Source organism: Ideonella sp., from assembly GCF_041918995.1.
Lineage (GTDB): Bacteria > Pseudomonadota > Gammaproteobacteria > Burkholderiales > Burkholderiaceae_C > Ideonella.
In genome coordinates, this window is record NZ_JAYRUN010000004.1 from 1 (window position 1) to 57,671 (window position 57,671).

The 57,671-nt window shown below is 73.3% G+C and carries 40 protein-coding genes and 1 pseudogene (1 of these 41 running past the window's edge); 25 read left to right on the forward strand and 16 right to left on the reverse strand.

From position 1 onward, the window contains the following. The 5 genes from ACE3UN_RS04335 to ACE3UN_RS04355 all read right to left on the reverse strand — a co-directional run. Positions 1–393: hypothetical protein (locus ACE3UN_RS04335; RefSeq protein WP_374673690.1), on the reverse strand; the 393-nt coding region annotated here is incomplete at its 3' end. 97 nt (positions 394–490) lie between these two features. Further along, positions 491–883 carry a hypothetical protein gene (locus tag ACE3UN_RS04340; RefSeq protein WP_374673691.1) on the reverse strand — a complete coding sequence of 131 codons (393 nt, stop codon included), beginning with the start codon at positions 881–883 and terminating at the stop codon, positions 491–493. Positions 884–992: 109 nt separating this feature from the next. Further along, positions 993–1,316, reverse strand: a complete 324-nt coding sequence (locus ACE3UN_RS04345) for a YrhB domain-containing protein (RefSeq protein WP_374673692.1) — start codon at positions 1,314–1,316, stop codon at positions 993–995. Positions 1,317–1,882: 566 nt separating this feature from the next. After that, the gene (locus ACE3UN_RS04350) at positions 1,883–2,227 is read right to left on the reverse strand and encodes a hypothetical protein (RefSeq protein WP_374673693.1); all 345 of its coding nucleotides are present in this window, start codon (positions 2,225–2,227) and stop codon (positions 1,883–1,885) included. Positions 2,228–3,473: 1,246 nt separating this feature from the next. Next, positions 3,474–3,929 carry a hypothetical protein gene (locus tag ACE3UN_RS04355; protein WP_374673694.1) on the reverse strand — a complete coding sequence of 152 codons (456 nt, stop codon included), beginning with the start codon at positions 3,927–3,929 and terminating at the stop codon, positions 3,474–3,476. A gap of 140 nt (positions 3,930–4,069) precedes the next feature. Between ACE3UN_RS04355 and ACE3UN_RS04360 the strand changes: the two are divergent. The 5 genes and pseudogenes from ACE3UN_RS04360 to yaaA all read left to right on the forward strand — a co-directional run. Then, positions 4,070–5,089: pseudogene (locus ACE3UN_RS04360) on the forward strand (integron integrase); the annotation flags it as partial. A gap of 179 nt (positions 5,090–5,268) precedes the next feature. Beyond that, on the forward strand, positions 5,269–8,652 hold the full coding sequence (locus ACE3UN_RS04365) for an error-prone DNA polymerase (protein WP_374673695.1): 3,384 nt from the start codon (positions 5,269–5,271) through the stop codon (positions 8,650–8,652). A gap of 37 nt (positions 8,653–8,689) precedes the next feature. Further along, a complete protein-coding gene (gene ypfH / locus ACE3UN_RS04370; protein WP_374673696.1) occupies positions 8,690–9,472 on the forward strand; it encodes an esterase in 783 nt (260 codons plus the stop codon). Positions 9,473–9,478: 6 nt separating this feature from the next. After that, a complete protein-coding gene (locus ACE3UN_RS04375; protein WP_374673697.1) occupies positions 9,479–10,405 on the forward strand; it encodes a sulfotransferase in 927 nt (308 codons plus the stop codon). A gap of 91 nt (positions 10,406–10,496) precedes the next feature. Further along, positions 10,497–11,276: a peroxide stress protein YaaA gene (gene yaaA / locus ACE3UN_RS04380; protein WP_374673698.1), complete on the forward strand. Its 780-nt coding sequence runs from the start codon at positions 10,497–10,499 to the stop codon at positions 11,274–11,276. A 14-nt stretch (positions 11,277–11,290) separates the two neighbouring features. On the opposite strand, the gene ACE3UN_RS04385 is transcribed toward yaaA, so the two are convergent. Next, positions 11,291–12,229: an SDR family oxidoreductase gene (locus ACE3UN_RS04385; RefSeq protein WP_374673699.1), complete on the reverse strand. Its 939-nt coding sequence runs from the start codon at positions 12,227–12,229 to the stop codon at positions 11,291–11,293. 65 nt (positions 12,230–12,294) lie between these two features. On the opposite strand from ACE3UN_RS04385, the gene ACE3UN_RS04390 reads away from it, so the two are divergent. Both ACE3UN_RS04390 and ACE3UN_RS04395 read left to right on the forward strand, forming a co-directional pair. After that, positions 12,295–12,987, forward strand: a complete 693-nt coding sequence (locus ACE3UN_RS04390; protein ID WP_374673700.1) for a hypothetical protein — start codon at positions 12,295–12,297, stop codon at positions 12,985–12,987. A 97-nt stretch (positions 12,988–13,084) separates the two neighbouring features. Continuing rightward, positions 13,085–14,188, forward strand: coding sequence for a glycoside hydrolase family 5 protein (locus tag ACE3UN_RS04395; RefSeq protein WP_374673701.1), 1,104 nt, complete (start codon positions 13,085–13,087; stop codon positions 14,186–14,188). Here the strand turns inward: ACE3UN_RS04395 and ACE3UN_RS04400 are convergent. Further along, positions 14,185–15,906, reverse strand: coding sequence for a PAS domain S-box protein (locus tag ACE3UN_RS04400; protein WP_374673702.1), 1,722 nt, complete (start codon positions 15,904–15,906; stop codon positions 14,185–14,187). The genes ACE3UN_RS04395 and ACE3UN_RS04400 overlap by 4 nt on opposite strands. A gap of 251 nt (positions 15,907–16,157) precedes the next feature. On the opposite strand from ACE3UN_RS04400, the gene ACE3UN_RS04405 reads away from it, so the two are divergent. Then, the gene (locus ACE3UN_RS04405; protein WP_374673703.1) at positions 16,158–17,717 is read left to right on the forward strand and encodes a methyl-accepting chemotaxis protein; all 1,560 of its coding nucleotides are present in this window, start codon (positions 16,158–16,160) and stop codon (positions 17,715–17,717) included. A 47-nt stretch (positions 17,718–17,764) separates the two neighbouring features. Here the strand turns inward: ACE3UN_RS04405 and ACE3UN_RS04410 are convergent, their stop codons facing one another. Next, positions 17,765–18,943, reverse strand: a complete 1,179-nt coding sequence (locus tag ACE3UN_RS04410; protein WP_374673704.1) for a hypothetical protein — start codon at positions 18,941–18,943, stop codon at positions 17,765–17,767. 163 nt (positions 18,944–19,106) lie between these two features. On the opposite strand from ACE3UN_RS04410, the gene ACE3UN_RS04415 reads away from it, so the two are divergent. Next, positions 19,107–20,156: a hypothetical protein gene (locus ACE3UN_RS04415; RefSeq protein ID WP_374673705.1), complete on the forward strand. Its 1,050-nt coding sequence runs from the start codon at positions 19,107–19,109 to the stop codon at positions 20,154–20,156. 37 nt (positions 20,157–20,193) lie between these two features. Here ACE3UN_RS04415 and ACE3UN_RS04420 read toward each other — a convergent pair whose 3' ends face one another. Next, complete coding sequence (locus ACE3UN_RS04420) at positions 20,194–21,204, reverse strand: hypothetical protein (protein ID WP_374673706.1); 1,011 nt, start codon at positions 21,202–21,204, stop codon at positions 20,194–20,196. A gap of 8 nt (positions 21,205–21,212) precedes the next feature. After that, on the reverse strand, positions 21,213–23,513 hold the full coding sequence (locus ACE3UN_RS04425; RefSeq protein WP_374673707.1) for a glycosyltransferase family 2 protein: 2,301 nt from the start codon (positions 23,511–23,513) through the stop codon (positions 21,213–21,215). A 195-nt stretch (positions 23,514–23,708) separates the two neighbouring features. Here ACE3UN_RS04425 and ACE3UN_RS04430 point away from each other — a divergent pair, with 195 nt between their 5' ends. The 12 genes from ACE3UN_RS04430 (at position 23,709) to ACE3UN_RS04485 (ending at position 47,093) form a co-directional block, all read left to right on the forward strand. Continuing rightward, complete coding sequence (locus ACE3UN_RS04430; protein WP_374673708.1) at positions 23,709–24,443, forward strand: response regulator transcription factor; 735 nt, start codon at positions 23,709–23,711, stop codon at positions 24,441–24,443. A 147-nt stretch (positions 24,444–24,590) separates the two neighbouring features. Next, positions 24,591–26,054, forward strand: coding sequence for a hypothetical protein (locus ACE3UN_RS04435; RefSeq protein WP_374673709.1), 1,464 nt, complete (start codon positions 24,591–24,593; stop codon positions 26,052–26,054). A gap of 69 nt (positions 26,055–26,123) precedes the next feature. Then, positions 26,124–27,284: a UDP-galactopyranose mutase gene (gene glf / locus ACE3UN_RS04440; protein WP_374673710.1), complete on the forward strand. Its 1,161-nt coding sequence runs from the start codon at positions 26,124–26,126 to the stop codon at positions 27,282–27,284. A gap of 59 nt (positions 27,285–27,343) precedes the next feature. Next, a complete protein-coding gene (locus ACE3UN_RS04445) occupies positions 27,344–28,996 on the forward strand; it encodes a ShlB/FhaC/HecB family hemolysin secretion/activation protein (protein ID WP_374673711.1) in 1,653 nt (550 codons plus the stop codon). Between the two features lie 37 nt (positions 28,997–29,033). Beyond that, complete coding sequence (locus tag ACE3UN_RS04450) at positions 29,034–39,590, forward strand: filamentous haemagglutinin family protein (protein WP_374673712.1); 10,557 nt, start codon at positions 29,034–29,036, stop codon at positions 39,588–39,590. Positions 39,591–39,619: 29 nt separating this feature from the next. Then, a complete protein-coding gene (locus ACE3UN_RS04455) occupies positions 39,620–41,374 on the forward strand; it encodes a DUF2341 domain-containing protein (RefSeq protein WP_374673713.1) in 1,755 nt (584 codons plus the stop codon). A 3-nt stretch (positions 41,375–41,377) separates the two neighbouring features. Beyond that, complete coding sequence (locus ACE3UN_RS04460) at positions 41,378–41,794, forward strand: ExbD/TolR family protein (protein ID WP_374673714.1); 417 nt, start codon at positions 41,378–41,380, stop codon at positions 41,792–41,794. 4 nt (positions 41,795–41,798) lie between these two features. Continuing rightward, positions 41,799–42,200: an ExbD/TolR family protein gene (locus tag ACE3UN_RS04465; RefSeq protein WP_374673715.1), complete on the forward strand. Its 402-nt coding sequence runs from the start codon at positions 41,799–41,801 to the stop codon at positions 42,198–42,200. A gap of 25 nt (positions 42,201–42,225) precedes the next feature. Beyond that, positions 42,226–42,945: a hypothetical protein gene (locus ACE3UN_RS04470; RefSeq protein ID WP_374673716.1), complete on the forward strand. Its 720-nt coding sequence runs from the start codon at positions 42,226–42,228 to the stop codon at positions 42,943–42,945. Between the two features lie 39 nt (positions 42,946–42,984). After that, positions 42,985–44,715 (forward strand): putative porin, encoded by a 1,731-nt coding sequence (locus tag ACE3UN_RS04475; protein WP_374673717.1) that lies wholly within the window; start codon positions 42,985–42,987, stop codon positions 44,713–44,715. 12 nt (positions 44,716–44,727) lie between these two features. After that, complete coding sequence (locus ACE3UN_RS04480; RefSeq protein WP_374673718.1) at positions 44,728–45,381, forward strand: hypothetical protein; 654 nt, start codon at positions 44,728–44,730, stop codon at positions 45,379–45,381. 167 nt (positions 45,382–45,548) lie between these two features. Next, positions 45,549–47,093: a methyl-accepting chemotaxis protein gene (locus ACE3UN_RS04485; protein ID WP_374673719.1), complete on the forward strand. Its 1,545-nt coding sequence runs from the start codon at positions 45,549–45,551 to the stop codon at positions 47,091–47,093. 14 nt (positions 47,094–47,107) lie between these two features. Here the strand turns inward: ACE3UN_RS04485 and ACE3UN_RS04490 are convergent, their stop codons facing one another. From ACE3UN_RS04490 to ACE3UN_RS04505, 4 genes are all read right to left on the reverse strand, one after another. After that, positions 47,108–48,934, reverse strand: coding sequence for a putative bifunctional diguanylate cyclase/phosphodiesterase (locus ACE3UN_RS04490; RefSeq protein WP_374673720.1), 1,827 nt, complete (start codon positions 48,932–48,934; stop codon positions 47,108–47,110). Beyond that, positions 48,934–49,458, reverse strand: coding sequence for a YfiR family protein (locus ACE3UN_RS04495; protein WP_374673721.1), 525 nt, complete (start codon positions 49,456–49,458; stop codon positions 48,934–48,936). Before ACE3UN_RS04495 ends, ACE3UN_RS04490 begins: the two co-directional genes overlap by 1 nt. A gap of 26 nt (positions 49,459–49,484) precedes the next feature. Continuing rightward, a complete protein-coding gene (locus tag ACE3UN_RS04500; protein WP_374673722.1) occupies positions 49,485–51,473 on the reverse strand; it encodes a TonB-dependent receptor plug domain-containing protein in 1,989 nt (662 codons plus the stop codon). Positions 51,474–51,554: 81 nt separating this feature from the next. Then, entirely contained in the window at positions 51,555–53,174 is a 1,620-nt protein-coding gene (locus ACE3UN_RS04505) for a serine hydrolase domain-containing protein (protein WP_374673723.1), read from the reverse strand. On the opposite strand from ACE3UN_RS04505, the gene ACE3UN_RS04510 reads away from it, so the two are divergent. The 4 genes from ACE3UN_RS04510 to ACE3UN_RS04525 all read left to right on the forward strand — a co-directional run bounded on the left by ACE3UN_RS04510 (position 53,164) and on the right by ACE3UN_RS04525 (position 56,420). After that, positions 53,164–53,493, forward strand: a complete 330-nt coding sequence (locus ACE3UN_RS04510; protein WP_374673724.1) for a hypothetical protein — start codon at positions 53,164–53,166, stop codon at positions 53,491–53,493. The two genes, ACE3UN_RS04505 and ACE3UN_RS04510, sit on opposite strands and share 11 nt — an antisense overlap. Before the next feature lie 153 nt (positions 53,494–53,646). Beyond that, complete coding sequence (locus ACE3UN_RS04515) at positions 53,647–54,078, forward strand: PaaI family thioesterase (protein ID WP_374673725.1); 432 nt, start codon at positions 53,647–53,649, stop codon at positions 54,076–54,078. A 327-nt stretch (positions 54,079–54,405) separates the two neighbouring features. Further along, on the forward strand, positions 54,406–55,251 hold the full coding sequence (locus ACE3UN_RS04520; protein WP_374673726.1) for a hypothetical protein: 846 nt from the start codon (positions 54,406–54,408) through the stop codon (positions 55,249–55,251). Positions 55,252–55,358: 107 nt separating this feature from the next. Then, entirely contained in the window at positions 55,359–56,420 is a 1,062-nt protein-coding gene (locus ACE3UN_RS04525) for a hypothetical protein (protein ID WP_374673727.1), read from the forward strand. A gap of 34 nt (positions 56,421–56,454) precedes the next feature. On the opposite strand, the gene ACE3UN_RS04530 is transcribed toward ACE3UN_RS04525, so the two are convergent. Further along, on the reverse strand, positions 56,455–57,513 hold the full coding sequence (locus tag ACE3UN_RS04530; RefSeq protein WP_374673728.1) for a hypothetical protein: 1,059 nt from the start codon (positions 57,511–57,513) through the stop codon (positions 56,455–56,457). Between the two features lie 64 nt (positions 57,514–57,577). Then, positions 57,578–57,671, reverse strand: the final stretch of a protein-coding gene (locus tag ACE3UN_RS04535; protein ID WP_374673729.1) for an exodeoxyribonuclease III. The gene runs 719 nt beyond the window's last position; 94 of the gene's 813 nt are visible here — the last part of the coding sequence; the start codon falls outside the window, past its right edge; its stop codon occupies positions 57,578–57,580.

The window sequence follows — 57,671 nt, forward strand, 5'->3', positions numbered from 1 at the left end:
CTGCACATTGCGGGAGGCTTTGAACCAGCCCCAAACCAAAGCGAGAGCAGCCATGCTGGGAAGAATCGCAGCATCCGGCGCGAAGACGGCCCAGATGAAGACAGCCAGCAGGACGGATGCGGTTGCACAAGCCATGTACGCGGCGCCCGCAACAGGTGGCCTCATTGCCAGTAGAACTGCTAAAGCTGCTGTGACGAGGGTTGTGATGGCATGAAGCCGCAAGAAGTTTGCGCCAGGCTCAGGCATGAGTAGGCCCTGAAGCATTTCCAATGCAGTAGTGCCCTTCGGAACAGCTGTGATTAGCAGGGTATGCCACACAGCAAAGCCAAAAGCGGCAAACACGCCGTAGCAGACTGCGGCGAGAGTGGCGAAGCTTGAGGACCTGAAATTCATGTGCCAGCGATGAGGTGCGCGCGTCTTCAATGCCTAACGTTCGACGTAACCGGCGTGCACAGGCCGCAGGCCGGAGCACGTCCGGTTGACGGAGGGGTTAGACGCCAAGCGCCTCTGACACGCGGGCATGATACGGAGGCTCGATGATGACGAATTCGTCGGGTACCGGCAGTGCGTTCGCACAGTGGGAAACATCCACACTTGCGAGGTGGCCACTCTTCCCAACAAAGATCGTGAACTCGATTGAACCGGTCGGCTCCACGGTGGCGAACATCAATTCGAACACTGCGCCATAGTTGCCTGGCCGAGCCAATAAAGGCACGCCTGACTCTTCTGGTACTTCGATGTCGAAGCTGTTGCAACCGCATTCGCAGGTGCGAGTTATGCGACCTGACTTGAATGCGGCCAGAAAGCGCTCGCGCGCCGGAAACTCGTTGCGGGACGCAAGGAAGGTGGCCCACTTGGCTGCGCGTGCCTCACTATTGCCCATGGCGTCTAACGTTCGACGTAAGGGGCGGCCCGCCTGCGGGACGTCCCCTTGACGGAGGGGTTAGGCGCCCGGCTAGAGGAGAGCTGATGGCCCAGTTGACATGGCATTGCTACTCGGCCTCCCAATTTGGCTGCTCGGGGCGCATGCTGAGCCTCGCTGGTGGAATTGTCTTCTCGTACTCGACGAACCAATCGATGCTCATAGGGCCTGCGCAAAAAACCTCGCCGTTGACGCGATCGACAAAGATTGGGACGTTGCCAACGAGCGCTTCCTCTTCCTGGGATCGATCGGCTAGGTACTTCTTGCTGTTCCAGCAAAACAGCCATCCGTAAGGTTTGACCTTTGTCCGTTCTCGATCAATGGCGGCACCGCCGTTGGTGACGATATCGACCCAGGCTTCGGCGATCTTTCGCGCTTGAACAAACGTGACCATGCTAGTGAGGCGCCTAACGTTTGAACTCAGCGGCCGCCGAAGGCGGTCCGCTGGAGTGAATGGTTGGGCCTGCCCGGATGGCCCACCGAGGGGGCGGTGGTACCAGGCAGCCCGCGACCGACGCCAGCGAGGGCGGCGGCAGTGTGGCGACAGAGCACCGAGAGGGCTTCATGGCGGGTTGACCGGGGCTTTAGCTACCGTTCGCGCAGGCATAGCTCTCACATCTTGTACGGTGGGCAACCGCAAGCTTCGCGCTGAGCCGACCGTGCGCTGGCCGCCGAAGGACGGACGGCCCACACGGGCCGCGACAGTACCGTAGCCACACCGGAAGACCGTTGCCAGACGCTCAGGCTAAAGGCGGGCGACCAACTGAATAGCGGTCGCCCAGCCGGCAAGACCGGCCTTTCAGACAGTGGCAGACCCGTACTGCACGGCACGACAGCAACCGAGCCGAACTGAAGCTGTACACCTACCTGGGACACGGCTGACCTGAGGCCCAACGTTCGACATGAGCGGCGGCTTGCAGACGGCGAAGCCGGCTGTAAGACGTCCGCTCGATGGAGGGGTTAGACCCCTGCGGGCGAGCAGAGTAGCAGGGATAGCTTTGCATTTGCGAATGATGCAACTAGCGAAAGATTTCGCATTGCCCCTGACTCAAACGGTTCGCCTTGCGCCTTGACCTGGGCAGAATACTTCTTCCACTTGCCGGAATCGAGGAACTCCGCAACATCAGCCACTTGGTCAAGCTTGGCCCACATAGCGTCAGTAGACAGTTCCCCACGCAGATGACGGCCAACAACAAAGCCGATGAGCAACGCCTCGGGATCAAGCCAATGCTCCACTTCGAGCCCGACATCTTGCTCTACGGCTGCCAGCGCTTCAACGCTGGAACTCGCGGTAGATAACAGCAAGACCCAGGACGGCGGCTCTTGCTGAGACAGAACTTGCGAATCGGCCCACGCTTGCCACTGACATGGACGAACACTCGCCTCCGCCCGAAGCGCAGCACGCCATAGCTGCCGCGCCTCATGTAGGGGTAACTGGTTCACAGGGGTCTAACGTTTGAACTCAGCGGCCGCCGAAGGCGGTCCGCTGGAGTGAATGGTTGGGCCTCGGCGCTGGCCTGCCGAGAACGGGGTGGCAGCGAGCAGCGCGAAGTCCGTAACCAGCAGGGCTGGCGGCTTGGCGACGACGAGGACTGGGCCGGGCTGCATGGTGGGCTGCACGGGCTTTCAGCGACCGCTCAAGCGAGCATAGCTCTCACATCTTGAACGGTGGAAGCAGTGAGCTTCGCGGCAAGCCGACCGTGCCCTGGCCGCCGAAGGACGGACAGCCCACGCGAACCGTGAAAGTACCCTCGCCACACCGAAGGACCGTAGCAGGGGCACACGCCGAGAACTGGAGGCCAACAGTAGAGGGGTGAAACGCTGGCGACGACCAGGCTTTTGGCAGTGAGCCGAGCTGTGCCCCACGCAACCGGCGCGACGGAGCCAAACCAAACCGGCTACCCACCTGGTACACGCTCGACCTGAGGCCCAACGCTCGACGTAAGGGGCGGGCGCAAGCGGGCGAAGCCCGCTTGTGGCCGTCCCCTTGACGGAGTTGTTAGGTGGCTGGTTGAAGCGCACGGAAGGAAGGCTCGCCTGCTAGAACCGTGTGGAGTTTCTCACCGACCGCCTCTAGGAGCTCAACGGGCACTGGAAGAAGCATGCCCTTGAGCCCATTCATGGGGCGCTCATACGAGACGCCGACCCTCCACTCAGCTGGAACCTGACCTATGGAGTCGTCCATGACCCCGACAGAGACAGTAAACCTTCTTCCCGCCTCCGTTGCCACAAGGCACCAGCCCCAATCTTCCTGAATCGGGTCAGACACACTGAGCGCCACACGGGCGAGCTTGTCCTGCAGCCAGGCCGCGAAGTCTTCACCAAAGCAACGATCGTTGATGAAGTGAGGCTTCCGCTCCGTAGCGTTGAATAGGTCCGTCCAAAGGATGAAAGCTCGCTCGTTCATGAGCTGTGCCACCTAACGTGTTTTAGGCATCACGAAGCTGCCCAGATGTGGCTAGAAGATCCATAGCTGGCCATGCTAACGCCAAATATGGATAGGTGAGCGCGACAGCCGCGGGGGAGGCGTCGGCGTTCTTTCGCGGCGGCGCTACGCTCTTCGTCCAGGCGGGCGGCGGTTGCGCAGCAGCCCCATTTGGATGGCTGCGGCGCGGGGCATGCGCCATGTCTTGTCCTTGGGGTCCCATTCCGCGCCCATGGCTTGCGCGGCGCGGCGCGTGGCCGCGTCGTCGAAGGCAATGTGCACGCGCACCAGCGGTTGGGGGCGGATGGGGCGCTGGTCGATCACCAGTTCGACCGTGGTGTAGCGGTGGCCTCGTTCCCGGTCGTCGCGGTAGCGGACGCAGACGAGGGCATCGCCGTGCTGCTGCAGCGCGCCCTTCGTGCCGGGGCGGCCCGGCTTGATGCGTTTGGTGACTACCGTCGCGTCGGGGTGACACACGACCGCGACGGGCCTGTGGCGGGGGCCTGCCGGCGTGGATGGTGGGCAGGCGTGGGCGTCCGTCGCGTTCTGGGCAGCGGGGCGGTAGACGTAGGTTCTTGCCATGGTGGCATCCTAGCGCGATACTGGATGGAAACACAGTATTGCTCGGGGAGTCGTCTGCCATGCGTTCTGACGCGACCGTGTCTTTGCCCGCGCCCGCGCCCGTGCCTGGCCCGATGGCGTCGGCTGGTGAGTCGTCGGTTCTGCCGCCGCCCTCAGCGGCGCCGCCGCGGCTGCCCGCAGGCGGCCCGCCGCCGGCCCGCCTGCTCGACCAGCTGCGCGAGCAGGTGCGCTACCGGCACTACAGCCTGCGCACGGAAGAGGCGTATGTGCATTGGGTGCGCGCGTTCGTGCGCTTCCATGGGGCGGCGCGCCATCCGCGCGAGATGGGGCGCGCAGAGGTAGAGGGCTTCCTCGCGTGGCTGGTCGCCGAGCGGCAGGTGTCGCCGTCCACGCACAAGCAGGCGCTGTCTGCGCTGCTGTTCCTCTTCCAGGCCGTGCTGGGGCAGCACCTGCCCTGGATGACCGAGCTGGCCCGCCCGCGGGGGCAGCCGCGGCTGCCGGTGGTGCTGTCGGTGGCCGAGGTGGCGCGTGTGCTGGGTGCCTTGCCGCCGGAGCATCAGCTGTTCGGCCGTCTGTTGTATGGCACCGGCATGCGGCTGCTGGAAGGGCTGCGCCTGCGGGTGAAGGATGTCGACTTCGCCCGTCAGGTGGTGATCGTGCGCGATGGCAAGGGCGGCAAGGACCGGGTGGTGATGCTGCCGGCTGCCCTGCAGGTGCCTCTGCGCGCCCAGCTGCGCGCGGCGTGGGCGGTGCACCAGGGTGACCGGGCCGCGGGCGTGCCCGGCGTGCATCTGCCGCATGCCCTGGCGCGCAAGTACCCCCGCGCAGCCGATTCGTGGACGTGGTTCTGGGTGTTTCCGCAGGCCGCCCTGTCGCGCGATCCGCGGGGGCCCGATGGCCCGGCGGGCCATCGGCGGCACCATGCGCACGAGCAGGCGTTCCAGCGCGCGTTCAAGCGCGCCGTGCAGGCCGCAGGGGTGGCCAAGCCGGCCACGCCGCACACGCTGCGGCATTCGTTTGCCACGCACCTGCTGCAGTCCGGGGTGGACATCCGCACGGTGCAGGAGCTGCTGGGCCATGCCGATGTGAGCACCACCATGATCTACACCCACGTCCTGCGTGCGGGCACGGGCGGGGTGCGCAGCCCGCTGGACGACCTGGACGGCGCCTTCGGTGTGGCGGCTGAGGCGCCCGGCGCCGGCCCATCGCCGGTTGCACGGCGGGGCGCGGCCGTGGTGGCGCGTGAGCCGGCCGCTGAATACGGCGCGCCGGCCGGGCCGGGGCGGGCGCACGTCACCGGCGTGCGGCTTGCCGGGCTGCCTGCTTCTGGGCTGGAACCATGCCGTCGTCTTCCCCACGCGCCTCGCGGCTGCCGGCCTACGCCGAGCTGCTGTGTCGCAGCAGCTTCAGCTACCTGACGGGCGCCTCGCAGCCGGCCGAACTGGTGCTGCAGGCCCAGGCGCGGGGTTACGGCGCGCTCGCGCTGACGGATGAGTGCTCGTTGGCCGGGGTGGTGCGTGCCTGGGAGGCGGTGCAGGATCTGGCCAAGTCCTCCCAGCCCGCGCAGGCCGCTGTGGGTGGCGCACCTGGGGGGCCGGCGCTGCACTTCATCGTGGGTGCGCTCATGCAGCTGTCCGATGAGGCGCTGGCATCCCATCCGCATCGCGCCTCCGGCGCCGGCGCGCGGCTGGTGGTGCACGCGCTGGACCGCCGGGGCTACGCCAATCTGTCGCGCTGGATCACCGTGGCGCGGCGCCGGGCGGCCAAGGGCAGCTACCTGGCGCATGCGTCGGATGTGGAGGGCAAGGAGCCCACGGCGCCCCACCTCGCCGGCCTCGGCGGCTGTGCGGCGCTGCTGCTGGTGGACGGCCCCGACCCGGGCCCCGGCCAGGCCGACGCAGCGCCCGGGCCGCCGGTGTTCGAGGCGCTCTACGCCCAGGCCATGTGGCTGAAGACCTGGCTGGGCGACCGCGCCGGGCTGGGCCTGGCGCTGCGCCACCGGCGCTTCGACGACGAGCGCATCGCCGTGGCGCGGCGGCTCGCCCAGCTCACCGGCCTGCCCATCGTGGCCGTGGGCGATGTGCTCATGCATGCGCGCTCCCGACGTGCGTTGCAGGACGTGCTGGCCGCCACCCGGCTGCGTTGCACGGTGGCGCAGGCCGGGCTGCGGCTGGAATCCAACGCCGAGGCCTACCTGCGCCCACGCTCGCGTCTGGCCGATCTGTACGAGCCCGCCTGGCTGCAGGCGGCGGTGGATTGGGCGGCGCGCTGCCGCTTCTCGCTGTCCGAGCTGCGCTATGAGTACCCGCGCGAGCTGGTGCCGGCCGGCCACACGCCCGCCACCTGGCTGCGCACGCTGGCCGAGCAGGGGGCCGCGCGCCGCTACCCGGCCGGCGTGCCGGCGGATGTCCGCGCGCAGATCGATCACGAGCTCGCCCTCATCGGCCGCCTGCAGTACGAGCCGTACTTCCTCACCGTGGCCGATCTCGTGCACTGGGCACGCAGCCAGGGCATCCTGTGCCAGGGCCGGGGCAGCGCGGCCAACTCCACCGTGTGCTATTGCATGGGCGTCACCGAGGTGGACCCCACGCGCACGCAGCTGCTGTTCGAGCGTTTCGTCAGCGCCGAGCGCAACGAGCCGCCCGACATCGACATCGATTTCGAGCACCAGCGGCGGGAAGAGGTCATCCAGTACATCTACCGCAAGTACGGCCGCCACCGCGCCGCCATGACGGGCGTCATCATCAGCTACCGCCGCAAGTCGGCGCTGCGCGACGTGGGCCGTGCGCTGGGCTTCGACCTGGACCGCATCGAGGCCGTCACCAAGCAGCAGGCCTGGTGGGACGGCGGTGCCCGCTTCGACCCCGAGCGCCTGCGCGAGCACGGCTTCGACCCGGCCTCGCCGCTGGTGCAGCAGTGGGCGATGCTGGCGTCGCAGCTGCGCGGCTTCCCGCGCCACCTCAGCCAGCACCCCGGCGGCTTCGTGATCGCCGCCGACGACGTGACCACCTTGGTGCCGGTGGAGAACGCCGCCATGGAGGGGCGCACGGTCATCCAGTGGGACAAGGACGATCTCGATGCGCTGGGGCTCATCAAGGTGGACGTGCTGGCGCTCGGCATGCTCAGCGCCATCCGCCGCGGGCTGGCCTGGGTGGGCTGGAAGCGGGGGGAGCCGCCATACCCCATCCAGCGCCTGACCGAGCAGCAGGACGACCCGGCCGTGTTCGCCATGCTGAGCGCGGCCGATGCGGTGGGCGTGTTCCAGGTGGAAAGCCGGGCCCAGCTGTCTATGCTGCCGCGCCTGAAGCCCCGGCGCTTCTACGACCTGGTGGTGGAGGTGGCCATCGTGCGCCCCGGGCCTATCCAGGGCGGCATGGTCCACCCCTACCTGCGCCGGCGCAACGGCGAGGAGCCGGTGGTCTACCCCAGTGCCGACATGGAGCAGGCCCTGGGCCGCACGCTGGGCGTGCCCATCTTCCAGGAGCAGGTGATGCAGCTGGCCATGCTGGCGGCCGATTTCACCCCCGGCGAGGCGGACCAGCTGCGCCGCGCCATGGCCGCCTGGAAGCGCAAGGGCGGCCTGGGGCCCTTCCACGACAAGCTGGTCACCCGCATGGTGGCCAAGGGCTACGAGCGCGAGTTCGCCGAGGCCATCTTCCGCCAGATCGAGGGCTTCGGCGAGTACGGCTTCCCCGAGAGCCACGCCGCCAGCTTCGCGCTGCTGGTGTATGTGAGCGCCTGGCTCAAGCGCCACCACCCCGATGCCTTTCTCGCGGGCCTGCTCAACAGCCAGCCCATGGGCTTCTACGCACCCGCGCAGCTGGTGCGCGACGCGCGCGCCCATGGAGTGTGCGTGCGGCCGGTGGACGTGATGGCGAGCGATTGGGAGTCGGTGCTCGAACCGGCGGGGGCGGCGCCGGTCGTGACGCCGGCCGAGGCCGTGGCGGCCCACAGCCCGCCCGCGCACACGCTGCACCCCGTGCGCCTGGGCCTGAGCCGGCTCACCGGCTTCCGCGAGGACGCGGCCTTGCGCGTCATGGCCGCCCGCGCCGAGGCCCCGTTTACCAGCGTGGAAGACCTGGCTCGCCGCGCCGAGCTGGACGCGCACGCCCTGCGCCTGCTGGCCGACGGCGGGGCGCTGGCGGCGCTGGCGGGGCACCGGCGCCAGGCCGCCTGGGCGGTGGCCGGCGTGGACACACGCAGCATCCCCGAGCGCAGCGGCGCCCCCGTGCTGCGCGCCACCCGCACCGATGAGCCGGAAGAGCCCCAGCTCGCCGCGCCCTCGCTGGGGGCCGAGCTGCTGGCCGATTACCGGCGCACGGGCCTGTCGCTCACCGCCCATCCGCTGGCCCTGCTGCGCCCCCAGCTGGCCCGCTTCAAGGTGCTCACCGCCGCCGAGCTGGCCCATTGCCGCGACGGCCAGCTGGCCCGCGCCAGCGGCCTGGTCACCCACCGCCAGCGGCCGGACACCGCCAAGGGTGTCATCTTCGTCACGCTCGAGGACGAGACCGGCGCGGTGAACGTGGTGGTGTGGGCCAGCGTGGCCGAGGCGCAGCGCACGCCGCTGCTCGCCGCCCGGCTGCTCACGGTGTATGGCGTGTGGCAGCGCCAGGGCGCCGTCACCCACCTGGTGGCCAAGAAGCTGGTGGACCACAGCGCGCTGCTGCGCGAGCTGGACCGCACCGCGCCCGAGTTCCGCGGCCACAGCCGGGATTTCCACTGACTCCCGCCGGCATGCGGCTTGCCACCACAATGCCCGCATGAATCCGCCCCCTCATCCCGATGCCCCCCAGGTGCTGCAGTGGCTGCCCGCCCAGGGCCGCCCGGAGCAGCTGATGCTCGTGTTCCACGGCGTCGGCGACAGCGCCGCCGGCATGGTGCCGCTGGCCCAGGCCCTGCGCCGCGCGTTCCCGCAGGCCGCCGTGCTGGCGCCCGACGGCTTCGACCCCTTCGACGGCGATCCGTCCGGCGCGCTGGGCGGCCGCCAGTGGTTCTCGCTGCAGGGCATGGACGAGGACCGCCGCGCCGAGCGGGCGCGCGCCGTGCTCCCGCGCCTGGCCGCCTTCGTGCGCGGCGCGCAGCAGACCACCGGCGTGGGGCCCGCGGCCACCGCGCTGGTGGGTTTCTCGCAGGGCGCCATCTGCGCGCTCGAGCTGGCGCAGGCGAACGATGGCCTCGCCGGCCGCGTGCTCGCCTTCGCCGGGCGCTACGGGCAGCTGCCCGACCAGGCACTGGCCCACACCACGCTGCACTTCTTCCACGGCAGCGACGACGACGTCATCCCCGTGCACCATGCGCGCGATGCGATGCAGCGCATCGCCGAGCTGCAGGGCGACGCCACCATCGACATCGCCGACGGCGTGGGCCACGAGCTGCCCCCGGTGCTGGTGCAGGTGGCCATCGAGCGCCTGCGCAGCCACATCCCGCACCGCACCTGGGCACGCGCCCTCGGCGCCGTGCCCGGCCTGGCCGAGCGCATGGCCGGCCGGTCTTCCGAGGGCGACGGCGACCTGCCGCCGCCCGCTCCCCCGTCCATCCACTGATCCGGCATGGTTTGGCACGACGACCTCGGCGCCCTGCGCGCCTGGGCCAGCACCGCGCGGCCCGTCTTCATCTGCGGCCAGGAGCGCAGCGGCACGTCCGCGCTGCTGCTGGCCATGTCGCGGCACCCGGCGCTGTTCCCGGTGCCGGACGTGTTCGAGACCTTCATCTTCCGTTTCGCGGCGGACCTGCTGAAGGACCCGCCGCGCAAGATGCAGCAGGGTTACCTGCGCGGCGAGGAACCGCTGTCCGCGCTGCGTTCGCAGCTGGCCCTGCTGGCGGGCGGCGACCCGGCCCGCCTGGCCGACGACGACCTGGTACGCGCCTTCTTCGCCTTCGCCGCGCACGAGGTCTATCCCGGCCGGCGGCCGCTGGAGAAGACGCCCTCGCACGTGCATTCGCTGCCGCGCATCTTCAGCGTGTTCCCCCAGGCGCGCGTGCTGGCCTGCGTGCGCGAGCCCACCGAGGTGGTGGATTCCTACCGCAAGCGCCTGGCGCGCGAGCAGGCGCTGGGCAAGCCGCCCGAGTCCTGGAAGTGGCTGCAGCTGACCGACCAGCAGCTCATCGAGCAGTTCCGCCGCGTCGACCGCGCCCTGCGCGAAAGCGTGTCCTTCGCGCCGGGCCGCGTGTTCCAGGTCCCGTACGGCTGGCTCACCGCCGACCCGCGGGCCGCGCTGTCGCAGATCTGCCAGTTCCTCGGCGAGCCCTTCGACGAGGCCATGCTGGTGCCCAAGGCCGGCCGCAAGGACCGCGTGGACGAGCGCCTGGGCCAGCCGCTGTCGGCCACCGGTGACAGCCGGGCCAGCACGCTCACCGAGGCGCAGGCGGCCAAGATCGCCTGGGACACGGGGCGGCTGACGCGGCGCTGGCGGGTGCCCGGGCCGGTGCAGCCCGAGGCCGACCCGCCGCAGGCCGCGGCCGCCGCGCGCGCCTGAGCCGCCGGCGCGGCCGCCCTGGCGGCGGGGCGGCTGGGCGGCACCGCGGCACGGCACACTACGGATTGTTCCCGACCCGCCGTGTGCCCGGATGCTGTTCCTGCTGTCGCCTGCCAAGACCCTCGACTACGACTCCCCCGTCCCGCCTGGCCTGGCCGAGCGGGCCACCCGCCCGCGCTTCGTGGACCGCGCGGCGGCGCTGGTGCAGGTGCTGCGCCAGCTCACGCCGGCCGACGTCGCCTCGCTCATGCACCTGTCGGACGCGCTGGCGCAGCTCAACGTGGCCCGTTATGCCGCCTGGTCCACCCGCTTCACCGCCGCCAACAGCCGCCCCGCGGCGCTGGCCTTCGCGGGCGACGTGTACGAGGGCCTGCAGGCCGCCACGCTGCCGGTGGCCGACTGGGAATGGGCGCAGCAGCACGTGGTGATCCTCTCCGGCCTGTACGGCCTGCTGCGCCCGCTGGACAAGCTGCAGCCCTACCGGCTGGAGATGGGCACCCGCCTGGCCGGCCCCGGCGGCGAGCGCGACCTCTACGCCTACTGGGGCGACACGCTGGCGCAGGCGCTGCATGCGCAGCTGGCCGGCCATGCCGCCAAGGTGGTGGTGAACCTCGCCTCGCAGGAGTACAGCCGCGCCGCCCTGCGCCCGGCGCTGAAGGCGCGGGTGGTGGACTGCGTGTTCGAGGACTGGCATGCCGGCGCGTGGAAGGTGATCAGCTTCCATGCCAAGCGGGCCCGCGGCGCCATGGCGCGCCATGCCATCGTGCAGCGTGCCCGCACGCCCGAGGACCTGGTGGGCTTCAACGCCGATGGCTACGCCCACGACGCGGCGGCCTCCACGGCCGACCGCCTGGTGTTCCGGCGCCGCTGAGCCGCGGGCCGCGCTCACTCGTCCTTGCGCAGGTTGCTCTCGTAGGCCTGCTTCGGGTCGGCGGCGTCCTCGTTGCCGCGCCCGTGCACCTGGCCGGCCTCGCCCGGTTCCCACAGGGTGCCGGCATGCGCGCTGGCGGGTTCCTCGCGCTGCTGGCGTCCCAGTTGTACCTTGGCCATGGCGTCGGCCAGGCGCGGCATCACACGCGCGATGGTGGTGTTCAGCACGGCCATCGCGCCCACGCGCGTGTGGCGCGTCGGTCGGGTGGCGGCGTCCAGGATGGCGCGCGCCACGCGCGCCGGCTCGATCATCGGCGTGGGCAGCTTGGGCGCCTGGCTCAGGTAGTTGGCCGCGTGCTCCGGGAAGGGCGTGTCCACGGCCGTGGGCTGGATCAGGGTCACGGAAACGGGCGCCTCGTCGGCCTCCAGCTCGATGCGCAGGGCGTCGGTGAAGCCCTTCACCGCGTGCTTGCTGGCGCTGTAGTGACCCTGCAGCGGCACGGCGGCGTCCGACACCTCGCTGCCCACGTTCACGAGCGCACCGCCGTCGCGGCGCAGGTGCGGCAGGGCCACGAGCGAGCCGTGCACCACGCCCCAGTAGTTGATGTCGAACAACCGCCGCGCGTCTGCCACGGGCACCTCGTCCATGCGGCCGTAGATGGACAGCCCCGCGTTGTTCACCCAGGTGTCGATCCGCCCGAAGCGGGCCACGGCGGTGTCGGCCGCACGCTGCACGTCGGCCGGCTCCGCGACGTCGCCGACCACGGGCACCGCCTCGCCGCCCTCGGCCTGCACGTGCTGGGCGATGCGCGCCAGCGTCTCACCGCTGCGTGCCAGCATCACCACCTTGGCGCCGGCCTGCGCCGCCAGCAGCACGGTGGCCAGGCCGATGCCGCTGGAGGCACCGGTGACGACGATGACCTGGTGGTCCAGGGGCTTGAGGGAGGGGTTCATGGAGAGTCCCTGGCAAGGCCCGTGCCGCCAGCCGGTCGCCCGGGCCTGCTAAGGTAGCGGCCATCATGTCCGTCCCGCCCTCCGGTTCCCCCCGCGTGCCGGCCCGCCGTGGCGAGCGGGCGATGGTGCCCGTGGCCGGGCCCGCCGCCCACTCGCCCGGCGAGCGGCTGGCCGATGCCCTGCTCGACGTGCTGGGGCATGTGCCGCGCTCGCGCGAGCCGGTCAGCAGCGATCCCGCCGAGGCGGTGCGCCGCCTCACCGCCCGCGCCGCGCGCCAGGCGGCCTCGGCGGCCGGGGCGCTGGCCTTGCCGCCGGGGCCGCTGGGCTGGCTCACCGTGCTGCCCGAGCTCATGGCGGTGTGGCGCATCCAGGCCCAGCTGGTGGCCGACATCGCGGCGGTGCATGGCCGACAGGGCCAGCTGGGGCGCGAGCAGATGCTGTGGTGCCTGTTCAAGCACACCGCCTCGCAGGCCGTGCGCGACCTGGTGGTGCGCGCCGGCGAGCGCTGGCTGGTCAAGAAGGCCGGCGCCGTGGCGCTGCGCGCCGCGGCCCGGCGCGTGGGCGTGAAGCTCACCCAGCAGGGCGTCGCCAAGGCGGCGTCGCGCTGGCTGCCGGTGGTGGGCGCCATGGGCGTGGCGGCCTATGCCTGGCACGACACCCGCCAGGTGGCGCGCTCCGCCGCCGAGCTGTTCGCCCGGCCGGTGGACGTGGTCGACGCCGGCGGCGAGGTGATCGACCTGCCGGCCGAGCCGGACTGACACGAACGGACACCACTGGGCGGGGCACCCGGCGCGCCGATTGCTGCGCCGCGGTGTTCCACTGCACTCCCCTCCAGACTCGAAAGAGAGGCCCCCGATGTTCCTGCGTACCTTGTCTGCCCTGATGCTGCCGCTGGCCTTGTCGGTGGCCGCGCATGCTGCCGCGCCGGCGCAGCCGCCCGGCCCGCCGCGGCTGTCGGTCAGCGGTGCCGACGTGCTCGACCCCTCCGGCAAGCCCATCCTGCTGCGCGGCTGGAACTGGGGCCACTGGGGCAAGGCCCAGCCGCAGGACGGCGCCGAGAACGCGGCCCAGGGCGCCAACGTGGTGCGCATCCCGCTGCGCTGGTGGGGCTTCTACAAGGGCCGGGGTGGCACGGTGGACAGCCGGGAGGACGGCGCCACCGCCACGGCCGGCATCGACCCGGCCAACCTGCGCCACCTGGACGACATGGTGCGCTGGGCCTCGGCCGCCAAGCTGTGGATCGTGCTGTTCGTGGACAGCGACTGCGGGCAGAACGGCACCCAGGACGCGCGGGAGCGCCAGTACTGCGACCCGCAGGGCCGCTACCCGCAGGGCCACAACTTCTGGACCGATGCCGAGGCGCGCAAGCGTTTCATCAACGTGTGGCGTTTCGTCGCCGCGCGCTACAAGGACACGCCCTACCTGGGCATGTTCGAGCCGCTGCCCGAGCCCAACCCGCCGGGCGTGCCGGATGCGCAGATCGCCGCCTTCTACGACGAGCTGATGGCGGCCATCCGCCCCGTGGCGCCCGGCGTGCCGTTCCTCGTCGGCGGCCGGGCCTACAAGGCCCCGGCCATCCGCGGCGTGTACAACCCGGCCTGGAAGGACGTGGTCTACACCGGCAACCTCTTCCTGCACGCGCGCAAGGCGGGCGGCGGCGAGGGCGCGCTGCAGGACATCCGCCAGCGCGCCCAGGAGCTGCTGGCGCTGCGCAACCAGCACAAGGTGCCGGTCTTCGTGCAGCAGGTGGGCGTGCGCTCGGGCGAGGACCCGGACCGCCGCATGGTGCGCGGCGTGCTGCAGCACCTGGTGGACCAGCGCATCGGCTTCGCCTACTGGGAGTACCGCGGCTCCACCAGCCCCGACGAGTACGGCGTGCACTACGAGCGCGGCAATCAGTGGGTGGCCAAGCGCGAGTGGATCGACGCGGTGAGTGCCGCGTTCCGCACCGCGCCTTAGGCCTTCGGGGCGCCCGCCCAGGCCTGCTGGAGGCAGCGCGCCGCCAGCGGCACCAGCCCCTCCGCCACCTCCTCCTTCGGCAAGGTGGCGAAGGGCAGGGGGGCGGCCGGCTCGCCGTCCCACAGGCTCAGCTGGGCCGGCAGGTTGCCGGAGGTCAGGATCACGGGCAGGCCGGGGCGCAGGCCGTGCGCCGCGTGGGCGAGCTCCAGCCCGGACACCTCCGGCATGTTGAGGTCGGTCACCAGCAGGTCGAAGGCGGCGGGGTCGGCGGCCAGCGTGCGCAGGGCCTGGGCCGGTTCGCAGCAGGTGGTGACCACGCAGCCCGCCCGCTGCAGCAGCTGCGCCACCATGAGCGCCAGCACCTCGTCGTCGTCCACGTACAGCACCCGCGCGCCCGGCAGGCGCGCGGCGGGTGCGGGCGCGCCGCCCGCGGGCGACGCGGTCGTCTCGGGCAGCGGCATCGCGGGCTCGGCCTGCGGCAGCGCGCCCGGCGCGGCCGGCAGCCACAGCCGGAACACGGTGCCCAGGCCCGGTGCGCTGTCGAGCGTGACGGTGCCGCCGTGGCCGGTGACCATGCCGTGCACCACCGACAGGCCCAGCCCGGTGCCCTCGCCCGGCGGCTTGGTGGTGAAGAACGGGTCGAAGATGCGGCTGTGCAGCTCGGGCGGGATGCCGGGGCCGTCGTCGGCCACCTCCAGGCACACCCAGCCGGCGTCCGCGCCGCGCCCGGGCGGGGCGACGGCAGGGGCCTGCGCCGCGTGCGCGTCCACCCGCGAGGCGCGGAAGCGCACGTGGCCGCCGCGGCCGCCCAGTGCCTGCCAGGCGTTGGTGCCCAGGTTGATGAGCGATTGCACCACCTGGGTGGCGTCGGCCATCATGGGCAGCGGGTCGTCGGGCAGTTCCCCATCCAGGCGCATGCCCGCCGGCAGCGCGGCCCGCAGCAGCCCCATGGCCTCCGCCACCAGCACGCGCGCGTCGCAGGGCTGGCGCTGGGCGGGCTGCTGGCGCGAGAAGGCGAGCAGCTGTCGCACCAGCTCGCGCGCCCGCAGGCCGGCACGGCGGATGGCGTCCAGGCGCTCGGCCGCCGGGTGGCCGGCCGGCAGCTCGTCGCGGGCCAGCACCTCGTTGCCCAGGATGGCCGCCACGACGTTGTTGAAATCGTGGGCGATGCCGCCGGCCAGCACGCCGACGGCTTCCATCTTCTGCGCCTGCGCCAGCTGGCTCTGCAGGGCCTGGCGTTCGGCCTCGGCGCGGCGCCGGGCGCTGATGTCGCGCAGGAAGGCGGCGAACAGCGGCTGCCCCTGCACCGACAGGTCGCTGAAGCTCACTTCCACCGGCACGTCGGATCCGTCGGCATGGCGGGCCAGCGTTTCGGTGCCGCGCCAGTTCAGGCGGCGCTGGCCGTCGCGCAGGTAGCGCGCCATGCCGGCCACATGCGCCGCGCGCAGGTGCGGCGGCTGCAGGACGGCCAGGTCCTGCCCGATCAGGCTCTCGGGCGCGTGGCCCAGCAGCTCGCGCGTCGCCGGGTTCGCAAAGAGGATGCGGCTGTGGCCGTCGATGATGACCACCGCATCGGCCGTGGCCTGCCACAGCAGGCGGTAGCGCTGCTCACCTTCGCGCAGCGCCTGTCGGGCGGCGATCAGCTCGGCCTCGAGCTGATGGGCGCGGTCCAGGGCGCGCTGCAGGGGGTCATCCGGGAGCGGGTCAGGCGCGGTCACGCGGCCAGCATAGCGGAGCTCGGCGCGGCGCGTGCGTGCACGCTTGCACGGTGCTGACGGCGCTGCCGCCGGATCGGCCGGTTGTCATTGACGGCCGTCAGGCCGGGGGCCGGACGCGGGCCGATGTGTGGGCAGTCCGTCACACCGCGCATGCCCCACCGGTTCACTGTCATGCCAATCGACCGATAGGGATCGTCAATGCCCGGGCCGGGGCCACAACTCCGGCCATGCCCATTCATACCGGAGGATCCATGTTTCAGAACCTGAGCTTCAAGCGAAAGATCGGCACGCTGGTGGGCGTGGCGGTCGTCGGCATGGCGGTCGTGACCGCGGTGTCGTTCTTCCAGCTGCGCGACCGCATCGTGCAGGGCCGCACCGACCGGCTGGTGACGGCCGTCACGTCGGCCCACTCCATCGTGCTGGCATACCAGGAGAAGGCCGCCGCGGGCGCCATGCCGGTGGAAGAAGCGCAGAAGGCGGCCAAGGACGCGCTGCGCGTGGCCCGCTATGGCGAGGGCCGCCAGGACTACCTCTACATCTGGACGGCCGAGGGCGGTGGTCTCATGCACCCCATCAAGCCCGAGTGGGACGGCCAGCCGATGATCGGCAAGGTGAAGGACCTGGACGGCATGGACATCGTGCAGGCGCTGGTGACCGCGGTGGGCAAGCAGCCCGACGGCGCCTTCGTGCCCACGCAGTTCCCCCGGCCTGGCCAGAAGGAGCCGGTGCCCAAGCTGCAGTACGTGCAGTCCGTCAAGGGCTGGGGCTGGATCGTGGGCTCGGGCGTCTACATGGACGACGTGGACGCCGAGGTGCGCGCGGCGCTGTGGCGCACGCTGGCCATCACCGTGGCGGTGCTGGGCACGATCGGCACCCTGGGCGTGGTGGTGGCGCGCAGCGTGCTGGGCCAGATCGGCGGCGACCCGGCCGACGCCCTGCAGGTGATGAACCGCGTGGCCAAGGGCGACCTCTCGGTGAACCTGGGCACGCATGCGCGGGGCAGCCTGCTCGCCGGCCTGGACGAGATGATCGCCTCGCTGCGCGGCACCGTGGCCCAGGTGCGCCGCTCCACCGATTCCATCGCCACCGCCTCCAGCCAGATCGCCGAAGGCAACCATGACCTGTCCGCGCGCACGGAACAGACGGCATCCAACCTGCAGCAGACGGCCGCGTCGATGGAGGAGCTGACCGGCACCGTGAACCAGACCTCGGCCTCGGCCCGCCAGGCCAACGAGCTGGCGGCGTCGGCCTCGGAAGCCGCCGAGCGCGGCGGCCGCGTGGTCACCGAGGTGGTGGCGACGATGGAGGAGATCAACCAGAGCTCGCGCCGCATCGAGGACATCATCGGCGTGATCGACGGCATCGCCTTCCAGACCAACATCCTGGCGCTGAACGCGGCGGTGGAGGCCGCGCGCGCCGGCGAGCAGGGCCGCGGCTTCGCCGTGGTGGCAGGTGAGGTGCGCAACCTCGCGCAACGCTCCGCCAACGCCGCCAAGGAGATCAAGACGCTGATCGCCGCCTCGGTGGAACGGGTGCAGTCCGGCACGCAGCTGGTGGGCAGTGCCGGCACCGCCATGGCCGACATCGTGCAGCGCGTGCGCCACGTGAGCGGCATCATCAACGAGATCACCCATGCCGCCGCCGAGCAGTCGCAGGGCATCGGCCAGGTCAATGCCGCGGTGACCAACCTCGACCAGATGACGCAGCAGAACGCCGCCCTGGTGGAGGAATCGGCCGCCGCTGCCGAGAGCCTGCGCGAGCAGGCCCAGCGCCTGGCGGACGTGGTGCAGGTGTTCCGGATCGAGGGCTGAGGCGCGGCCGCCTCGTCCCGGCCTCTTGCCTGCCTCTCCCCCGCCGCTCAGCGCGTGGGGCTGGGGACCGGCACCGCGATGCCGGTGGCCTCACGCTGCACGCCCAGGTAGCCCTCGACGGTGTAGAGCATGCGCCCGGCCGCATCGATGTCCCGCACCTTGGTCGCGTTGTCCCAGGGGTTGCGGTCGGTCATGGTCTTCAGGTCGTGCACCTGCCACGACCCGTCCGGCTGGCGGTCCCAGGCCACCGCGGCGAACTCGTCCGGGCGCAGCTTGGGTTTGCGGTCCTCGCAGTAGCCGGCGATCACGCTGTCCGGGCTGATCGCCATGGCGAAGCAGCGCAGGAAGCCGGGCAGCATGGGCAGGTGCTGCGGCAGGCGTCGGCCGAGCGCCGGTGACCAGTAGAACGCATGCCCGTGGCCGAGCGGCTGGCCGTCCGGGCCGGTCGCGTCCTGCATGCCCACCACCTCGTCGCGGTCGTTGACGTCCAGCACGCGGGTGGCGGGCGCGAACGCCTTGACCCCGGTCCGGGGCGACCAGAAGAAGCCGGCCATCGAGCCGGCGGGCGTCACGTCCTTGAGCTCCAGAACGCCCACGACATGGCCCTGGCCATTGATCGCTTCCGCCCGCATGAGGCGCACGCCACGCGGCATGGGCAGCACCCTCGGCTTGCCCTCGGCCGACCAGACGACCGCCCGACCCGGTAGATCGGGGAGGGTGTAGTCGATGACGGTCCCCGCCACCTGGCCGGCGTCGTTGATTCCGACGGCGTAGGTCCACGCTTGCGGCAGGTTGAGGCTCTCGCCGAGATCGACGACACCGCCGGTGGCGGGCCACAGCACCGCCCGGCCCGGCGCCCCGTCGCTGAACTGCCATCCCACCGCGCTGCCGGCCTCGTTGACGCCCGCCGCCGTGCCGCCGGTGTACAGCGGGGAACTCAGCGGCAGGAAGGTGTAGCCGCCCTCGGCTGCGGTGCGGATCGGCATGACGGCCGTGCGATGCTGGCCGACGATGACGCCCGACGAGTTCATGCGGCTGGGCACCACGTCCGGGTCACGCGAGAGCTCGACCAGGCGGTATTCGCTCGCCACCTGGCCGGCGGCAGGCTGCGGCTGAGCGGCGGCAGAGCCGGCGAGAAGTGCCGCGGCCAGGCCGAGGCCACGACCGACGAGGGGGCGGCCATGGTGGCGACTTGCCGCCGCATCCGGGGCTGGGGGGTGTGGCATGGGGCTTCCGTCGATCGAAAGCGCCATGTTAGGCGGGGCGTCCCGGTCGAGCGGTGCCGCTGTCGATGAACGACGCGCCGACCCCCTAAGTGCCACTGGCTGCCGGTGGGGTCCCGGCGCCCCTGACGGCAGAGAATCCGCCGCTTCATCCCCAGGAGCTGGCATGGACCACCCACGTCGACGCATCACCCTCGGTGCCCTGGCCGGCGCCGCACTGGCGTACGCGCCGGCCACCCGTGCGGCAGCGTGCCGCTACCTCATCGAACCCTTGGCCGACACGGGGGTCGCCCAGGTCCTGCCCCAGGCGATCAATGCCAGTGGCATGGTCACCGGTTCCGCCAGCACGAGTTGGCCGGGCGGCCGGTATGGCAAGGCCTTCAAGGGCGTTCCCCAGCGCATGAAGCTGGCTCCTTGGGACGGCGAGGCGTCGACCGGCGTGGGCATCAACGACCTGGGCGTCGTCGTCGGCCAGCACGAACAGCCGGTGAACATGCCCGCCTGGCGCTGGGACCGGGAGGGCCTGTCGCCGATCGCGGTGGCCGGCGCCCCGACGCTGGACCATGCGGCGGACATCAACAACGCGGGCCTGATCGTCGGGACCACGCTCAACACGGACATGTGGCTCACCGATGGGCACGACATCGTGTGGTTGCCGCGCCTGGCCGGGCAGACACGGGTCTGGGCAGGACGCCTCAGCCACGCCGGCATCGCCTGTGGCTGGCGGCTGCTGGCCGACGGCGTGAGCGATGCCTTCGTGTGGGACGGCGCCGAGGCGACCTCGCTGCAGCTGCCCTTTGCCGTCCAGCACGCGCGGGACATCAACGACGCGGGGCAGGTGTGCGGCGATGTCCGCAGCGACGTCAATGGGTTGCCGCAGGCGTTCATGTGGGACCGGGGAAGGCTCCGGCTGCTGACCGGCGGCCCGGACTTCGCGGTGAACGCCGCGATCGCCCACGCCATCAACCGCCACGGCGTGGTGGTGGGCGATGCCAAGGCCTCACCGAAGGGCCGCAAGCACTACGGGACGGCCTTCATCTGGAAGGACGGGGTCATGCAGGACCTCAACGTCGTCACCGGGGCCCAGGCGCAGGGATGGTTCCTCGCCACCGCGACAGGCATCAACGACCGCGGCCAGATCGTGGGTCGCGGAGCACCGACACGCCACGGCCGCCTCCTGGGCTACGTCGCCACGCCGGTGGCTTGCGGCCCCTGAGCCCTGGCCGCCACGGCCCGTCGGCTGACCACCCGGCTCAATCGGCCCCGTCGCCTCGGGGGACGGCGCCCGCGAGTGCCATGAACAGGCGCATGCCGAGTTCGGCCAGGTCGTCTGTCGACGGGCCTGGGTAGACCGTGTGGGCGCGCTGGGGGCACGCGAAGAGCTCTTCGCGACCGAGGTAGGTGCGCGCCAGGCCGCTGTTGCCGGGTCGGTACCGCTCGACCAGCCATGCGGCGGCGTCGGGCGCCAGCAGGCGCCGTTGATCGCCGGCATCGCCGAGGTCCCTGATGGCGTGGAGGAAGGCGGCGCGGTGCGCGCCGCTGCCGGGCAGGCGTGCGAAGAGGTTGGCGAAATGGCAGGCCGCCGGCGAGAGCCGGGGCTGGGCACGCTGCCCGGCCGTCAGCGGGGGCAGCCGGGCGCCAATCACTTCCGCGAAGTCGTCCACCACGCTGTCGCCCACGAGGCGGCCGGGCTCGTGCACCCGCAGCACGATCGCGCCTTGCCCGAACGGCTCGCTCCATTCCGCCACGCGGGCCGCATAGTCGAACAGGCCCAGCTCGCGATGGCGCTGCACGAAGTCGTCGAAGGTCAGGCTCGCCATCGGCAATGGCACGCGGCTCTTGGCGACCTGGTTGAACCAGGACTCGACCCAGAGGTCCTGCCGGCGCAGGTAGCAGACCACGCGCACATCGAAGTCCTGCAGCACCTCCGCCACCCAGCCGAGCGCACGGCGTCGCAGGGTGGGGCGCTGCTCGAAGAGGTGCCAGAAGACCTCCTCGCTGAGCACCACGCCCGGCTCGGGGGCCTGGCGCAGTTGGTCCAGGAACGGCATCCACACGTCGCCCGCGCGCGCCGGCTGGTCGCCTGCCTCGTGGAGCGCGTCCACCAGGAACCGGTGCTGGGTCTTCAGCCGTGCGCCGGCAGGCACCTCGGGGTACAGCAGGCCCTGGCGGCTGAGCGCCTCGCGGTGGCGGTGCAGGTGCAGCTGCAGGGCGGTGGACCCGGTCTTGGTCTGGCCGATGTGAAGGTACAGGCGCTTGCGCATGGGTTCGCCTACACGCGGTAGCGGCGCCCTTCGGCGCGGCCGTAGCGGCGGTAGTGGGTGACGGGGTCGATGCCGGTGCGGGCGACGTCCTGGTTCAGCGCCAGGTACTGGGCGGGGTCGAAGTCGGCCGGCAGCGGCGTGGCCGGGGGCACCGCGCGGCGAGGGTGGTGGCCGGGTGCGGCGGTGACGCGCGCCAGGGCATCGCCCAGCCGGCGGGCCAGCCGGTGCAGGGCGCTGGCACCGCGCGCCGGCGGACGCGGGCCCGCGGGTGGACCGGCCTGGGCCCGCCGCAGCCGGGCCAGCTCGGCCAGGTCGCGCTCCAGGCGCTGACGCAGTTCGCGCACGGGCACGGCGGCGGGCGCGGCGGTGTCGCCTGGCGGCGTGGCCGGCGCCTCGGGCGGCCGGGCGCGCAGCCGGAAGGGCGCGTCCAGCAGCAGCAGCGTGCGACCAGCCTGGCGCTCGGCCACCTGCGCCCAGAACGCGGGTCGGCCCGAGTCCTGCAGGCGCGCCACCCAGTGGGCCTGCAGGGCATCGAACCGCTGCACGAACTCGGCCAGGCGGTCGAGGTAGCGCTGCATGGCGGCCAGGCGCTGCGCCGGTGCCACGGCGGGCAGGGCGCGGGCGCTGCGTGCGCCGTGGTTCACCAGCACGGTGGCGCGGCGCGGCGCGTCGGGGGCGGGCATGCCTGGGTAGAGGAAGGGCCGCACCGCTGCCCGTCCGGCCAGGTCGTCGGGCGCTCCGCCCTGCAGCAGGCGCTCGAAGTCCGCGTCGGACAGCGGCTCCATGGCCGGGCCCGCCACCTGGGGCAGCACGCGCCGGTAGTGCACGTCGAAGGCCGGTGTCAGCAGCTCGCCGTCGGTGTCGCACAGGGCGTCGAGCACGGCCTGGTACAGGGCGATGCCGGCCAGGTCGTCGATGGCCGCATGCTCGGCCAGGCGGCGCTCGAACCAGGCCGCCAGGGCATCGGGCCGCGGCGCCGCGTAGGTGAGGTTGATGAGCACGCCGTGCAGGATGGCCTGGTACTCCTGGGCGTGGCTGTGGCCGGGTTCGTGCCAGGCCGCGAGGTGGGGCAGCGTGACCACCGGCAGCCCGGCGGCGCGGGCGCGCAGCGAGTACTCGATGTCGTCGCCACGCAGGAAGAAGGCCGCGGGCAGGCCGAGCCGGCGCACGGCTGCCAGCGGCAGGCCCAAGAAGATGAAGGTGGTGTACTCGCAGCGGTTCAGCGGCCCGAAGGCGTCCAGGTGCTCGAAGCCGTCCAGCGCCAGGCCGTGCCTGAGCAGCGTGGGCGAGAGATGGCGCTCGGGCGGCGGGCCGCCGGCGTCCACCGCGCCGGTGGCGGGCGAGCGGCCCCAGTGGCCGCCGTCCTCCCACACCCGGGTGGGCGCACTCTTCATCAGCACGGGCAGGCTGCACACATGGTCGCCGCGGCGCAGGGCGGCGTGCATCCAGTAGCGCGACAGCGATTCCATCGACAGCAGCAGGTCGTCGTCGAGGATGAGCACCTCGTCGGGCACGGCGGCGCCGGCCGCCTCGTCGCGCGCCACGTCCAGCAGGACGCGGTGCAGCAGGTGGCTGGCGTTGCCGCCGCCGCCCAGGTTGGGGCCGGTGTGCACCTGCAGCGCCAGGCCGAGCGCCGCGGCGTCGTGCCAGTGGGCCTCGGCGTCCGCGCTGGTGTCCAGCACGTGGAAGCGGGTGCGGCGCAGCAGGGCCTCGTGCCAGGGGTCGTGCTGGGCGCCGTCGGCCAGGCGCTCCAGCTGGGCGCGCAGGTCGGCGCTGCGGCCCCAGGTGCGCATCAGCACCGCCAGGCCGGCCCGCGGGCGCGGCGCGGTGCGGGTGCACCAGGCGGCCTCGTGCAGCCGGGCGCCGTCGATGGCGTCCAGGTGCCAGAACAGCCGGGTCGCGGGCGGCAGCGCCGACAGCGGGCCGAGCGGCAGCACATGGCGGCTGCGTTCGGGCGCGTCGAGGGTGCGCTGCTGCACGCACACCGGCGGCCGGCCCGGCGCCGCGCCCATCACCCGCACCCGCAGGTGGCCCTGCGCCTCGATCACCAGGCCCAGCTCGCCGGCCTGCGTCAGCTGGGCCCAGGGCTCGGCGTAGAAGCTCTGGCGCAGCGTGCCGCCACCCAGCCAGTCGTCGGCCCGCAGGTCGATCCAGGGCGCATACGGCGGCCAGGCCACGCCCTCGCTGGCCGCCAGGTACAGCGAGGGCGCGCCGATGAGCGAGCGGTCCAGCGCCTGCAGGCGGTACCAGGGGCCGCGGTCGTCGCAGTGCCAGGCGGGCAGGGCGGAAGGCAGGGCGTCCAGGGGCATGGCGGTCGGCGCGGCGGGTGGCCAGAAGGGGCACCCGGCCATGGTGGCGTGCGTGCATGACGGTCGCCCCGCTGTCCCTGGCCCGAACGGCCTGCGTCCGCGTCACGCCGCCGTCACGCCCGGGTCACGCCGCGGGCCTAACCTGCCGCGTCCTGCCTCCACGGCCCTTCGCGCCCCCTGCCTGTGCCCATCCCCTTGTCCAGCACGCCGGACCTCGGCGACGCCTTCCTGCGCGGCGCCGAGGCGGCGCAGTCGATCGCGTCGCCGCAGCAGTTCTTCGTCTGGCTGCGGCTGCACCTGCACCGCTTCGTGCCGCACGACCTGGCGCTGTGCTGGGCCCGCGCGCCCGGTGCCGGCGAGCCGCGCGTGCAGGTGCTGAACTGCGTGCCCCTGGCCCCGGCCGTGCAGCAGGGGCTGGACGATCCGTCCTCGGCCTGGTGGCCGCAGGCGGCCGACCAGTGGGGCCAGGCCGACGAGCGCGCCTGCGAGGTGGCGCCGCCGCCCGCGCTGCGCGCCGCGGGCTTCGGCCCGGCGTGCTGGCACGGCGTGCGCTGGGCCCCGGCGGCCCGGCCGCAGCTGGCCTTCGCCTTCTTCCGCCAGTCCGCCGGTGACGCCGCCGCCGTGGCGGCCAGCCTGGCCGCGCTGGACCTGTGGATGCCCTACCTGCACTTCGCCTGGTGGCGCGCGGAGGGGGGCGCCGTGCGACCGGCCGGCGCGCGGGCCGAGGGCCGCGCCAGCACGCTCACCGCGCGCGAGATCGAGGTGCTGTCCGCGGTGCGCGAGGCGAAGGCCAATGCGCAGATCGGCGCGCAGCTGGGCATCAGCCCGCTGACGGTGAAGAACCACCTGCGCAGCATCCAGCGCAAGCTGGGCGCCCGCAACCGGGCGCACGCCGTGGCCGAGGCCATGGCCCGGCGGCTGATTTCGTGACAGCTGCATGCGGCCGCATGGCCCGAACGCCCGGGCGGCACGCGTCGGCGTGACCACACGCCTGTCACCCCGCCTCGCCACAGTGCCGCCTTGTTCGGCACGCCTTCATCGCGGCCGACACCCACCACACACACGATGGAGTACCGCATGAAGATTCGCCTGATCGCCCTGGCCGCGCTGGCCGCCACCGGCTCGGCCCACGCGCTGACGCCGGCCCAGATCGACACCGCCCGTGCCGCCGGCACGCTGAAGGAGGTGTACATCGCCGGTGCCTCGGCCCAGCGCCTGTTCATCGGCGCCTGGTTCCAGCAGAACTGCAAGTCCACCACGTTCGACGTGTTCTTCAACGGCACCGGCAGCGCCCCCTCGGGCAGCAACCACCGCGCCTACTCCTGCGAGCTGAGCAAGAAGGTCGGCAACTGGGTGGCCGGCACCCAGGTGCTGCTGGTCAAGCGTGACCAGGGCGGCTCCACCCAGGGCGTGAACCCCATCGCCACCGGCACGGCGCAGGACATGATGGTGGTGGACGGCACCTGCACGGCCACCGGCAACCCGCGCCCGGCCACCGACATCCTGGTGCCTACCTACGCGTGCAACGGCGTGTCGTCGCGCGTGGCCGACGCCGGCGTGTCCGACGTCGAGCCGGCGCTGTTCCAGAAGCCCGTGAACCTGCTGGCCCCGGCCGTGGCGGTGAACACCTCCACCCTCGATTCGCGCGCCTTCAACCAGACCATCATGGGCGTGGCGGTGAACAAGAAGCTGTACCGCGCGCTGCAGGAGGCCCAGGGCCTGATCCCCGCCGGTGGCGCGCTGGACGACGCCCCGGCCAAGCAGCCGTCGCTGAACTCCGCGTTCGTCGCGGCCGCCCTGTCGGGCAAGCTGTCGGGCAGCACCGCCGCCAAGCTGGGCTGGAACGCCGTGGTGCCGGCCAGCGTCGACTCCGCCATCCTGTCCAAGCAGGTCAACGTGTGCCGCCGCAACATCGGCTCGGGCACGCAGGCGTCCTTCAACGTCGAGTTCCTGAACGCCGGCTGCGGCACGGGCACGGCGGTGCACACCCCCGTGGGCCAGACCGTCGGCACCGCCAACTCCACCGCCATCACCTCGCCGGCCCTGGCCGAGACGGGCACGCTGGCCTGGAACCTGGCCTCGGGCTCCAGCACGGTCGAGTCCTGCCTGGGCACCACGGTGGAGAACCTGCCTGGCACCGCCTACGCCATCGGCATGCTCAGCCGCGAGAACACGCCCACCCCCACGGGCACCGGCACCGACAAGGGCTACCGCTTCGTCAAGCTCGACGGCGTGGCGCCGCTGCGTGACAACGCCAAGACCGGCGAGTACGGCTTCGTCTACGCGGCCACCATGCAGTGGCACAAGACGCTGCTGACGGACGCCGACAAGAAGGCCTTCCTGAGCAACCTGCGCACCAACGGTGGCCGCGCTTCCGCGCTGAACATCGCCGACGTGGACACCCAGCAAGGCGTGCTGGCCCTGCCCACCACCTACACCGGTGCCTACGCCGACATCACCGACCCGGTGACCCTGAAGTTCGCCTCGCGCATGGACCGCAACACCGCCGCCAGCTGCTCGCCGCTGCGCCTGGTGAAGTAGGCGGGCCTTCCTCCACGCATTGCCGTCGTTGGGCGGGCCGGCTGGCGACAGCCGGCCCGTTTTTCTTCCATGCCTCCACGCATCCTCATCGTCGGCGCCGGCCTGTACGGCGCCACCTGCGCCCGCGAGCTGCACGACGCGGGCTGCCGCGTCCACGTGATCGAGCAGCGCGCGGCACCCGGCGGCAACTGCGCCACGCGGCATGTGCCCGAGGCCGACTGCCACGAGCACGTGCACGGCGCCCACATCTTCCACACCGACAACGAGCGCGTGTGGCGCTGGGTGCAGCGCTTCGCCCGCTTCAACGGCTACACCCACCGGGTGAAGGTGCGCCACGGCGCGCAGCTCTACAGCTTCCCCATCAACCTGTTCACGCTGCACCAGGTGTTCGGCGTGGCCACCCCGGCCGAGGCGCAGGCGGTGCTGGCGCGCGAGCGTGTGCCCATCGCCGAGCCGGCCAACCTGGAGGAGCAGGCGCTGGCCAGCGTGGGCCCCACGCTGTACCGCCTGTTCATCGAGGGCTACACGCGCAAGCAGTGGCAGCGCGACCCGCGCGAGCTGCCCGCCGACATCCTCAAGCGCATCCCCGTGCGCCTGGATTTCGACGACGGCTACTTCAACGACCGCTTCCAGGGCATCCCCGTGGGCGGCTACTCGGCGATGTTCGACCGCCTGCTGGCCGGCGTGCGCGTGGACTTCGGCGTGGACTTCCTGCGCGACCGCGAGCACTGGCTCGCGCGTCACGACCATGTCATCTACACCGGGCCGATCGACGCCTTCTTCGACCATGGCCACGGGCGACTGGGCTACCGCTCGCTGCGCTTCGAGCGCGAGCTGCTGCCGCTGGATGACTACCAGGGCTCGGCCGTGGTCAACCACACCGACGCGGCGGTGCCCTGCACCCGCATCATCGAGCACCGCCACTTCGAGCGGCCCGAGCCCGGCCGCCGCCGCACGGCCGGCCACACGCTCATCACGCGTGAGTTTCCCCTGGACGGCGGGCCCGGCCGCGAGCCCTACTACCCGGTCGCCACGGCGGACAACCTGGCGCGCCTGGCGCGCTACCAGGCCATGGCCGCGTCGCTGGTGCCGCAGGTGCACTTCGGCGGGCGCCTGGGCAGCTACCGCTACCTGGACATGCACCAGGTGATCGCCGCCGCCCTGGCCCATGTGCAGCGGGTGCTGGACACCCCACGTCACGCGGCTGTCGCATCCGGCATCGAACCATGAGCCGAACGGGGCAGGGGCCGGCCGTGGCCGCGTCACCCCCGCTCGCGAACATCCACGCCGTGAAAACCTTGAGAGCCATCCTCCTGGGCCTGGGCGGCCTGTGCCTGGCGCTGCCGGCCGTGCGCGCCGCGGAGCCGGGCTTCGACCTGCTGGAGCTGCAGGTCGAAGGCAACACCGTGCTGCCGGCCGCCGCCATCGAGGCGGCCGTGGAGCCGCACCTGGGCCCCGGCCGTGGCATGGCCGGCGTGGAAGCCGCGCGCACCGCGCTGGAGGCGGCCTACCAGAAGGCCGGCTACCTCACCGTGCTGGTGGACGTGCCGGAGCAGAAGGTGGACGGCGGCACGGTGCGCCTGGCGGTGCTGGAGGGCCGCGTGGGCGGCCTGTACGTGCTGGGTTCGCGCTACCACGACCAGGGCTGGATCCGTGCCAAGGTCAGCGCGCTGCAGGCGGGCGGCGTTCCCAACTTCAACGAGGTGCAGGCCCAGCTCGCCGAGGTCAACCGCGACAGCCGCCGCGTGCAGCCCGTGCTCAAGCCCGGCAAGCTGCCGGGCACGGTGGATGTCGAGCTGCAGGTGGAGGACCGGCTGCCGCTGTCCGGCTCGGTGGAGCTCCACAACCAGCACTCGGCCGGCACCGAGCCGCTGCGCATGCAGGCCTCGCTGCGCTACGACAACCTGTTCCAGCGCGACCACTCGCTGGGCCTGACCTTCATCACCGCGCCGGGCCAGCCGCGGCAGTCGCTGGTGGGGGTGGCCAACTACCTGATCGCCGAGCCCTCGGGCGACTCGTGGAACGTGTCGCTCACCTTGTCGGACAGCGACGTGGAGACGCTGGGCGGCACCCAGGTGCTGGGCCGCGGCGCCACGCTGGGCCTGCGCCGCGCGCAGGTGTTCGGCCGCCGCGGCGGCGACCGCACGGCGGTGCTCACCTGGGGCGCGGACCTGAAGCTGCTGCGCGAGCGCACCGTGTTCGGCGAGGCGGGCTTCTCCACGCCGCTGCGCTACCTGCCGTTCCAGCTGGCCTACAGCGACGCCAGCTACGCCGCGGCCGAGCGCTGGCAGTGGAACGCCAGCCTCACGGCGGCCTGGCGCGAGCTGCTGCAGCGCGATGTGGACTGCCCGCTGGCCAGCGGCGGCAGCGGCCCGCAGGACCAGTTCGCCTGCAAGCGCAAGGGCGGCGACGGCAGCTTCCTGGTGGGCAAGGTGGACCTGCGCACGCAATGGCGGCTGGGCGAGCCGGCCGCCGCCGGGAACAGCCCGGACACGCCAGGCGCCGCGGGCTGGGGCTGGCTGCATGCGCGCCTGGGTGCCCAGGTGGCCTCGGGCGCGCTCGTCAGCAGCGAGCAGTACGCCATCGGCGGCGCCGACACGGTGCGCGGCTACCGCGAGAGCGAGGCCACGGGCGACCGCGGGCTGATCGGCTCGCTGGAGTGGCGCTCGCCCAACCAGGCCAATGCCGGCACGCCGGGCCTGCGTGAGCTGTTCCCGCTGGTCTTTGCCGAGGCCGGGCGGGTGTTCACGCTCGACGCGGCCGCGGGCCAGGCGCCGGCGCAGTCGCTCGCGTCCTTCGGCCTGGGCCTGCGTTTCGTGGCACTCGGCGACGGCGCCACCACCGCCGAGGGCGGCCTCGACCTCGGCTTCCCGCTGCGCGCCACCGGCCACAGCCGCGTGGGCGACCCCTACGTGCATGCCCGCCTGGCCACGCGCTTCTGACGCGCCCGGCCCCCGCCACCCCCTTCTTGCCGCGACCATGACCCGCCGCCCCACTGCCTCTGCCCGCCACACCCGCTGCGCCGGCCGCCGCCACCTGCACGCGCGCCTGAGCCCCCTGGTGGCCGCCCTGGCGGCCTGCTGGCCGCTGTGGGTGGCGGGGCAGTCGCGCCCGCCCATCGCACCGCCGCCGCCCAACACCGTGCCGGTGCCGGCCGTGAGCTGGCGGGTCTATGGCAGCGGCAGCGCCGCGCCCGTCAACACGCCCAACCCGAACGGCGGTATCGACCAGACCATCCGCCAGGACAGCCAGCGCGCCATCTACCAGTGGCAGAGCTTCGACATCGGCGCCAACTCCAGCGTCACCTTCGACATGGTGCAGGCCAACTCGGCGGCGCTCAACCGCGTGTTCAGCGGCTCACCCTCGCGCATCTTCGGCAAGCTCAACGCCACCAACGGCGGCGAGATCTACCTCATCAACGCCAACGGCATCCTGTTCGGCCGCGGCGCGCAGGTGAACACCGGCGCGCTCGTCGCCTCGGGCCTGAACATCTCGGACAACGAGTTCCTGTCCGGCCTCACGAACCACCTGCTGTACGACCGCACGAACCCTGCCTTCCGCTACGACGGCGCGGCGGCCGACTTCGTGGACGCGAAGAACTTCGTGCGCGTGGACGAGGGGGCGACGATCACCACGACGAACGGCGGCCGGGTCTTCCTGTTCGCCAAGCGGGTGGAGAACGCCGGCACCATCACCACGCCGGGTGGCCAGACCATGCTGGCCGCGGGCGGCGAGATCTACCTGCAGCAGCCCTCGGACAACCCGCTGTACGCGTCCGAGGCCAACCCCGACGTGCCGGCGCTGCGCGGCCTGCTGGTGGAGGTGGGCGCCGGCCCGGCCGGGGCGCCCGAGGGCGTGCACGGCAGCGCGGTGAACGAGGCCACCGGCGTGATCAGCACGCCGCGCGGCAACGCCACCATCGTGGCGATGGCGGTCAACCAGATGGGCCGCATCACGGCCACCACCAGCGTCACCGAGAACGGCTCCATCATCCTGCGCGCCCAGGGGGCGGCGCAGGCGCTGAACGAGGGCGTGCGTGCCACGGAAGCAGGCGCGCTGGTGCTGGGCGAGGGCAGCCTCACCGAGATCACGCCGGACGACGGGACGGCCGGCAACGGCGGCGAGCCGCTGACCAGCGACGGCAATGCCGTGTTCGTGGCCCCGCGCATCGACCTGGCCGGCCGCAGCGTGCTGCTGGACCGCCACGCGAAGGTGGTGGCGCCGGGTGCCATCGTCGACATCCGCGCCGAGGCCGTGCCCAACACCCAGCCGGGCGACGGCCGCGGCTACACCGGCGACGGCACCGGCGACGGCTCGGGCGACCAGCGCATCGTGCTGGCCGACGGCGCGCTGATCGACGTCTCGGGCACCACCGACACCACCGAGAGCGTGGAGCGCTGGTTCGTCACCACCGGCCTGCTGGGCAGCAACGACCTGCGCGACGCCCCGCTGCAGCAGGACGGCCTGCTCTGGCGCAGCCGCGTGACCCTGGACGTGCGCGACGACTCCGCGATGCTCGGCAGCCTGGAGAGCTACCGCGACGGCCTGCAGCAGACCATCGGCGAGCGGCTGTCGGCAGGCGGCACCGTGCGCATGACGGCCGGCAGCGGCGTGCTCACCCATGCCAACTCGCGCATCGACGTGTCGGGCGGGCAGGTCACCTACACCGGCGCCTATGTGCGCGAGACGCAGCTCATCGGCGCGGACGGCCAGCTCTACAGCCTCACCGACGCGCCCGCCGACCTGGTCTACACCGGCGCGGTGAACCTGCAGAAGGGCGGCGCCGCCGGCTTCGACCGCTGGGGCGTGAAGGTCAACTACGGCAACCTCTCGCCGGCGCGCTACGAGGCCGGCTACACCGAGGGGCGCGCGGCCGGCAGCGTGCAGATCGTGGCGCCCACCGTGGTGCTCGATGGCCAGATGGACGCGCACGTCATCCAGGGCGAGCGCCAGCAGCGCGGTGACGATGCGTTGGCCGTGGGCGGCAGCCTGGCCATCGGTGCCGTCACGCAGAACGGCCAGGACTTCACCTCCGGCAACTACCAGGGCGGGCCGGTGCTGCGCGACTTCACCCTCAGCCGCGACGGCTCCGCGGTGGACCGCGACCAGCTCTGGGCCGACGCCATGCAGGCCATGCTGCCTGCCAGCTCCGGCATGCGCACGGGGCAGCTCGAGGCCGCCGGCTTCCAGCAGGTGGCCGTGGCCGCCGAGGGCGACGTGGCCCTGAACGCCGGCGACCCCAACGCCCGGCTGGACCTGGGCGACCAGGCCTCGGTGCGGTTGCTGTCGCAGTCCGGCGACGTGACGGTGGGCGGCACCGTGCGCAGCGCGGGCGGCTCCGTGGAGCTGAACGCGCGGCAGGGCCAGGCGCGGCTGGAGTCGGGCGGGCAGGTGCAGCTGCAGGGCCGGTTCGTCAACACGCTGCAGGACGGGCCGCGCCCCACCCAGGCCACCGTGGGCGGCAGCTTCAGCGCCAGCGGCGGCCAGGGCGTCACGCTGGCGGCGGGCAGCGTGGTGGATGTGTCCGGCGGCGCGGTGGTGGACGAGGACGGCCGCGTGCGGGGTGGGGATGCGGGTCGCATCGCGCTGGCCCACACGGCCGCCGCGGCCGGTGACGCACCCGGGCTGGTCATGGACGGCACGCTGCGCGGCGAGGCCTTGGGGGCCGCGGCCGGCGGCAGCCTGGGCCTCACCGCGCCGCAGATCCAGGTGGGCGGCACGCCGGCCGAGCCTGGCACGCTCACGCTGGACGCCGCCTCCCTGCTGCAGGGCGGCTTCGCCAGCCTGACGCTCGACGGCCGCCACCAGCTGGAAGTGGCCGCGGGCAGCCGCACCGAGCTGCGCCGCGACGAATACCGGGTGGACCCGCGCGATGCGGCGCTGCTGGCCAGCGGCGGCGACTGGCGCGACTTGGCCACCGCCGGCCCGGCTCCCGGCGTGACGCCGGCACCCGTGAGCCTGACGCTGCGCTCGTCGGGCACGGACGCCAGCGACGGCCGGCTGGTCGTGCATGAGGGCGCGGTGATCGAGGGCCCGGCGCGGTCGTCCATCCACCTGCAGGCGCAGAACCAGCTGCTCATGGACGGCGAGCTGCGCAGCGCGGGTGGCAACGTGTCGCTGGGCATCAACGCCCGGCAGGTCACCGAGACCGGCCAGCCGGTGTCCACCGTGCTGTGGGTGGGCGAGCATGCGCGCATCGACGTGTCCGGCACCACGCTGCTCACGCCCACCACCGACGGCACGCGCCAGGGCGAGGTGCTGGCGGGCGGCACCATCACGCTGTCGGCCAAGGGGGCCTCGGGCACCCAGCCGGTGCTGGTGCTGCAGCAGGGCGCCGAGCTGGCCGCCCGCGGCGCCAGCGCCGTGCTGGACCGCGCCGAGCTGGGCGAGACCGGCGTGCGCTGGACGCGCGCCGAGGTGGCCAGCCAGGGCGGCACCATCGCCATCGAGGCCGCCGGCCCGCTGGTGAGCGAGGCGCGGCTGGACCTGCACGGCGGCCGCGGGGCCGCGGGCGGCACGCTGGCGGTGAACGTGACCGCCGAGCCGACCAACCTCACCGGCTCGCCGGAGAACGAACGCCACGAGCTGCGCGTGACCGAGGGCCCCACCGACCGCACCGGCGGCGTGGCCCTGGGCGACACCGCCGGCATCGTGCAGCTGGACACCACCGCGTCCGTCTCCGCGCAGGGCATTCGCGCGTCGGGCGCCGCCAACCTGACGCTGACCGCGCGCGACGCGGTGCGGCTGATGGACGGCGTGGACCTGGACCTGCAGGGCACGATCACCGTGTCCAGCCGGGCGCTGGCCATGGAGCCCGGCACGCAGAGCACGCTGCAGGCCGGCCAGGTGCGGTTGCAGGGCTACGCGCCGCTGCCCGACGGGCTGTCGGCGCCGGTGCCCGCGGCCACCGGCGGCAACGGCGTGCTGGACATCCGCTCCCGCGACGGCCTGCTGGTGGCGGGCGACTGGGTCACCCAGGGCATCGACCGCCTGGCGCTCACGGCCGGCGGCGACATGATGCTGCTCGGCCCGGACGGCAACCGGCTGCAAGGCAGCCTCAGCGTGGCCGGCGACGTGGCGCTCACCGCGCGCCAGATCTACCCGGGCACGGGCACCGATTTCCGCCTCACCGCCGGCACGGCGGAGGCCGGGCGCGACATCACCATCGCCGGCCAGGGCGACAGCGCCGACGCGCGCACGCCGCTGTCGGCCGGCGGCCGTCTCACCCTTCAGGCCGCCACCATCACCCAGGGCGGCGTGGTGCGCGCGCCGCAGGGCCAGATCGTGCTGCAGGCCAGCGAGTCGGTCACGCTCACCGACGGCAGCGTCACGTCCGTGTCGGCCGATGGCCTGCTGCTGCCCTACGGCAGCACCGTGGGCGGCCAGTGGCGCGGCCCCGACGACGAGGCGCTGGACGGCGCACCCACCAAGCGCATCGACATCCAGGCGCCCACGGTGGAGCAGCAGGAAGGCGCGACGCTGGACCTGTCCGGCGGCGGCGACCTGGTGGGCTACGAGTTCGTGCCGGGGCGGGGCGGCTCCAACGACGTGTTCGCGGGCGGCAACGGGGCCTATGCCCTGGTGCCCGGCGTGCAGGGCGCGGCGCTGTACGACACCACCCTGAACGGCGCGGCGGGCTTCGGCCGGCAGATCACCATCGGCCCGGGCGGCCCGCTGCCCGCGGGCACCTACACGCTGCTGCCGGCGCGCTATGCGCTGCAGCCCGGCGCGGTGCTCATCGAGCCCGTGGCCGGCGGCACGCCGCTGGGGCTGGGCACCACCGTGCGCCAGGCCGACGGTACGGTGCTGCTGGGCGGCCGACTGTCCACGGCCGGCACGGGCATCGCCGACGCGCGCGCCACCACCTGGCGCGTCAGCACCGGTGCGCAGGCGCGTGAACGTTCGGAGATCCGCGAGACGCGCGCCAACGTCCACTTCAGCGAGCAGGCGGCGCACGATGGCGTGGGGGTGGGCGAGCGGCCCATGGACGCGGGCACGCTGTCGCTGACGACCACCCGCGCGCGCCTGGACGGCCGCATCGACATGGCCGGTGGCACCAGCGGCAGCGTGGGCGGCCGGGGTGGCCGCGCCGAGTTCGTGGCCGACGAGGTGGTGGTGAGCGCCGATGGCGAGGCGGCGGGCGACGGCGCGCTGCACCTGTCGGTGGACACGCTCAACGGCCTGGGCGCGCAGACGCTGGTGCTGGGTGCGCGCAGTGGCGTGGCGCCCGCGGACGGCGGCGACGACGCCCCTGCCGATGGCCTGACGACCCTGGACGTGCAGGCCAGCCGCGTGACGCTGGACACCGGCGGCCAGGCGCTGCAGGTCAACGACCTGGTGCTGGCCGCGCAGGACGCGGTGCAGGTCGTCGACGGCAGCGTGGTGGTGGCGCGTGCGCCGGCGGGCGCCGCCGCGCCGGCCGGCCTGCGCATCGAGGGCGACGGCGCCGCCCTGCGCGTGGCCGCCGCCCCGGGCGCTGCCCTGGTGCGCCAGGGCGTGGACATGGCGCAGGGCAGCCTGCAGGTGGGCGCCGGCGTGCGCCTGGATGCCGGCGAGGGCACCCTGGTGCTGGACGCCACGCACGACACTAAGATCGCCGGCTCGGCGCGCCTGGACGCGGGCGAGATCACGCTCGGCTCGCCGGTCATCGCGGTGGGCGGGCCGGCCGGCGGCACGGGCGTGCTGGCGCTCACGCCGGGCCTGCTGGCCCAGGTGAGCGAGGCGGACGAGCTGACCCTGCGCGCCTACCGCTTCATCAACCTCAAGGACGGCGCCGTGCTCGGCGAGGACGCGAGCGGCGCCCCCACGCTCGACCGCCTGGTGCTGGACACCGCCACACTGCGCACGGCCGAGGCCACGCAGCAGGGTGCGCGCATCACGGCCGGCGACATCACGCTCACCAACACCACTGGCCGCGTGGGGGCGCCCACCTTCGACGGCGACGGCCGGCTCACCCTGCACGCCAGCCAGGCGGCCGGCGGCGGCGGCGACATCCACCTCGGCGAGGGCCGGGTGGTCATCCAGAACGCGGCCACCGCGCTGCTGGCGGCGGATGGCGCCGTCCGCCTGGACGCCGAGGCCAGCACCCTGGCCACGCACGGCGACCTGACGCTGCGCGCGGACGCCCTCGTGGCCGGCCGCGCCGGGGCGGAGGCCACGGTGCAGGCGGGTGGCCTGCTGCGCACCGAGGCCAACGCCGACAGCACGGCGCCGGCCTCGGCGCTGGGCGCCGCGCTCACCCTGGAAGGCGAGCGCATCGAGCACGCCGGCCGCATCGTGCTGCCCTCGGGGGCGGTGACCATGCAGGCGGAGCACGGCATCACGGTGGCGGCCGACAGCCGGCTGGACGTGGCCGGCCGCACGGTGGCCGTGGGCGAGGCCCAGGTCACCACGGACGGCGGTGACGTGCGCCTGCACACCGTGCACGGCGACCTCGCGCTGCGAGGCGGCAGCATCAACGTGTCGGGCGGCGGCGCGGGCACCACCGGCGGCGCCGGTGGCCGCCTGGCCCTGGAGGCGCCCGAGGGCGCGGTGCAGCTGGGCACCGACCTGCACGGCACGGCCGGCACCGGCGCGGGCACCCCTGGCGCCGAGGTGAACGTGGACAGCGCGCAGGCCGTGGACCTGGCCGCGCTGGCGCGCGCCCTGGACGAATCCGACCCGGCCAGCTTCGGCGGCGCCATCCGCCTGCGCCAGCGCGAGGGAGACCTGGTCGTCGGCCCGCAGACCACGCTGGCCGCGCGCGAGATCGTGCTGGCGGCCGACGACGGCGCGCTCACGGTGCAGGGCACGCTGGACGCGCGCGCCGTGGAAGGTGGCCGCATCACGCTCGCGTCCGAGGGCGCGTTGACCGTGGGGGCCGGCGCGCAGCTGCTGGCATCGGCCACCTCGGCCGGCGGCGACGGCGGCCGCGTGTGGCTGGGGGCCGAGACCGGCACGCTGGCCTTGCGCGAGGGGGCAGTGATCGACGTGTCCGCCGGCAGCGACACCGCCGACGCGGGCCGCCTCACCCTGCGCGCCGAGCGCCTGGGCGTGACGGACGCGAACCCGGGAGGCACCGGCGTGGACATCGCGCCCATCGGCGCGGCGATCCGCGGCGCCGGCCGCATCGACGTGGAAGCGGTGAAGGTCTACGACGGCGTGGAGCGCATCACCGACTACGCGCCGCCGGCCCACGGCACGCTGCTCGTCGGCACGCTGGCCAGCGACGGCCTGGCTTTCGTGGGCGCGGATGGCAGCCGCGCGGCCGCCATCGCCGACCGGCTGGCCGGCGGCGACGCGACCGTGCGGGAGGCCCTGCGCATCCACGCCGCGGCCGAGGTCCGCGGCGAGGGCGACATCGAGCTGCACATGGCCGGCGGCAGCTGGACCACGCCGACAGAGCGCGCCGAGGTGGCGCTGCGCGGCGGCGACGTGTCCGCCGTGGGCGACACCAGCATCACCGTGCGCGCCGGGGGCGAGCTCACCGTGCGCTCGTCCATCGACATGGGGGCGCACTGGAGCGGCCACAGCCGCGCGGGCGGCTCGCTCACGCTGGTGGCCGGCGCCGACCTCGCCGGCGCCGCGCCCACCGCCCTGCAGGCCGGCAGCGACGCGGCGCTCACCATCGGGCGGCGGGGTGCGACCAGCGACGTGCGTGTGCGCACCACCACGGGCGACATCACGCTCGCCGCCGCCGGCGACGTGGACCTCACCCAGGGCAACGCGCGGGTGTTCAGCACCGGCGTGGTGGCGCAGGACGAGGCGGCCCAGGCGGTGCGCGATGCGCTGTTCCGCCCCGACGCCTTCCGCGTGGAGGGCGGCGACGTGCGGGTGGAGGCGGGCGGCTCGGTGCGCTCGCGCTCGGTCTTCCGCGACGACGCCTACTACTACAACGCCGGCACCCTGCTCGGCGTGCAGCCGGGTGCCTGGCAGCGCATCGACGAGTTCGGCGACCAGGTGATCTGGGACGCCCGGCCGGACGAATACGGCGCCGGCCTGCAGCACGGCCTGGGCGCCTTCGGCGGCGGCCGCATCGACGTGCGCGCCGGCCGCGACGTGGTGGACCTGACGGCCGCTGCGCCGAGCAGCGGCTTCCTCGACGCGGACGGCGGCGCGCACACCTACGGCGGCGGCAGCGTGCGCGTCAGCGCCGGCCGTGACGTGGTGAACGGTGTCGTGCAGGCCGGGGGTGCCGCCCTGGTGGTGGACGCCGGCCGCGACGTGGCCTGGCGCGAGCGCCCGGTGCTCACCGTGGAGTCCAGCCCCAGCCCCGGCCTGCTGCTGGCGCACGAGGACACGGCGGTGCGGGTGAGCGGCCGGCGCGACGTGACCGTCGGTGCGTCCACCAGCAGCCATGCGCTGGACGGCGAGTGGATCAGCGGGCTGGCACCCCAGGCGTCGCTCCACGTGCTGGCGGCCGGTGGCGCGCTGCAGTACCGCGCCGACGCCGAGCTGCCCTCGGCCGAGAACATGGGCCAGCCGACCTTCCAGCTCTGGCCCGGCCAGGTGACGATGGCGGCGCCCTCGGGCAGTGTCACCTTGTCCGGCGGCGGCAGCAGCGCCCCGGTGATCCAGCAGGCCGAGTCCGCGGCGGTGCGGCTGGACCTGCTGGCCGGCGGCTCGGTGCAGGTGGACACCGACCTGCAGGTGAACGCCAGCTGGAGCCAGGGCGTGGCGCACCACGACAGCAGCGGCTCCGACCCGCTGAGCGTGGACGGCAGCGGCCTGCCCGGCAGCGCCTGGCTGGCGCTGGAGTTCAACGACCTGCAGCGCGGCGACGGCGCCGGCCTGGACCGCAGCGACCGCACGCCGGTGCGCCTGGTGGCCGGCGGCGGCGACGTGACGCTGGGCGGCTCGCTGCGCAGCGCGCGGCCGGTGCGCCTGCTGGCGGCGGGTGACATCGCCTTCACCGGCACCAACGCCAACTCCGGCCTGGAGGTGCAGCACCAGCCGCAGCGCCTGGACGGCGGCGCCAGCGTCTCCGAGCTGAGCCTGCTGCGCGCGGGTGGCGACATCACGCTCGGCGCGGCCGGCGTGCGCGTGGCCGGCGGCGGCGACCTGGTGCTGCTGGCCGGGCGCGACATCGACCTCGGCCGCGGCGCCGGCATCCAGGCCGTGGGCAACGTGGACAACGCCACCCGGCTGCCCACCGGCAGCGCCGGTGTCACGCTGGTGGCCGGCGTGCGCGCGGACGGCGCCGATTACCAGGCCGCCTCGCTGCGCGGCTTCGGGCTGCTGGGCGCCGCGGGGCTCACGAAGCGCAGCGCCGACCTGTACGCGCTGCTGGCCGCGGAGGGCGGCGCCGCGCCCGGCCTGGGCAGCCCCGAGGCGGCGGCCTTCGCCGCGCTGGACACGGCGGGCCAGCTCGACCGCGTGCGCAGCCTGCTGGGCCCGGCCGCCTACGACGCCGCCATCGCCCGCTATGTGCGCGGCCTGCCGGGCCACGCCGGCGACAGCGACGCCCAGGCCATCGCGGCCTTCGCCACGCTGTCGGACGTGAAGCGTGGCGCGGCGCCCGGCAGCCTGCTGGCCGAGGCCTTCGGCCAGCGCGACGCTGCCACGCGGCTGCCGTTCCTGGCGGCGGTGGCGCGGGCCGACGCGGCGGCGTCCTCCCCCGCGTTCATCGGCTTCGTCCAGGCCCACACCGGCCGCACCGGGCTCAGCCTGGAGCAGGCGCTGGCGGCCTTCGAGGCGCTGCCGCTGGAGCGCCAGCTGCTGCGGCTCAACGCCGTGCTGGTGGACGAGGTGCGCACGCACGGCCGCGCCGCCGTGGCGGCCCGCCTGGCCACCGAGAAGGAGGCGGCCTACGACCGGGGCTACGCGGCCATCAACAGCCTGTTCGCGGTGGACGCGCCGGGCCGGCCCGACGGGGACATCCGCCTGCCGACCACGCAGGTGCGCACGCTGCAGGGCTCGGGCATCACGATGCTGGTGCCGGGCGGCTCGGTGAACGCGGGCGAGACGGGCAGCAGCACCAAGCCGGCCAGCGCGCTCGGCGTGGTCACGGTGGGCGGCGGTGACATCGCCGGCATCGCCCAGGGCGACATCCTGGTGAACCAGTCGCGCATCTTCACGCTGGCCGAGGGCGACATCCTGCTGTGGTCGTCCACCGGTGACGTGGACGCGGGCCGCGGCGCCAAGACCGTGGTCGGCGCGCCGCCGCCCGTCTACCGGCTGGACGCCAACGGCCGCATCGTGGTGGACACCAGCGGCTCGTTCAGCGGCAGCGGCATCGCGGTGCTCGACCCCGACAGCGCGCTCGACCTGTACGCCCCGGCGGGCGCCATCGACGCCGGCGAGGCCGGCATCCGCGCCGTGGGCAGCGTGACGCTGGGCGCCGACGTCATCCGCGGCGCGGACGACATCGTCGGCGGCTCGGTGGCCGGCGCGCCGCCCGCCGCGCCCACCGTGGGCGCCACCGCCGCGCTGGCCGCCGCCGCCGATGCGGCCACGGCCGCCACCCGCCCCGACGACGACGACGAGGACGAGCGGCGCAAGAAGCGCCGTGCCCGCCGCCAGCTGCTGCTGGAGTTCCTGGGCTTCGGCCAGGGCTGACCTTCCCTTTCCCGACATCGAGTCCATCCATGCTCCGCCACCTGATCGCCGCCGCCGTGCTCGCCACCACCCTGCCTGCCCAGGCCTGGTGGGACGACGCCTGGACCACCCGCACCCGCGTCACGCTCGACACCACCGACAAGGGCCTGGCCCTGCCCAGCGCGGTGAGCGACGTGGTGGTGCCGGTGCGCCTGCACTCGGGCAACTTCGACTTCGGCGCGGCCGATGCCGCGGGCAAGGACCTGCGCGTGGTGGCCGCGGACGACAAGACTCCGCTGCCCTTCGAGGTGGAGCGCTTCGACGCGCTCAACGAGCTGGCGGTGCTGTGGGTGCGGCTGCCGGCGGTGGCGCAGGGCAGCGGCGACAACGTGCTGCACGTGTACGCCGGCCACGCGGCGGCCCCGGCGGCCCCTGCGCCCACCGTGTTCAGCACCGGCCACGCGGGCGTGTGGCACTTCAGCGAGGCGGACGGCCCCGCGCGCAGCGCCACCGGCGGCCCCGCCAGCAGCGGCCCGGCCCCGCGCGAGCCCAACGGCCTGCTGGGGGGCGCCTTGCGCCTGGCCGGCCAGCCGCTGGCCTTCGAGCCGTCCACCCAGGCGCTGGCCGCGGGCGGCGCGCTCACGCTGTCGATGTGGCTCAAGCCGGATGCGCCGGCCGAGTCGTCCACCCTGGTGACGCTGGGGCCGGTGACCCTGAAACGCTCGCTGGATCAAGTGGAAGCGCGCATCGGCGACGAGAAGCTGGCCGGTGCGGCGCTGCCGGGCTCCGCCTGGTCGCACGTGGTGCTCACGGTGGGCGGCGGGCGCGCGGTGCTCTACATCAACGGCAAGCCGGCCGCGCAGGCCGATGCGCTGCTGCCGGCGGCCGAGCGCGTCGCGCTGAGCGTGGGGGAGGGCTACCGCGGCCTGGTGGACGAGCTGCAGTGGCTGCCCACCGCACGCGACGCCGGCTGGGTGGCGCTGCAGGCGGCGGCGCAGGGGCTGGATGCGGGCTTCATGCGCAGCCAGAAACAGACCGGCGACGAAGCCGCTGGCGAGGGTGGCGGCGAGCCGGGCTACATGGGCATCCTGGTGAAGAACCTCACCGTCGATGCCTGGGTCGTCATCGGCATCCTGGCCGTCATGTTCGCCGTGGCCGCCTGGGTGATGGTGAGCAAGGCGCAGCTGGTGGGCCGCATCGGCCGCGACAACGACCGCTTCCTCGACCGCTTCCGCGCCGATCTCTCCGGCCAGGGCCTGCAGGGCGCGGACGCGCAGTTCGGCCACTCCACCCTGTGGCGCCTGTACACCACTGGCGAGGCCGAGATCGCCAAGCGCCGCGCCCAGGGCGTGCAGACCCTGTCGGGCGCCTCGCTGGACGCCATCAAGGCCACGCTGGACGCGGTGCAGGTGCGCGAGAACCACCGCCTGAACGCCCGCATGGTGCTGCTGACCATCGCCATCTCGGGCGGCCCCTTCCTGGGCCTGCTGGGCACGGTGGTGGGCGTGATGATCACCTTCGCCGCCATCGCGGCGGCAGGCGACGTGAACGTCAACGCCATCGCGCCCGGCATCGCCGCCGCGCTGCTGGCCACCGTGGCCGGCCTGGGCGTCGCGATCCCGGCGCTGTTTGGCTACAACTGGCTGGCCTCGCGCATCAAGACGATCTCGGCGGACATGCAGATCTTCGTCGACGAGTTCGTCACGCGAGTTGCTGAGGCCCCCACGCTCCCTGCCGGTCGCTGCCCCCCGGGGGGGCTTTTGCAGCGGACCGGCGAAGCCGGATCCGCGCAAACGGCTGGGTAAGACATGGCCGCGGACATCAAGGGCGCGAATGAGCCCTACGACGACATCAACATCACGCCGATGCTGGACCTGGCGTACGTGCTGCTCGTCACCTTCATCATCCTCACCACCGCCTCGGTGCAGGGCGTGAAGGTGGACTCGCCGCGCACCCAGGCGGCCGAGCAGCTGGCCAGGCCGCAGACGCGGGCCATCACCATCACCCGCGACGGCGGCCTGTTCCTCGACGCCTACCCCGTGACGCTGGACGAGCTGCAGCAGCGCCTGGCCGGCTACCAGGCCGCCAACCCGGCCCTGCCCGTGGTGCTGAAGGCCGATGCGGCCACGCAGTACCAGAAGGTCACCGAGGTGCTGGAGGTGGCCAAGCGCCTGAACCTCACCGAGATCGGCCTGGTCACCCAGCGCGCGGCGGCCGGGGAGTAGCGCCATGCAGGTCCAGAACGACACCAAGCCCTACGACACGATCAACGTGACGCCCATGCTCGACCTGGCGTACGTGCTGCTCGTGGTCTTCATCCTCATGACCACCGCCTCGGTGCAGGGCCTGCACATCACGCTGCCCAAGCCGTCCAGCACGCCCAGCACCGAGCGCCACGAGCTGCTGGTGGTGCAGGTGGCGGCCAACGGTGCGCTGCTGCTCAACGGGGCGTCGCTGTCGCTGGCCGAGATCGAGCAGCGCCTGCAGCAGGCCAAGGCGGCGGACCCGAAGGTGACGGTGGCCATCAAGGGCGACGCCCAGGCGGCCTATGCGCCCGTCGTGGCGGTGATCGACCTGTGCAACCGCCTGGCGGTGGACATGGCGGTGGTCACCTCGCGCATCGGCACCTGACGGCATGACCCGAACCGGAGCCGACATGCACCACACCACCGTGCTCATCGCCCGCCGCCAGGCGCGCCGCGCCCACGAGGCCGGGCGGGCGTCGCCGCAGCTCATGCGCCAGCTCGCCCTCGGCGCCGCCGTGCTGCTCGTGCTGGCGCTCATCACCTGGGGCGTCTCGCGCATCGACTTCAGCGCGCCGGAGCCCAGGCGCCAGGTGGCCCGCATCGCGCTGATGCCCGACACCCCGCCGCCGCCCCCACCGCCGCCGCCCAAGGAAACGCCCAAGGAAGCGCCCAAGGAGGCCCGGCCCCAGCCGCAGGCGAAGGAGTCGCCCAAGCCCCCGGCACCGGCCAACGAGCCGCTGAAGATGGAGGGCGCCGCGGGCGACGGCCCCAGCGCCTTCGCCGCCGGCACGGTGAACCACGACTACCGCGGCGGCCCGGTCGCCAGCGGGCCGGCCGCCTCGGGCAGCGTGGCCGACCGCGCGGCCGAGCGGCTGTACGCCAACACCGTGCGCCAGCTGCTGCAGGCCGAGATCGAGCGCCGCCTGCCCGGCGAGGCCGGCGAGCTGAGCGCGCAGTTCGCGCTGTGGGTGGCCGCCGACGGCCGCATCACGCGCTGGGAATCCGACGCCGACGCGCTGGCCCTGAAGAACGCCCTGGCCGCCAGCGCCGACCAGCTCCGCCTGCCTCAGCCGCCGGCCGCCGCCGCCCAGCCCATGCGCTTCCGGCTCACGGTGCGCGCCGGCGCCTGACACCCCCTTTCCCGCATCCACCCGAACCCGGAGCTTTCCATGACCCCCACGACGCCTCGCCGCCCCCGGCTGGCGCCCCTGGCCGCGCTGGTGGCCCAGGCCTGCCTGGCCGCCGCCCCGGCGGCCGCCCAGACGACCGCAGCGACCCCGGCCGCCGAGGCGCAGGCCCTCACCGAGCTGCGCGCCACCACGCTCTCGCTCATCGACGCGCTGGTGGAGCAGGGCCTGCTCACGCGGGCCAAGGCGGACGAGCTGCTGCGGCGGGCCCGTGTCGGGGCCGCGCCTGCGTCCCCCGTGGCCGCGCCCACGGCGCCCGCGGACGGCTGGGGCGCCCCGGCCACCGCCGCCGCGCCGGGTGGCGTGGTGCGTGTGCCCTACCTGAGCGAGACCACCCGCGCCCGCCTCAAGGACGAGGTGCGCAACGAGGTGCTGGCCACCGCGCGCGACGAGGGCTGGACCGACGGCCGGCGCCTGCCGCCGTGGGTGCGCAGCGTCACCGTGGAAGGCGACCTGCGGGTGCGCGCGCAGGGCGAGTTCCTGCCCGCCGACAACGTGGCGCCCGAGATCTTCCGCGCGCAGACCGATTCGCCCGCCTGGGCACCGGACCTCACCAACACCCAGCACGACCGCCACCGCATGACGCTGCGCGCGCGCCTGGGTGTGACCGCCAAGGCCAGCGACAGCCTGAGCGGCACGGTGCGCCTGGCCACGGGCAGCACCGGCGGCAGCCCCACGTCCGAGTCGGTGACGCTGGGCAACGGCGCCAACCGCTTCCAGGTGGGCGTGGACCGTGCCTTCCTGCGCTGGGAGCCGTCGCACGGCATGCGGCTGGAAGGCGGCCGCCTGGCCGTGCCCTTCGAGGGCAGCGACCTGACCTGGCCCGACGACATGGGGCTGGACGGCGTGGCCGGCCGCGGCGAGCTGGACCTCGCCTCCGGCCTGTACGGTTTCGCCACCGCGGGTGCGTTCCCGCTGGAGGAGTTCAGCAACACCACGCGCGACAAGTGGCTGCTGGGCGGCCAGGTGGGCGTGGACTGGGCCTTCGGCGACGCGTGGCAGCTGCGTGCCGCCGTGGGCATCTACCAGTTCCGCAACGTGCAGGGCGTGCGCGAGAGCGAGCTGCCGCCCGGCGGCGTGCTGGCTGGCGTGGTGCCGTATTTCGCCAGCGCCTACCCCGCGGTGCTGCGCCAGAAGGGCAACACGCTCATCAACCTCAACGCGCCGGAATCGACCGCCGCGCCGGTGTGGGGCCTGGCCTCGCGCTTCGAGCCGGTGGATGTGTCGCTGGCGCTCACCGCGCGCCACTACAGCCCCTACGAGGCCAGCCTGTCGCTGCACGTGGTGAAGAACACCGCCTTCGACACCGACGACATCGTGCGCCGTGCCGGCACCACCGAGGTGGCCACGCTCAAGGACAAGACGCTGGGCGCCCAGGCCCGCCTGCAGTTCGGCCACCCCAAGCTGGCCGAACGCGGGCAGTGGAACGCCTTCGTGGCCTACCGCCACTTCGAGCGCGACGCCTGGGTGGATGCCTACACCGACACCACCTGGCACCTGGGCGGCACCAACTACAAGGGCTTCAGCCTGGGCGGCCAGTACGCCTTCGACACCCGCGCCACGGTGGGCCTGCGCTACACCAGCACGCGCAACCTGGACGACGGCGTGCGCTTCCTCGCCATCCCGGGCGACCCCACGTCCATCAGCGGCAACATGAGCAGCGCCCCGTTGAAGATCGACGTGCTGCAGCTCGAGACGAACCTGAAGTTCTGACAGGGGGCGCGCATGACCACGAGGCACATCGTCACCACCGCCGGGCTGGCCCTGGCGCTGCTGGCCGGGCAGGGCACGCTCGCGGCCCCGCCGGCGGACCCCGCCGAGCGCCGCGTGCAGCAGGCGCGCGAGCTGGCGCGCCAGGCCCAGGCCGCGCTGCAGCAGGCGCGCCAGGAGCGCGACTCGCTGCAGGCCGCCGGCGCGGCGGCGCAGGCCGAGCAGCAGGTGCTGGCCGAGCGGCTGGCCGCGGCCGAATCGCGCGCGCGCGGCACGCAGGCGCGCGACCGCGAGGCGCTGGCCACCACACAGGCCGAGCTGGCCCGTCTGCGCGAGGAACTGGCGGCCGAGCGCCAGGCGCGCGGGCAGCAGCAGGCCCGCGCCGAGGAGGCCCTGGCCGCGGCCCGCCAGGAGCTGCAGGCACAGCGCCAGGTGGCCGCCAGCGTCACCGCGCTGCTGGAGCGCTCCACCACGGCCCTGGCCCGCGCCGAGCAGGCCAACCGCGAGCTGCACACCCTGGGCCTGCAGGCGGTGGACGCCTACACGCGCCGCACGCCCGAGGCGATGCGGGCCCACGACGAGCCCTTCCTGGGCCTGGGCAAGGTGGCGCTGCAGGACGAGGCGGACCGGCTGCGCCAGGCGCTGGACGCGCAGCGGGTGAGCCGCTGAGCGCGCCGTCCCCGGGCCCGGACACGCGAAGCGCGCCCAGGGTTAACCCTGTTTCAAAAGGGGATATCAGCGCTGCGTTCGTGCCTCTTCTTGGTGCATGAGTCGTCTTCCGGGCGGCTGTAATGCACTTGTTCAGTGCGCCTGGGAGGGCGCGGCAAGGAGGGCACATGCACCGTTGGAAGGTATCGAGCCAGTTGCTGGGGCTGTTGGCATTTCTGTCCGCCATGGTGGTGGCGATCGGCGCGCTCGGCGCCTGGGCCACGCACCGATCGAACGACACGATCGGGCGCGTGTACGAGCAGCGGCTCCTGCCGCTGGCCGAGGTGGCCGACATCCAGTCACGGCTGCTGCGCAACCGCCTGGCCATCGCGACCTCGCTGGTGAGCCCCGAGCCGGCGGTGCTGGAGAAGAACCTCAGCGAGTTGGACGCCAACATCGCGGCCATCTCCCGGACGTGGGAACAGTTCGCCGCCCGGCCCATGTCCGACGCGGACAGGGGGTTGGCCGAGCGCTTCGCCGCCGACCGTCTGGCCTTCGTGAGCCAGGGCCTGAAGCCGGCCGCCGACGCATTGCGGGCACAGCGCCTGGACGAGGCGCGGCGCGTGACGCTGGAGCGCGTGCGGCCGTTGTACGAGCCGGTGGACCGAGACATCAGCGCGCTCTTCGAGGCGTCCGTCGTGCAGGCCAGGCAGGCCTATGACCAGGCGACGTCCGACTACCGGCGCATGCTCGTCACCATGGGCGTGGCCACGGTGCTGTCCATCGCCATCGCTGCGGTGCTGGGTGGACTGGTCGTCAGCGGCATCCGCCAGGCCCTGCGCCAGGCCGTCGCGACCTCGGACGCGGTTGCCCGGGGAGACCTGACCGTGCCGATCGAGGTGCGGGGCCGCAACGAGCTGGCCCAGCTGCTGGGCAGCATGGCCGCCATGAAGACGACGCTGTCGCAGCTGGTCACGGCGGTGCGCCGCAACTCGGAAAGCGTGGCGGTGGCGTCCTCGCAGATCGCGCATGGCAACAACGACCTGAGTGCACGCACCGAGCAGCAGGCCAGCGCGCTGGAGGAGACCGCCGCGTCCATGGAGCAGCTGTCCAGCGCCATCCAGCAGAACGCCGCCCACGCACAGGAGGCGAGCCGGCTGGCCCAGGCCGCCACGCAGATCGTCAGCGACGGGGGGCAGGTCGTCCACAACGCCGTGAACGTCATGCGAGGCGTGGCCGAAAGCTCCCGGCGGGTCACCGACATCGTCGGCGTGATCGATGGCATCGCCTTCCAGACCAACATCCTCGCGCTGAACGCCGCGGTGGAGGCGGCACGCGCCGGGGAGCAGGGGCGCGGCTTCGCCGTCGTGGCGGGCGAAGTGCGGTCCCTGGCCCAGCGAAGCGCGGAGGCCGCGCGTGAAGTGCGCCAGCTGATCAGCGACAGTGCCCAGCGGGTGGAGCAGGGCAGCGAGTTGATCGAGCGCGCCGGCCAGGCCATGGGCGGCGTGGTCGAGGCCATGCACAAGGTGTCCACGGTGGTCGGCGAGATCAGCACCGCGAGCGCCGAGCAGAGTGCCGGTGTGTCGCAGATCGGCGACGCGGTGGTGCAGCTCGACCAGGTGACGCAGCAGAACGCGGCGCTGGTGGAGGAGTCGGCTGCGGCGGCAGAGAGCCTGAAGACCCAGGCCACCCAACTGGTGGAAGCGGTGAGGGTGTTCCGGCTGCCGGCCTGACAGAACGCGCGTGCTCAGGCGGCCGCGGCGAGCCGCGTGGCCACGGCATCCGGCGGCTCCGGACGGCACAGGCCGAAGCCCTGCAGCAGGTCGCATCCCAGGGCGACCACGCGGTCGCCGTCGGCGGCCTCTTCCACGCCCTCGGCCACCACGCGCATGTCCAGCGAGTGCGCCACGCGGATGATCGACTCCACCATCAAAGCGTTGTCGCGGTCCGTGGCGATGCCGGCGATGAACAGGCGGTCGATCTTGATCTTGCGGCAGCGCAGGCGCCGCAGGTAGGCCAGCGAGCTGTAGCCGGTGCCGAAGTCGTCGATGGCCAGGCCGTAGCCCATGGCCTGCAGGCGCACGAGGATGGAGTCGGGGTTGTCCAGGTCGTCGAACAGCACGGACTCGGTGAGCTCGAACTCCACTTCCTCGGGCGTCAGCCGCAGCGCCTGCAGCTGTGCCAGGAAGCGCGTGCGGTCGGTGTCGCGCAGGAGCAGCCGCGACGAGATGTTCAGTGCCACCGGGGGCGGTTGCAGCCCGGCGGCGCGCCAGGCGTCGATGTCTTCGCGGGCGCGGGCCATGCAGGCCAGCGTGAGCTCGACGATGAGGCCGGATTCCTCGGCGATGGGAATGAACTCGGCCGGGCCGATGGGCCCGCGCGTGCGGTGGGTCCAGCGCGCCAGGGCTTCCAGGCTGTCCACCCGGCCGGCGGCGTCGAAGACCGGCTGGTAGACGAGCAGGATCTCGCCGCGGTGGATGGCCGCGTGCAGGTCCTGCTGCAGGCGCTGGCGGTCGCGCTGCAGGTCGCCCAGCGCCAGCGAGTAGTCCACGGCCACGCCCTTGCCGGCGCGCTTGGCCTCGTACAGGGCCATGTCCGCGCACTGCATGGCCTCGTCCGGAGTGCGCGCGTCGTCGGGCAGGCGGCAGCCGCCGATGGACACGCGCAAGGGGAACGGCGACTGGGCGTGCGACAGCTGGCGCAGGCGGTCCACCAGGGCATGCGTCACCCGGCGGCAGGCGTCGTCGCAATGCGGGCCCACCAGCAGCACGGCGAACTCGTCGCCGCCCAGGCGGGCCACCAGGTCGCCCTCGCGCACCAGCTGGCGCAGCAGCTCGGCCAGGTCGCGCAGCGCCTGGTCGCCCGCGGCGTGGCCGCGGGTGTCGTTGATCTGCTTGAAGTCGTCCACGTCCACGCACAGCAGGCGCGCCGGCGTGCCGCGCTGGCCGGCGTCGTCCACGGCCTGCGACAGGGCCAGCCCGAAGCGGGCCCGATTCGCCAGGCCGGTGAGCTCGTCGTGGTGGGCCAGGAAGCGCGTGCGGTCCTCGGCGGAGCGCACGGCCGCGCGCATGCGGCGCGAGGCCAGGTGCGTGAAGGTGGTGGCCACCAGCATCACGGCCGCCAGCGAGGCCATCAGCGCCGCCATGGTCGACCACAGTTCGCCCTCCTGGGCCTGCACCTCCAGCCAGGCCACGGTCTGCCCGTTGGCCTGCACCGGCACGGCCAGGCGGTGGACGCGGCCCAGGCGCTGCCAGACGCTGGCCGCCTCGCCAGGGCGGTGGTAGCCGGCGAGTGCAGAGCCGTCCAGCCGGCGCAGGCGCGCCGTGGCCACGTCCGGCACGCTGCGCAACGCGCCCAGCAGGTCCTGGGCATCACGCTGGCTGTCGAACACGGCGGCGGCGGTGACGGAGTGGCCCACGATCTGCGCGTGCAGCTGCAGCGACTGCACATGCCGGTGGCTGAGGTAGAAGAAGCCCATCACGCTGAGCAAGGCGGCCGACCAGAGCATGGCCACCACCAGGGGGCGCAGGTCGGGCGACAGGCGCCAGCGGGCGGGGCGGCGGCGCGCGTCCATCACTTCTGCACGAAGCGCGCCAGGCGCAGCAGGCGGGTGTCGATGTCCAGGCCGTCCTCGCGCACGGCGCGCAGGTGCACGTCGAACACCACCCGCCCCGCGTCGACCTGCAGGTTGAGCATCACGCCGTCGTCCAGCGCGCCCGGGTAGCCGCCCACGCGCAGCAGGCCGGGCCGGCGCCCGAAGCCGTCCCGCCCGCCCTCGGGCCCCACCACCGCCACGTGGCACTGGTGGCCCGGGTCGGTGGAGGCCAGCCGCAGCTGCAACCGCCGGCCATTCACCGACTGCGGCGGCTGGCGGCCGAGCGCGGCCGCCCAGGGGTGCAGCTCGGGCACGCAGAGCACCAGGTCCTCGCGCGGGTCGGTGGGCGCGGGCCACAGCACGAACAGCAGGCTGCGCACCAGCACCTGGGCCTTGAGGTCCGGCTCGGGCAGGGCGGCGTGCACGGCACACGGCGCCAGGGCGAGCACGGATGCACCGGCGAGCCAGCGCGCCCAGGCGGCCAGGCCGCCGGGAGTCGCCATGCGGCGCCGCGCGCGTGCGGCCGGCGTCAGAACTGGCCTCTCCATTCCAGCACCACCGACCGGCCGCGCAGCGGCACACGCTGCAGGTCGTTCTCTCCACCCGCCGGGTCGAAGCGCTCGGTGTCGGCGAGATGGCGCACCGCCAGCGCCAGCGATTGGCCGGTGGCGAACTCGTGGCGCAGCACCGCGTCGGCGCGCCACTGGGCCGGCACGTCGGCGCGCAGACCGTCGCGCGGCCCGGTGGCGATCCACTGCAGGCCGGCCGACCAGCGGTCGTCCAGCGGCCCGATCACATGGCCCTTGAGCAGCCAGTGCGGTGCGTTCACGGCGGGCGCGCCCTCGGTGTCCAGCCGGTTCAGGCTCAGGCTGGCGCGCCAGTGCCAGCCGCTGATGCGCCGCTGCTCGATGTCCACGTCCACGCCATGCCCCTGTGCGCTCGACACGTTGCGGTAGCGCAGCAGGCCGTCGTCGTCGGTGGTCTGGTCGATCAGGCCCTCGATGCGGTAGTGGTAGCCGGCCAGCGTGAGGCGGGTGGTGCTGTCGAGCGAACGTTCCCAGCCGAGCTCCACGCTGCGGATGCGCTCGGGCCGCAGGCCGGGGCTGGCCACCTGCGAGGCACCGCCGTCGTCGTAGAAGCGCTCGCTCAGGTTGGGCGCGCGGAACGCCTGCCCCAGCACCAGCTTGATGGCGTCCTTGGGGTGCGGGCGGTGCACCAGCGCCACCCGGGGCGACAGCTCGGCATCGAAGCCGTCCACGTGGTCCAGGCGCCCGCCGAGGGTGAGCGAGGTGCGCTCGGACAGCCGCACGTCGTCCTGCAGGTACAGGCCGGCCTGCGTCATCGGGTCGTCGCGGTCCAGGTACACGCTGCGGGGCGAGAGGTCCTCATTGCGCTGGGCCGCGTGCCACACGTGGCGCGCCTCCACGCCGGCCGACACGGTGTGGTTGATCCAGCCGCGCCACTGGGTGCGCAGCTCCGTGCCGAGCCAGCGGCTGCTGCCGATGTCGCGGTTGCGGTAGAGCCCGCCCTCGCCGTCGTCCAGCATGTACATGCCGCGGAACTCGGTGGCGGTGAGGCTGGCGCGGGCCTGCCAGCGCCAGTCGCCCTGCCAGGCGCCGTCGTAGGCAAGCTCGCCATAGCCGTAGGTGTCCTCGTAGCCGGTGCCGGGCACGCCGGGTGCGCTGCCGTACTCGGCCGTGCCCACGTCCTTCTGCCGCGCCTGGCCCACCAGCGTGGCACGCCAGGCGCCCCGGCGCCACTTGAGCAGGGCCGCGCTGTAGCGCTCGCCGTCCAGGGCGGCCACCCGGCCGCCGGGCACGCCCGGGCCCTGGAGCTCGGGCAGGTGCAGCGTCTCGCCGCGGTCGTCGCGGTGAGAAACGCCCACGAACACGTCGCTCTGGCCGTCGTTCCAGCCGAACTGGGCGGTCCCGCGCTGCGCCCGGGGGTGTTCCACCTGGGCCCGCAGCGTCAGGCCGGGCGCATCGGCACCGTCGAGCGTGACCACGTTCGCCACCCCGAGCAGGGCATTGCCGCCGTACACCGAGGACGCCGGCCCGTTGACGAACTCCAGGCGCTTGACCCAGTCGGCCACGAGCGGGAACTCGTGGTGGGGCAGGGCCTGGTCGTACAGCGCGTCGTTCACCCGGTAGCCGTCGATGGTCATCAGCAGGCGGGCGTTGTAGTCGCCGGGCCGGCTGAAGCCCCGGAATCCCACGGTCGAGTAGCTGCGCGAATGGCCGAGGTAGGTGCCGGGCAGGCGCTCCAGCATGTCGCCCACGGTGTCGTGCGACAGGCCGGCCGCGGTGTCGCGCAGCAGCGTGGACACCAGCGCCGGCGCGTCCAGCACATGCTGGGAGAAGCGCGAGGCGCCTTCCACCTGCGCGTGCAGGAGCAGCTCCAGCTCCGCCACCGGGTCGGGTTCGGCCACGGCCTGGGCGGCCGCCGGGCCGCCGAGCGACGTCAGGGCCGCGGCGGTGAGGGCGGCGGTACAGGCGGTGGGGTGCGCAAGCCAGGGCATTCGGGGTTTATCGGCCACACGGGCCGGCCGTTGAGCGCCGCGGTGGGCGCGGGCGTGCCAGGCGCCACGGCAGGCGCTGCGCTAGGGCCGGATCCTGCGGAACGACAGTCCCAGGTAGGTCATCGCTTCACCCTCGGTGTCCGACACGAAGCGCACCGCGTCGCCCGTCATGCTGGGGCCCAGGCCGCCCGTGCGCGCCTCGTCGCGAGTGATGGGCAGCAGGGGGTAGACAAAGGTGCCGGTGTTGTAGCGCACCCGCAGCACCGGCAGGCCGTCCTCCTGCCGCGCGAGGGTGGCGCCCAGCAGCTGTTCGAAGCCGGGCATGGCGTCGCCCTGCAGGCTGTACTCGCCCAGTCGGGCCGCCCAAACCGCGTCCAGCGGCGCGCCGTCCACGCGGTAGCCGAGCTGCTGCTCGCGCTCGCCACGGCGGCGCAGCAGCACGTGGTACGGCCCCACCTCGCGGAAGTAGTACACATCCGCCGCGGCGTCTCCTCCGGGCGCCGCGAACACACCGGGTGAGCGCTCCACGGTGTGCACGGTGTCGCCGCCCTGGCGGATGGACAGGCCGCCCTCCACCGACGCGACCCGGGCGTAGGCGTTCTTCTGGGCATAGAAGCCGGCGTGTACGGCCCGCGGGACGGCGGCGGCGGCCGGCGGGGGCCCCAGGGGCTCCGGAACGATGCCGGACACCGCCAGGCCGTGCGCCTTCAGCCACCGGAAGGCGAACTCCTCGCACAGCGCGTCGCTGCCCACCGTGTTGGCCACGATGACGGCCGCGGCCCGGCGCTCGGGAATGAGCAGCACCGCCGCATTGGCATGGTGCGTGCTGCCCGCGTGGTAGGCCGCGAAGGCGTCGCCCTGGCTGAACAGGAACCAGCCCAGTCCCTTGCGGTTGGTGTCGATGGTGATGCCGCCCTGGCGCGTGAACATCCGGCGCACCGTGCCCGGGCGCAGCGCGGACGAACCGTCGCCATGGTAGGCGTCCATCAGCGCCACCGCGTACCGGGCGAGGTCGGCCGCCGTGGAGTGGATGCCGCCCGAGGCGATGTCGCGCAGTTCGAAAGGCGTGGCCTCCTGCCCGCCGGGCCCGTAGGCCCGGCTGCGGGGCCGGGTGGGCAGCGGGCGGTCGACCGCGAAGCCGCTGCCGTCCATGCCCAGGGGCGCGAAGATCTCCCGCTTCACCAGATCGGGGTAGGGGGTGCCACTGGCGCGGGCCAGGGCGTGCGCCAGCAGGTTGTAGCCGGTGTTCGAGTACAGGCCCACCGTGCCGGGCGGATGCGCCAGCGGCGTGTCGCCGAGCAGCTCGACGACGTCGGTGTAGGTGGCGGAGCGCGCATCGAGGTGGCGGAACACATCGGTGGGCACGCCCGCGCTGTGCGTGATCAGCCGCGCCAGCGTGACGCGCTGCGCATCGGCCCCGTCGGCGCGCGCGCGGAACTGGGGCAGGTAGCGCGACACGGGCTGGTCGATGTCGACGACGCCCTTGTCGTGCAGTTGCAGGGCCGCCAGCGCGGTGAAGGTCTTGGTGACCGACCCGATGCCCACGGGCGTGTCCGGCGTCATGGCCAGGCCGGCCTGCCTGTCGGCATGGCCAAGCCCGCGCATCCAGGCCACCCGGCCGTCCACCACCAGCGCGGCGGCCACGCCCACGGCGGCGCCGTCACGCTGGCGCTGCTCGAGCCAGTGGGTGATGTCCTGCACCTCGGGGGCCGAAGGCGCCGTCGTGGCGGTGGGTGCAGCGGATGCAGGGGATGCCGGGGATGCCGGGGATGCCGGGGATGCGGCCGCCCTGGGCGCCGGCGCGGCGGCGGGCGAGGCCCAGGCCGGCAGCGCCGCGCAGACGGTCGCGCAGATGGCCGCGCAGACGTTCGTGCAGACGTTCGTGCAGACGGCGACGAGCAGCGGCGCGCGCGGAGGTGGGGTCATGGCCGAGCGTACCGCACCGCGGTGCGGCGGCCCGGCTCAGAGCCAGCTCAGCAGGCGGGCGAGCCAATGCGGCTGGGCGGGCGAGGGCCGGTAACTTTCGCGGATGGCAGGCATGGCGGCAGGGGGTGGCGAGAGGGGAAGCGGTACTGTATGCAAACACAGTGTCGATGGCAAGCGTGTCGCCACGCGGACAGCGCCGGCGGCAGGCGTGCCCCACAGTGCGGCCCATCCCCTTGCGGAGAGCCCCATGGAACCGGATGCCGACCTTCTCGCCCGCTTGCGGGCCTTCAGCGCCACGGCCGCCTTCAACCGCTGGTGCGGCCTCGAGATCACCCAGGCGCAGGCGGGTTCGGTGAAGCTCACCATGCCCTGGCGCGCCGAGCTGGGCCAGTACACCGGCCTCCTGCACGCTGGCGTGCAGGGCGCGCTGATCGACACGGCCTGCGGCGCCGCCGCCGCCACCCTGGCCGGCCCGGTGCTGGCCACGCACTACGCGGTGAATTGCCTGCGGCCCGCCGTGGGCGAACGGTTCATCGCCGAGGCGCGGGTGGTCAAGCCCGGCCGCACGCAGATCTTCACCACCTGCGAGCTCTACGCCGAGTCCGCCGGGCAGCGCACGCTGGTGGCCACGGGAGACACTCTGCTGGTGCCGGCCCCCCCGCCCCCTGGGATGGCATGACCGCACGGTCGTCCGACGCTGGTTCCGGCGTTGGACGGGCATGGCGCCGGGCAGGATGCGTGAAGCCGTGGGCCGCCTCGCCTGGGGGGCGGGGCCGCGCCGTGGGGCGGGCGCCACAGGCGCTTCGATTGCCCCGGACGGCCACCTCCCACGTCACCCGCCGTCCCCGTGCCAGCCCTTGCCCCTCCCGTCCCGCCGGACGCCACCCGTGCCTCGCCCACCCGCGTGATGGCCTGCGCCCTGGTGCTGCTGGCTGGGTGCGCCAGCGGGCCCGCTGTCCACCGTGCGGGTGGTGCCGCGCAGGCCGCGACGTCCGAAGGGCCACGCATGCTGCAGGCCCCGGCGGGCACGGAGCCGCTCGACAGCGGCTGCCGGCCGCACGCGCCCACGGCCCAGGAACTGGCCAAGCAGCGGCGCGCCGTGGACCCGCTGAAGATGCCCGCGCTGTACAAGGAGGTGTTCTACGGCGCGCGTGGCCAGCCGCCCGGCGCCTACGGCGTGGACCGCCTGCGCCTGCGGCTGTTCAAGCGCTTCGAGCAACCCGGCACGGGCCTGATGGGCGTGGTGCTGCTCGACGAGCCCAGCGGCCACGCGGTGGTGCTGTTCAAGGGCATGGACCGGCCCTTCGTGGAGCGCGGTGGCCTGGGCGGCGCGCTGACCGATCTGGGCGGCGTGCTGCGGGCCCGCTTCGGCGGCGGCAATCCCCAGCTGCCCGGCGGCGACGACGCCTACACCGAGGCCCTGTGCGAGCCAGCGATCCGCTCCGTCGAGATGGTGGGTTACTCGATGGGCTCGCAGGTGGCCAATTACCTGGCCGTGAAGTACGGCGCCCACGCGGTGGTGTTCGCCGACATGGGCATCGACGGCACGCTGCTGCGGCGCCACGCCGGCGGCGACCTGGCCACCACGCGCGCGGGGGCACGCGAACGCATCGTGTCGCTGTCCCTGGGCGGCGACCTCATCGTGCGCATCTTCGGCGTCGGCGAGGTGATCGGCACGGTGGTGCCCCTGCCGGGCGGCCTGGCCGGGGCGCTGCACCAGCCGGAGATCTATGCCCAGGCGGCCGACGAGATGATCCGCCAGCTGAAGCGCCCGGATGATGCGCTGGCGGCAGCAGGGACAGGCGCGCGACCCTCCGGACGCACGCTGCAGCGCAGGGCGCCAGGCCCCTAGGGTGGCGGTCTCTGCCGAGGCCTGTCGCGCGGACAATCGGCCGGGTCGTGGCCGCCCGTGGCCGCCCGTGGCCGCCCGTGGCCGCCCGTGGCTGATCCTGGAGACCCATGTCCCTGACCCGTCGTCAACTCGCCGGCGCCCTGGCGCTGGGCTCGGCCTTCGGCCTGCCTTCCCTGGCACGTGCCACGCAGCCGCTGTATCGCATCGAAGAGCTCACGGCGCCCGACAGGGCCCAGGTGTTTCCCGAAGCGATCAACGCGCATGGCATGGTCACCGGCGCTGTCGCGTCGGACTGGCCTGGGCGCAACGGCAAGGCGTTCAAGGGCGTTCCCGGACGGTTCAAGACCGTGCCGTGGGCGGGTTTGCCCTCCGTCGGCCTGGGGATCAACGATGACGGCGTGGTCGTCGGTGTGCGCACGGCCCATGGCTCCGGCGACCATCCCGGCCCTGCCTGGCGCTGGGGCCGGGAAGGCCCGGCCGAGCTGTCGGTCCCCGGCGCCCCGGTGCTGGACCACGCGGTCGACATCAACAACGCCGGCGTCATGGTGGGCACGAGTCGCGCCCGCCAGCTGTGGGTCAGCGACGGTCACGAGGTCCAGCTGCTGGGGCTCACGCCCGGCATGACGAACATCGGGGCGGCCGCCATCAATCGGCACGCGGCGGTGTGTGGCACCCGGTGGTCGACGGACACCGCCGTGGGGGCACGTGCCTTCGTCTGGGACGGTCGTCATGAGCAGGCGCTCGATTCGGGCACGTTCTCGGACGTGGCACGGGACATGAACGACGCCGGGCAGGTGTGCGGCTACCTGCAGACGAGCCAGGGGGGCGCGCGGCAGGCGTTCCTCTGGACCGAGGGACAGTGCGTTCTGCTGGGCCCGTTCGACACCCCAGCGATCTGGTCCTGCGCGAACGCCGTGAACCGCCATGGGCTGGTGGTGGGCGACGCGGTGGTCGAATCCACCTGGAGCGACCGGCATCGCCGCGTGGCGTTCGTCTGGCGCGACGGCGTCGTTCACGACCTGAACAAGGTGCGCGATGCGTCCTCAGTGGGCTGGACCCTGTTGACGGCCATCGACATCAACGACCGCGGGCAGGTGCTGGGCGTGGGCCGGCGCCAGGTCGGCTACCGCAGCACGCGGTGTCATTACGTCGCCACGCCGATCGCCTGAGGCGGTGGTCGGGCCACCTCGGGCGGCCGGCGGCTCAGGCGGGCGTGGCGATATAGGCCCGGCGGTGGTTGCCCACCACACCTTCGCCCACGATCTGGCCGCGCGCGTTGACGGCGACGGCGGTCCGCAGGTCCCAGCCCGCCGAACCGGGGTGGAGCAGGTCGTTGAGCATGAACGCCTCGTCGCCCACCCACAGCGCCGCGAACTGGCGCCGGCTGCGGCTGACCTGCGGATAGACCTCGCCGGCGATCCAGCCGTCGGCGTTGATGCAGAAGGGGCGGGAGCCGGTGACGCCCAGCCGGTCGCCCAGGTCAATGAGCACGCCGTCGCGCCACGTGAAGGCGCGCTTGGGCAGGTTCTCGCCGCGCGTGTACCAGCCGCACAGGGTGCCATGCACATTCACGCCCTCGGCGGCATGGCTGTGGGTGTCGGGCAGCGTGAGCAGCTCGGCGTGGGCGGCGCCCGGGCGCCAGACCAGGGCCTGGAAGGACAGGTCCGCACCGCCCAGGCCATGCAGCGCATGGCCCACGACGACGCCCGTGTCGGCGATGGCGCGCGCCTCGTACTCCAGATCCACCGGCTCGGGCAGGTGCTCCATGTCGCCCGTGCCGGCGTCGAAGCGGAACAGGCCCCCCAGCGTGGTGCCCGTCGCGACGCCAGCGCGGTTGATGCCGGACGCGAAGCGCCCCATCAGGCCGGACGCGTCCACGATGGGGACGCGCCGGTCGCCCACCCACACCCAGGCGGCGAACTCCGGGCCGCTGTACTTGTAGTTGCGGTGCTCCACCACCCAGCCGTCGTTGTTGATGCCGCAGCCCACCGTGGAGATGCCTGTCCAGGGCAGGCCCTTGATGCGGTCGCCCTGCGAGATGAAGGTCACGCCCTGGTTGTCCCGGCCCGAGCGGTTCGCCATGCCGGTGCAGGCGCCCAGGTCGTTGAGCGCGTGGACCCGCGTGGTGCCGCCGCCCAGGTCGGGCAGCGCACGCACGTGGTAGCGGGGCACCGCGCGTGCGCGGGCGCCCAGGCCGGTGGTCAGCAGGATGCAGGCGCCTGCGGCCTGCAGGCATTGGCGTCGGGTGGGGGCAGCGGTCATGCGGCAGTATGGCCGCTGCCGGGCACGGTCCTGCTGCCGGCGGGAGATCGAACCAAGGGGGGCCTCAGCCCCCCCGTCGTGCGATGGGGGCGCGTGCGCCCGCGCGGGGGCGCAGTTCGATCTCCGCCCAGACGGGGGCGTGGTCGCTGGCATGCTCG

Bases quoted from the DNA above. Each gene is read 5' to 3' on its own strand.
- ACE3UN_RS04340 (WP_374673691.1), bottom strand. From the start codon at position 883: ATGGGCAATAGTGAGGCACGCGCAGCCAAGTGGGCCACCTTCCTTGCG.
- ACE3UN_RS04345 (WP_374673692.1), bottom strand. From the start codon at position 1,316: ATGGTCACGTTTGTTCAAGCGCGAAAGATCGCCGAAGCCTGGGTCGAT.
- ACE3UN_RS04355 (WP_374673694.1), bottom strand. From the start codon at position 3,929: ATGGCAAGAACCTACGTCTACCGCCCCGCTGCCCAGAACGCGACGGAC.
- ACE3UN_RS04365 (WP_374673695.1), top strand. From the start codon at position 5,269: ATGCCGTCGTCTTCCCCACGCGCCTCGCGGCTGCCGGCCTACGCCGAG.
- ypfH (WP_374673696.1), top strand. From the start codon at position 8,690: ATGAATCCGCCCCCTCATCCCGATGCCCCCCAGGTGCTGCAGTGGCTG.
- ACE3UN_RS04375 (WP_374673697.1), top strand. From the start codon at position 9,479: ATGGTTTGGCACGACGACCTCGGCGCCCTGCGCGCCTGGGCCAGCACC.
- yaaA (WP_374673698.1), top strand. From the start codon at position 10,497: ATGCTGTTCCTGCTGTCGCCTGCCAAGACCCTCGACTACGACTCCCCC.
- ACE3UN_RS04385 (WP_374673699.1), bottom strand. From the start codon at position 12,229: ATGAACCCCTCCCTCAAGCCCCTGGACCACCAGGTCATCGTCGTCACC.
- ACE3UN_RS04390 (WP_374673700.1), top strand. From the start codon at position 12,295: ATGTCCGTCCCGCCCTCCGGTTCCCCCCGCGTGCCGGCCCGCCGTGGC.
- ACE3UN_RS04395 (WP_374673701.1), top strand. From the start codon at position 13,085: ATGTTCCTGCGTACCTTGTCTGCCCTGATGCTGCCGCTGGCCTTGTCG.
- ACE3UN_RS04405 (WP_374673703.1), top strand. From the start codon at position 16,158: ATGTTTCAGAACCTGAGCTTCAAGCGAAAGATCGGCACGCTGGTGGGC.
- ACE3UN_RS04410 (WP_374673704.1), bottom strand. From the start codon at position 18,943: ATGCCACACCCCCCAGCCCCGGATGCGGCGGCAAGTCGCCACCATGGC.
- ACE3UN_RS04415 (WP_374673705.1), top strand. From the start codon at position 19,107: ATGGACCACCCACGTCGACGCATCACCCTCGGTGCCCTGGCCGGCGCC.
- ACE3UN_RS04420 (WP_374673706.1), bottom strand. From the start codon at position 21,204: ATGCGCAAGCGCCTGTACCTTCACATCGGCCAGACCAAGACCGGGTCC.
- ACE3UN_RS04425 (WP_374673707.1), bottom strand. From the start codon at position 23,513: ATGCCCCTGGACGCCCTGCCTTCCGCCCTGCCCGCCTGGCACTGCGAC.
- ACE3UN_RS04435 (WP_374673709.1), top strand. From the start codon at position 24,591: ATGAAGATTCGCCTGATCGCCCTGGCCGCGCTGGCCGCCACCGGCTCG.
- glf (WP_374673710.1), top strand. From the start codon at position 26,124: ATGCCTCCACGCATCCTCATCGTCGGCGCCGGCCTGTACGGCGCCACC.
- ACE3UN_RS04450 (WP_374673712.1), top strand. From the start codon at position 29,034: ATGACCCGCCGCCCCACTGCCTCTGCCCGCCACACCCGCTGCGCCGGC.
- ACE3UN_RS04455 (WP_374673713.1), top strand. From the start codon at position 39,620: ATGCTCCGCCACCTGATCGCCGCCGCCGTGCTCGCCACCACCCTGCCT.
- ACE3UN_RS04460 (WP_374673714.1), top strand. From the start codon at position 41,378: ATGGCCGCGGACATCAAGGGCGCGAATGAGCCCTACGACGACATCAAC.
- ACE3UN_RS04465 (WP_374673715.1), top strand. From the start codon at position 41,799: ATGCAGGTCCAGAACGACACCAAGCCCTACGACACGATCAACGTGACG.
- ACE3UN_RS04470 (WP_374673716.1), top strand. From the start codon at position 42,226: ATGCACCACACCACCGTGCTCATCGCCCGCCGCCAGGCGCGCCGCGCC.
- ACE3UN_RS04475 (WP_374673717.1), top strand. From the start codon at position 42,985: ATGACCCCCACGACGCCTCGCCGCCCCCGGCTGGCGCCCCTGGCCGCG.
- ACE3UN_RS04480 (WP_374673718.1), top strand. From the start codon at position 44,728: ATGACCACGAGGCACATCGTCACCACCGCCGGGCTGGCCCTGGCGCTG.
- ACE3UN_RS04485 (WP_374673719.1), top strand. From the start codon at position 45,549: ATGCACCGTTGGAAGGTATCGAGCCAGTTGCTGGGGCTGTTGGCATTT.
- ACE3UN_RS04490 (WP_374673720.1), bottom strand. From the start codon at position 48,934: ATGGACGCGCGCCGCCGCCCCGCCCGCTGGCGCCTGTCGCCCGACCTG.
- ACE3UN_RS04495 (WP_374673721.1), bottom strand. From the start codon at position 49,458: ATGGCGACTCCCGGCGGCCTGGCCGCCTGGGCGCGCTGGCTCGCCGGT.
- ACE3UN_RS04500 (WP_374673722.1), bottom strand. From the start codon at position 51,473: ATGCCCTGGCTTGCGCACCCCACCGCCTGTACCGCCGCCCTCACCGCC.
- ACE3UN_RS04510 (WP_374673724.1), top strand. From the start codon at position 53,164: ATGTCCTGCACCTCGGGGGCCGAAGGCGCCGTCGTGGCGGTGGGTGCA.
- ACE3UN_RS04515 (WP_374673725.1), top strand. From the start codon at position 53,647: ATGGAACCGGATGCCGACCTTCTCGCCCGCTTGCGGGCCTTCAGCGCC.
- ACE3UN_RS04520 (WP_374673726.1), top strand. From the start codon at position 54,406: ATGCTGCAGGCCCCGGCGGGCACGGAGCCGCTCGACAGCGGCTGCCGG.
- ACE3UN_RS04525 (WP_374673727.1), top strand. From the start codon at position 55,359: ATGTCCCTGACCCGTCGTCAACTCGCCGGCGCCCTGGCGCTGGGCTCG.
- ACE3UN_RS04530 (WP_374673728.1), bottom strand. From the start codon at position 57,513: ATGACCGCTGCCCCCACCCGACGCCAATGCCTGCAGGCCGCAGGCGCC.